Here is a 55,849-nt window from a genome sequence, read left to right on the forward strand (position 1 = left end):
TACCAAGTTATCAACCGAAAGTCAACAACTTTTTTATTTCTTTTTTTCGTTTGTGTTACTGTCTCGCAACAACAGATATTAATATACCACCATTATTAATTCAGCGCAATACTTTTTTTACGTTTTTTTATAAAAAATTATAAAGAAAAAGTGCCGGCAAAGCCGGCACTTTACCATCCTTAACGATGGCGCATTAATGGGAATAACAGTACATCACGAATAGACGGGGAATTCGTTAATAGCATAACTAGGCGATCGATTCCAATTCCTAATCCTCCTGTTGGCGGCATACCGTATTCCAACGCCTCAACAAAGTCTTCATCCATCAAGTGGGCCTCATCATTACCTTGTTCACGTTCCATTAACTGCGCTTCAAACCGTTCCCTTTGGTCAATTGGATCATTGAGCTCGGTAAAGGCATTTGCATGCTCACGGGCTACGATAAACAATTCAAAACGATCGGTGAAACGAGGGTCTTCATCATTTTTCTTAGCTAACGGTGAAATCTCTACTGGATGTCCAAAAATAAAGGTTGGCTGAATTAGCTTTTCCTCTACCTTCTGCTCGAAGAATTCATTAACAATATGACCATATAACATGTTATCGTTAATTTCCACTCCATGTTCTTTGGCAAGTTCACGTGCTTCTTCAACGCTCATTTCCTTCCAGAAATCTGCACCGGTAAATTCTTTAATAGCGTCGACCATGTGAAGTCTTTTCCACTCTGGTTTTAAATCTACTTCATAATCACCATATTGGATTGTTGTTGTTCCGACTACTTCTTGAGCAATATGGGCAACTAAGTTTTCCGTAAGGCTCATGATATCACGATAGTCTGCATAGGCTTCATAAAGTTCAATCATGGTAAACTCAGGGTTGTGACGGGTCGATACGCCCTCGTTTCTAAATACGCGGCCGATTTCATAAACTTTTTCGAGACCGCCGACGATTAGCCGCTTCAAATGAAGTTCAATGGCTATCCGCATATATAATTCCATATCAAGGGCATTATGATGCGTAATGAACGGACGTGCAGAGGCACCGCCAGCAATCGCATGCATCATTGGAGTTTCAACTTCTAAATAACCTTGGCTATCCAGATAGCGGCGCATTGATTGAATGATCCGGCTCCGGGAAATAAAGGTTTGTTTACTTTCTTGGCTCATAATTAAATCTAAATAACGTTGACGGTATCGCTGCTCAACATCTTTAAGTCCATGAAATTTATCCGGTAATGGACGCAGTGCTTTAGATAAGAAGGTAAAGTTACTAACTTTTATCGAAAGTTCACCCATTTTGGTTTTAAATACAGTTCCAGCTACCCCAATGATGTCTCCTAAGTCAGCGGAATTGAAAATTTGATACTGTTCTTCTCCTACAGCATCTTGCCTAACGTAGATTTGAATTTGCCCCTTTAAATCCTGAATGTGGGCAAAGCCAGCTTTCCCTTTTCCGCGTTTTGTCATGATGCGGCCGGCAATGCTAACCGTAATATTTTTCCCATCAAGCTCTTCATTTTCCAGCTCTCCATATAGTTCAACCAATTCAGCACTGTAGTGGGTACGGTCAAATCGCTTACCAAATGGATCTAAACCATTTTCACGCATCGAATTCATTTTTTCACGTCTGACCATTAATTGATCATTTAATTCTTCCTGACTCAACACTATCAACTCCATTAATTTCTTAATTATGTAAAAACAAGCATAATTATTTTTTTGCATACTCTATTATTTTACACAATCTTAAGATTTCAGACACCAAAAAAATTTAATATAGAATAAAAACTGCCAGTTATCCCACTGGCAGCTTCCATCAGTAATCATAGATAGGATAGAACATCAGCCTAAAGCAAGTCAAATTTAGCCAACAATTGCCTCGCTTAGCTCTTTTTCTTCCACCTCGATGACTAAATCATTTAGCAAGGTAACTAAATGGTCACGAGTATTACACTCATTGATGGCATTACGCACGTTCGCATTACCGCGGACCCCTTTTAAATACCAGGCGGCATGTTTACGCATTTCCCGAACTGCTATATGTTCATTTTTCAGGGCAATTAACCGATCTAAATGAAGGATACAGACATCGATTTTCTCACGAACAGATGGCGGTGCCATTAATTTGCCTGTTTCAAGATACTGAACGGTACGGTAAATCATCCACGGGTCGCCTAACGCCGCTCTGCCAATCATGACCCCGTCAACGCCGGTTTCGTCGAGCATTCTTTTGGCATCCTGCGGTGTTTGGACATCTCCATTTCCGATGACCGGAATGGTAACAGACTGTTTCACTTCACGGATAATGTCCCAATTCGCTATTCCTTCATACATTTGCACACGGGTGCGGCCGTGAAGGGCAACTGCCTTTCCGCCTGCACGCTCAATCGCTTGGGCATTTTTGACGGCAAAGATATGATCTTCATCCCAGCCCATCCGCATTTTTACGGTTACAGGCTTTTCAACCTCCGCCACAACCGCCGATACCATTTCGTAGATTTTATCGGGATCAAGCAGCCATTTTGCTCCTGCATCACATTTCGTGATTTTCGGAACCGGACAGCCCATATTGATATCAATAATATCAGCATTCGTATTTTGGTCAACAAATTTAGCCGCTTCAACAAGTGTTTCCTTTTCCCCGCCAAAAATTTGCAGGCTCAACGGTTTTTCACGCTCATCAATATAAAGCATATTCATCGTTTTTCCATTTTTTAAAACAATCCCTTTGTCGCTGACCATTTCCGCACAAACTAAACCGGCACCGAACTCTTTAACCGTTAAACGGAATGCTGAGTTACAGACACCGGCCATTGGCGCCAAGACAACAGGGTTCTTCATTTCAATATCACCAATTTTTAACATCAATCCACCTCCTATTCCCTCGGTGTTAAATCATCTATAGTTATTTTTAAGGAATGAGCCATTCTTTGCAGTAAATCACCTGCAGGGAGGCGATTTCCTCTTTCTATCTCTCCTAAAATCGATACCGATACACCTAGTTCCTTCGAAAAGCTCTCCTGTGTGTAACCTTTCAGCTTCCGATAGGCTCGAATACGTCTTCCCCACTTTTCTGCTTCCATATTCGGACTCCTTCTTTATCAGGTAATTCAGACAGCACTGCATCAAGAGGCTTTTCCAGCCACGAAAGATTCGGCTTCAATTCTAAAAGCGGCACAAGCACAAATGCCCGCTCTAACATCCTCGGATGTGGAATAATAAGCTTCTCTGTTTCAATATTTTCTTGGTTAAAAGTTAGAATGTCAAGGTCTACTGTCCGCGGGCCCCATTTTATTTCCCTCTTTCTCCCAAGATTCAATTCTATTTTTAAACATTTAGCTAATAATTCATGAGCATCCAAATCTGTAATAACCTCAATTACCATATTTAAAAATAAATCCTGATCTTCATAGCCGACCGGATCGGTTTCATAAATAGAAGAGAATGTTACCAACCCAGTTTCCGAATCACTAGTTAAAAGTTTGATTGCTTTCGTTATGTTATCATAACGGTTTCCTACGTTCGAGCCAAGGGCAATAAATGCTGTGTTTTCCACTTTTTATCTTCTCCTTGTAATTTCTACGGCAACGGATTTGTAATGGCCGGGTATCGGCGGGTCTGGTTTGATGACTTTTACCGTGACCTCAGATACAAGCGGGAAACCAGCCAGAACACTTCCGGCAATTCTTTCCGCTACGGCCTCAACAAGCTTATATGGCTTTCCTTCGACAACTTCTTTGCATACTTCATAAAGCTCGCCATAATTGACAGAGTGTTCTAGTTCATCGGTATCCCCAGCCTTTTTTAAATCCACGGAAACAGCTAAGTCGACAGCAAATCTTTGACCTAGTCGAGTTTCTTCCGGAAAAACACCATGGTAGCCGTAAAACTCCATCCCATTTACGTATATTTTATCCAATGATTTCACCCTTCCCCATCATAGCATCCATCATTTTTGCCATTCTGCTCATTTCCTTTACATCATGAATGCGGATGATCTGGCAGCCCTTTTGAATCCCATAACAAACAGTTGCACCTGTTCCTTCCATTCTTTCTTCAACAGGAAGATCTAATGCTTGGCCAACCATGGTTTTACGTGACGTACCTAACAGGACAGGATACCCGAGCATTACCAGTTTATCTAAGTTTTGCATCATAAGCAGGTTCTCTTGATAGTCCTTGGCAAATCCGATACCTGGATCGAGGATAATATTTTCATCGATAACTCCGGCTTTTTTTACAATAGCAATGCTTTCATATAGGTCATTGATGACATCTCTTACGAATACACGATAGTTTCGATCATGACGGTTATGCATCAAGATGATTGGGACATTGTATTCGGCGGCAACGCTCCCCATCTTTTCATCCGCTTTCGCTCCCCATATATCATTAATGATATGGGCGCCTGCTTCAATCGCTTGCTTCGCTACTTCTGCTTTATATGTATCAATGGATATTGGGATTTGAACATGGCGCGAAACAGCCTTAATAATTGGAATTACGCGTTCAAGCTCTTCTTCCAACGAAACAGCCGCAAAGCCGGGACGTGTGGATTCACCGCCGATATCAATGATATCCGCTCCGTTCGCTGCCATCTCCTGCGCCCGCTTCACAGCCGTTTCGACGTGATTGAATTCGCCGCCATCCGAAAAGGAATCTGGCGTTGCATTTAAAATACCCATCACAATTGTTTTCTTGGTAAAGTCCAAGGTATATGGACCGCATTGAATCTGTTCTTGAAAAGTTCTCATTCCATAACCCCCTCCGCTTGTTTTCACTCATTTATCATACATGAAGCGTTCATAAATTGACAAAAAAAAATGAGACGTTGGCAATCGCCAACGCCTCCATTTTTTCTATTCTACATCATATTGATAAAGCGGTGTGCTTAAATACCGTTCACCATTGTCTGGAATAATCGCAAGTACTTTTTTGCCTTTTCCTAATTCCTTTGCGACATTTAATGCTGCATAGATCGCTGCGCCTGAAGAAATTCCGCCTAGAATTCCTTCTTCTCTTGCGGCACGACGGGAGGCTTCGAATGCTTCTTCTGTTCCCACCTTGATAATTTCATCATAAATATTTGTATTTAATGTGTCAGGGATAAATCCTGCACCAAGACCCTGGAGTTTATGCGGGCCTGGTTTTCCGCCGGAAAGGACTGCTGAATCAGCTGGCTCAACTGCATAGATTTTAACATCCGGGAACTTTTCACGGAGTACACCGCCGGCCCCTGAAATGGTTCCGCCTGTTCCGATTCCTGATACAAATGCATCTAGAGTATCCATTTGTTCTACAATTTCCTTACCTGTTGTTCTGCGATGAACCTCAGGATTGGCTTCATTCTTAAATTGCTGAGGCAGAAAATAGCCATGCTCTTTAACAAGCGCTTCCGCTTTAGCAATAGCACCTTTCATACCTTCTGGCCCAGGTGTTAACACTAGCTCAGCCCCGTAAGCGCGAAGCAGGTTGCGTCTCTCTAAGCTCATGGTCTCCGGCATAACAAACACGGCCTTATACCCCTTTGCGGCTGCAATCATTGCCAGACCGATGCCCGTATTTCCGCTTGTTGGTTCAATAATGGTATCAACACCAGGCTTAATTAACCCCTGTTCTTCAGCAGCCTCAATCATCGCTAAGGCAATCCGATCCTTGACACTGCTCCCCGGGTTAAAATATTCAAGCTTTAAATAAACCTCTGCGCTATTTTCATCTGTCAATCTATTTAGCTTAACAATTGGAGTTTGGCCGACTAATTCAGCCACTGAATTTGCAACACGAACCATTACGAGCACCCCTATTCCGAGTATTTTGATTGGATTTATATTGAATTTACCAGTTTTATACTTGTTTTGTCAATCATTTCGCATCGTGATTTCATATTTTTTTCGGCTGTGTTAAAAGGGAATGTTGATTTCCGTTCCAGGCGCGAGCTTTCCGCGGGGCGGGCGGTGAGCCTCCTCGGCGCTAAAGCGCCTGCGGGGTCTCACCTGTCCCGCTGCTCCCGCAGGAGTCACGCGCCTTCCACTCCAATCAACATTGTGCTCATAATTTAACATATCAATTTTATTAAAAAAAGCACAGGAAATTTCCTGCGCTTTTAGTCTTATTTTTTATTACTGCCGTAAAACCAGTCCACTTTTGCTTCATCCCAAAAAGTTGAGGCTGAGACGGGTGTTTTGATTTGCTCAAGGGCAATCTGCCGGCGAATTTGCTCTTTTACATCATCGTAACTATATTTTTTCCCGCTTATTTTCGCTTCAAGCTTCAGTAGGGCATACCCCTGTTCCACCTTAAAAGGCTTACTGTAAGCTCCAGCCTTAAGTTTTTTAGCGGTTTCGATATACTGCTCCGGGTAACGTTCATCCTCTTCACTAATATAACCAATATCGCCGCCTTCATTAGCTGAAAACTCTTCGATAGAACGTTCCATTGCTAATGCAGCAAAACTTGAACCATTCGCTAACTCCTTTGAAGCCTTTTCGGCCTCTCCCTTGGTTTTAACAATGATATGGGATAGATGGTAAGCGGCCGGTACATCAAAAAGCGTTTTATTTTTATCATAATAGCCTTTCAACTCTTTATTCGATACCACTACATCTCTTGTCAAAATCTCTTCTAACAGAAGGCTCTGCCGGATTTTTTCCTTCCACTGTTTCTCATTCTTATAGTTCTTTTGACTAAAAGAATTAGCGGTGGCCTGAAGCATTCTAAATTCGCGTTCAACCTCTTGGTCAGATACTTTTATATGGTATTTTGCTGCTATTTCCTCTACGACCATTTGATCAATCATTTCTTTTAAAACGTCTTTTCCGTATCGGGATTCTAATTCATTCAGCCAATCCTGTCTTGAAATTGCCTCTTTTCCCACCGTTGCCACTGCCTCTTCATTGCTCATGGTTCCGCTTGCCTCACTCGCCTTTGAAAGGAAAAAAGCGACAGTCAGGCAATTAACCATGATAAGAGCGGCAATAACCATCCAAAGCTGCTTTCTCCCCAACCTCATCACCCCTCATCAAAAGGATTACTTAGCATCCTTTTTCAGCGCTTCTAATTCTTCCTTTGAAAAATGATATTTTTCATTACAGAAGTGGCAATGGGCTTCCGCCTGTCCATCTTCTTCGATCATCGCATCTATTTCCGCAGCACCAAGACCAACAATGGCATTTGCAAAACGCTCTTTAGAGCAGTTACATTCGAAACCGACCGGCATTGTCTCTAATACCTTTACATGCTCTTTCCCGAAAAGCTCTTCTAAGATCTCCTCAGGCGTTAAGCCTTGTTCAATTAATGTGGAGATGGGGGCGATCGTTTTTAATCGTTCCTCCATTTTGGCAATAACAGGCTCTTCAGTGCCAGGCATTAATTGAAAAATAAACCCGCCTGCGGCTAAGATTGTATCGTCAGGATTAACCAAAACGCCGACACCAACCGATGAAGGCACCTGTTCCGATGTCGCAAAATAATAGGTGAAATCCTCTCCTAATTCTCCTGAAACAAGTGGAACTTGACCGGAGAAGAAGTTACGAAGGCCTACATCCTTGACGACTGATAGCAAACCATCGGTGCCGACCGCGCGGCGGACATCAAGCTTGCCATGCTCATTTGATTCAAAATCAACCTCGGGATTTGTCACATAGCCGCGGACCTCTCCCTTGGCATTACTATCGACAACAATTTGCCCGATGGGTCCGCCGCCATTTATTTTAATTGTAAGTTTGTCCTCACCCTTAAGCATCGCACCCATCATAACCCCTGCGGTCACCGCACGGCCAAGCGCGGCTGAAGCTGTCCTCCATGTTTGGTGCCGCCGCTGCGCCTCACTTACTGTTTCAGTCGTCCTTACTGCATAGGCGCGAATATTTCCATCATAGGCTAATGCTTTCACTAGATAATCCTTCATTTTATAACCCCTTTCCAACTGCTAAAAAACATAAAATATTGACTTTGAGAATTGTCCAGCACAGCCTCAAGCGGCTAGTGGACTTCGCTCTTCTAATTAGCTTATCCCATGTTTCGTTTATAGATGAGCTGTAATCCTTTTAATGTTAAAAATGGATCGACGACATCAATAATCGTTGATTCCTGGGCAATTAATGGGGCCAGCCCGCCTGTTGCAATAACGGTTGGCTTCTTCCCGCTTTGCGCCATCATCCGCCTTACAATGCCCTCTACTTGTCCCACATACCCATAAACAATTCCAGCCTGCATGGCGGCCACCGTATTTTTCCCGATTACCCCTTCAGGGCGGGCAATTTCAATTCGCGGCAGTTTTGCCGCTTTAGAGTATAGCGCTTCTGTCGAAATCCCAACACCAGGCGCGATCGCACCACCCATATATTGCCGTTCCTCATTCACATAACAATAGGTGGTTGCTGTTCCAAAATCAACAATAATCAGCGGACTCCCATACTCTTGAATAGCCGCAACAGCGTTTACAATTCGGTCTGCTCCGACTTCTCTTGGATTTTCATATTTAATATTCAGCCCTGTTTTTATTCCAGGTCCGACAATGAGCGGCTTAACATGGAAATACTTCTGGCACATTCTTTCTAACGCAAACATGATCGGTGGAACAACCGAAGAAATAATAATGCCGTTAATATCAGAAAAGGACAAACCTGAATGGTCAAACAACGCTTTTATGCTCATGCCAAATTCATCTTCTGTGCGATTTCGGCTTGTTTCAACCCGCCAATGATATTTAAGTTTATCACCTTGATAAACACCTAAGACAATATTGGTATTTCCCACATCAAATACGAAAATCAAAGCTATCACTCACTTTATCGATTTTTCTTTTTATACACTGAAAACATAATAACATAAATCATATCTTGATGATAAAGAAAACTTGCCGATTGGCGAAGACAGAGCGTTGTGGCACTAATGACTGATTGGAAAGATTTCTTCCTACCGGCAAAAAAAGAGTGCTTCGAACCGAAGCACTCTTTCGTCATTTACTTGTAATCAATTTCGTCAGGTGGGGTATCTAGGAAAGACTTTTCCTCTTTCTCTTTCGTTTCCTCATCCTTTTTAATATTAATGTTGACCTTCATATCCCCTGGCTTTTTTGGTCCAATCTTAACGGATTCTAAGCTGACAGCAGGATCTGGCATATGACCGTGGTCAACCAAATATTTAATTTGTTCGGCAACAAGAGTTTCTACCTCAAGAAGTGTCTTAGCAATTAAATCAAGCTTATCACGATTTTCAGTAAGAATCTTTCTTGCCTTTTCATAACATTCTTTGATAATTCTTTGAATTTCGAGATCAATTTCATAGGCAATCGCATCAGAATAATTTTGTTCATTGTGAATGTCACGGCCCAAGAACACCTGACCGCCTTGTTGTTGACCGAACTGTAATGGTCCAAGCTTATCGCTCATCCCATATTCAGTTACCATCTTGCGGGCAATACCTGTAGCCCGTTGGAAGTCGTTGTGGGCACCTGTACTAACTTCACCAAATACAATTTCTTCTGCGACACGTCCACCCAATAATCCGGTAATTTTATCAAGCAATTCCGGCTTAGTCATAAAGTAGCGGTCTTCTCTAGGAAGCATAACGGCATAGCCGCCTGCTTGGCCCCGCGGAACAATCGTCACTTTGTGGACCATATCTGCTTCATCGAGCACTAATCCAATAACGGTATGACCGCCCTCGTGGAAAGCTACGATATTCCGTTCCTTTTCGGAAATAACCCGGCTCTTTTTAGCTGGACCTGCAATAACGCGGTCTGTTGCTTCATCGATATCTTCCATATCGATTTTCTTCTTACTGCTGCGGGCTGCCACTAGTGCGGCCTCATTCAATAAATTCTCTAAGTCAGCACCTGAGAAACCAGGTGTACGCATTGCAATATTTTTCAGGTTTACTGATTCATCTAACGGTTTATTGCGAGCATGAACTTTTAGTACTGCTTCACGCCCAATTACATCAGGACGGTCAACGGTAATTTGACGGTCAAAACGGCCAGGACGTAATAATGCAGGGTCGAGAATATCCGCACGGTTTGTTGCTGCAATGATGATGATTCCTTCATTCGCACCAAAACCATCCATTTCAACTAAAAGTTGATTCAACGTTTGTTCACGCTCATCGTGTCCGCCGCCAAGGCCTGCCCCACGCTGACGTCCGACAGCATCAATTTCATCAATAAAAATAATACATGGTGCATTTTTCTTTGCATTTTCAAATAAATCACGAACACGCGAAGCACCGACCCCAACAAACATCTCGACAAAGTCAGAACCGCTTATTGAGAAGAAAGGTACACCCGCTTCACCTGCTGTTGCCCGGGCAAGTAATGTTTTACCAGTCCCTGGAGGTCCTACTAAGAGAACTCCCTTTGGAATACGGGCACCCAATTCAGCGAATTTACGAGGGTCTTTAAGAAACTCAACAACCTCAACTAATTCGGCTTTTTCCTCATCCGCACCGGCAACATCTCTAAAACGGACCTTTTTCTTATCATCGTTATAAAGCTTTGCCTTCGATTTACCAAAATTCATTACCCGGCTGCCGCCGCCTTGAGCTTGGTTTAATAGGAAGAAGAATAAAATAAAGATAATCACAAATGGAATAATCGACGTAAAGAACGTCACCCAGCCGCTTGTTTCCTTTGCCGGCATTACTTCCACTTTTGAATCTGCTGCATCAATTCGTGCAAGAATTTTCTCGCTGTTTGGAATATAGGTTATAAATTTCTTGTCTTTTGCATTGAGCTCACCGCGAACTTCATACACTCCTCGTTCAGGCTGCATCGAAAATGTTTTAACCTCACCATTTTCTAATTGCTTAACGAACCTATCATAGGAAATGTGATCGGTCGGTTCATTACTCCCATTAAAGAAACTAACCACGCCAATAATAACTAAGAATATTAATAAATAAAAGATGGTATTACGGAAAATCCGATTCATCTCTTACCTCCTCCCGCGGGTAAAAACTATATTAAATAGTATCATAGAAAATCTTACTAATTCAAGAAATTGCTCTCAATTATCGGAAACCAATTTAGCAATTCCTTATTGATTATTGCTATAAACCTCAGGTTTTAAAACACCAATATATGGGAGGTTTCGGTATTTCTCGATATAATCCAAGCCATAACCGACAACAAACTCATCAGGGACAATAAATCCAACATAATCCGCTTTAATTCCACTCTTTCTTCCGGTAGGCTTATCAAGTAAGGTAACAATCTTGATTGACTTTGCTTTCCGGTAGCGGAATAAATCGACTAAATAGCTAAGTGTCAGACCGCTGTCAATGATATCCTCAATAATTAATATGTCCCTTCCTTCCACTGATGTATCCAAATCCTTAAGGATTTTTACCTCCCCAGAAGAAACAAACCCGGTGCCGTAGCTGGAAACATCCATAAAATCCATTTCAAGATAGCAATCCATCCGTTTTAATAAATCTGCCATAAATGGCATTGCGCCTTTTAGCACGCCAATGGCGAGCGGAAAACGATCTTTATATTCTTCTGTTAACTCGGCTGCTAACACTTTTATCTTCTCTTGAATTTCCTCTTCTGAAACTAACACCTTTTCAATATCCTGATTCATCATAAATGTGCCCCCTAGAAGATTGTTACTTATCATAAGTAAGTAGTATATATTGTTTTGTGGATGTATCAATACCTTCAAAAGAAGATTTTTTTAAACCTGGCAGCCAAAGAATGCAATCCTTTTTGTCCGTAATAACAGGCCATTGATCTCGGTCCTGAACAGGAACTTTCTGATCAATAAAAATATCCTTTAGCTTTTTCGACCCTTGCATCCCCTTTATTGTCATTCGATCGCCTTTATTTCTTGTACGAATGATAATCGGCCACTGAATACTGCTCGCCTTAAACAAGGCTGTGTATTGGTGTGGATCACGAATTTCCTTATCTACATAATCGATTCGGATACTCCCTGCGTTTGGCAAGACAATACTCCCTGGCTCGTTGATTTCAAAAAGGTATTTTTCCCCCGCAATGGTAGCAAAAAGGAAAGTCAGCTGCGAATAGGAGCGAATAACTTTTAGGCCATTGGGAAAATCAAGTTTACCTGAAGGTTCACGATGATGAATTAAGAAAAATACTTGATCGATATGTATCGCTGAAAGAGAAGAAGGTTTTTCTTTGTAAAGATAGTTTAATATTAGTTGAATCCCTCTCCTTTGTAAAGGTAAAGGCACTTCAAGAAATCTTTTAATGTCAAGAGTTATTGTACTCTCTTCTCTTTTTGTTACTACTGTATTCATTTGCTTAACCGTTAACTCCTGGAGGTAGGCCTCATCGCTTTGGAGCTCTTCGCTAAACCGCTGAAAATGCTCGTGAACACGGCTGTTTTCGCTTTTTAAAAAAGGGAGAACCTGTTTGCGAAATCGATTTCTACTATAAATACTTTTCTCATTGCTTGGGTCTATCCTTGGGTTAAGCTTGTGGTTTCGACAATATTGCTGTAGCTCATCCTTTGTTAAACTCAAAAATGGGCGGAAAAGAACACCTGAATAAAAAGGCCGGGAAAATGGGATTCCTGCTCTCGCTTTTCCACTGCTTCCTCTTGTTAACCTCATGAGAATTGTCTCAATTTGATCGTCACCATGATGGCCAAGAGCTAAATAGTGGCAGTCATACTTATCCATTACTTCGGCATAAAATTGATATCTTACTTCTCGTGCTGCAATTTGCGAACTTTTCCCGGTTGTTTCCAATATTTCAGGTACGTTGACCCGCACCATTTCAAAGGGAATATCAAGCTGTTCACAAATATTTTTGACAAACATGGCATCCTCATAAGACTCCTGACCACGAAACATATGGTCGACATGGGCAGCAATAATGGAAAGATTCCTTTTAACTTTTTCCCCATGTAGATAGTAAAGCAGTGCTAAAGAATCCGGTCCTCCTGAAACACCAACCACAATTTTCTTATTATCAAGCTGAAATGTGTGGTGCTTTAAAAGGGCCTCAACCTTTGTTTCCAACATAGATTACACGTTCCTTAAACATAAGTATTTACCTAAAAAATTTTAGAATACCAATAGCTTACCACTAACCGCATTTAGCTATCAAAATATTGGCATGATAATGAACTAGTAATTTTTTCATTTCCATTATTTGTCCATCTCCAGGCCATACGCCGCTGAACAGGTGCTTGCGCTTTTCTTATATACGGATAAACTTACAATTAGTTTCACGAATTAAAGCAATTTATTAAAAGTATACAAGGCATATAAAATGCCTAGAACCATCGCAATTATGAAAAATTCTGTCCAGCCGCTCTTTTTCTTCTTTTTTCGGTACGTCTGTCTTGTCATTTGCCTGCCAGCCTGCGGGACTTTCTTTTGACTATTTACTGTCGTGCCGCTGTCAGTTCTTTTTGGCGGTAAAGACGGGTCTAAAATCGGTTTATCCACCATTACATTTAATAAATCCACTCTCATTTGCTTAGCGTGGCTATAATGGCCCTGAAGAGCCTTTACGAGGGCCTTTTCAAATTTCAACAGTTCCGGCTTTTGCCGAATTGCTTCTCTTATTTGTGAAATACCGCCAGTGGTCTTCTTAAATCGATTTGGATAGGCTGAGTTTATCATGATCATGGCCGCTGAAAATAAATCATAGGACGGCTCCGCCTTTCTTGAACCCAACCCCCAATAACCGCGGTCATAAAACTCAGTGAATTCCTTAATTGCCCTTCCCTGCATCGTTGTTCCGCCGACATCAATACATCTGATTCTCGGTGGCGGGCCCGTGACAATTAAGTTTTCCGGCTTTAAATCACCAAATACCCAGCCGTTTTCATGGAGCACCTCTAAATCGCTAAGCAGTTGCAAAAATAACACGATTGCCCAAGATTTACCTTTTTTATGTAAAAAGGAAAGGAGGTCAGGACCTTGGATATATTCCATGACATAAAAGGAGATAGCTGGCCCCCCCTGTAAGATTCGCCAATCATCAACATCAAGCAAAGAAGGCCCGAGGGTTTGGGGCCCCTGGACCTTTGCAAAGGATTTCAGAACATTTACCTCTGAGGTGATGGACATCCCATTATCACTCATTTTCAATGCTACTTGAGTATTTTTGTGTTTGGCAAGGTACACCACCCCGTTTGCCCCATACCCTAGTTCTTTTACAATTGTATAGTTATTTCCATGCCATTTTCCAGTAATGATGGTCCCAGGACGAAGATTATATTGATTCTTCAAAGTATGATTCATCATCTCGTGAAAGCAGGCTCCTTATTGATTTTTTTTGGCTGAATGAAGAAAGCGCAGTCCGTAATGCCGGCCCTGTCGGAGTAATCCCTCCGGTCGACAGCTGTGAAAAGATACTTGTCAAAGATTGTAGCTTCGGTGTCCAATCCAGCAATTTTTCGACATCATTCTTTTTCCCGGGAAATACGTAAACTGAAAATTGGTTCTCGCCGCTTCGGGCGTTTAAGCTTAGAGAGAGGTCGAGCAGTGCCTCTTTAACGGTTGGAAGCTTATGTTTCATGCTCGCACTTGTATCGACAAGAATCAACACTTCTAATTCGACAGTTTCCCCTAATTCATCGACAACCTCCATGACTTCACCGCGTTTGTCTGGCGGCAGGTCTTCCATCGATTGCGAACGCCCTAAAATTTGCTGCAATTGACTGTTTACGACACCTTGAATCGTTTGGTTCATTGCTTTCCGTGTGACCATTTGCACGGTTTGCGAGAGTGCTTCAGCATAAACAATCTGACTGACTCCGCCGCCGGACATGGCAATCCCCTCTATTTCCGTCATTCCCTTTTCATCAATAATATCCTTCTCAGTGACACCAATAACATTGACCGTAATCCCCTGCTCCTTCGCAAGTGCTGCCATAGCAATAGGGTCGTCTCCTTGATTCGAACAGCCATCTGTAATCAGCAGGATTTGCCGAATTTTCCCTGTATACATAACCTTCTCCCTCCACTTAACGTATTGCTACCATTTTTGACGGGATTAAGGTCCTTTATACATATTTGCTAGGATACTTGAGTAAAATAATCTTTTAAGCATGACGCTTTACTTTGTGCACTGGAATCGATGCCCATTTCGGGGTGTTATGTTTTATTTTTGCCACTGTCACAGTCATATCGTCATCAATGATATCCGATTTCGAACGAATGACTTCCTCTAAAATTAAATCAGCAATTTCCTGCGGGTCATCGGTTTCTAATTCTAATAATTTCCGCTTCATCCATAAATCATAATTCTCTACATGGTTTGGTCCCTCAAACACCCCATCACTCATCATTACTAACAAATCGCCGGCTTTTAATTGCTCGCTGACGACATCGACTTCAAATTCCTGAAGAATTCCGATTGGCAGGTTGCTGGCCTGGATTTTAATGATCTTATTCCCCCGTTTAATGAAGCTTGGTGTTGAACCAATTTTTAGGAATTTTGCCGAAGCATTTTTCAAATCTATCATCGCCAAATCTAACGTTGAAAAGATCTCATCAGTTGTTCTTAGTGAAAGAATAGAATTAATTGATTTAATCGCTGTCCGCTCTTCAATCCCTGACTGGAGTATTTTTTGTAAAAGCTTTAGTGTTTCATTGCTTTCATAATGGGCTCTTTCACCGTTTCCCATTCCATCACTAATGGCAATCGCATACTTGCCCAAACCAAGTTCAATCGTTGAATAGCTGTCACCCGAAACCAAGCCGCCATCTTTAGCCGCATGGGCGGCCCCCGTTTCAACGATAAACGCCTTCGATGATCTGAAGGTGACATGACAGAAACCATTCGGAAAGGTTGCACACTCCTCCTTATTCACAACAATTGTTTCCTCCAGAATATCTGACAGCATCGGGGCAATTAATTTCTCACATTCCCCATGGCCATTACAGAATGGCACCGACATCTCTATATCGACATTTCCCGGATCCAGACTATAAATTTCCACCTGTTCAATATGAATCCCAAACCCTTGCATCGCCTCGATAATTTGCTCCTCCTGCTTGTGATGATTTTCCCTTTCCCGTTGAATTTCCTTGGCAAAGCTATCCATGACCTCAGAAACTCCTAATAATTGATCTGCAACAAGCTTCCGGCTCTCCTGAACCTGTTTCTTTAATTTTTGATTAGCCTGAAAAAAGGTTAATTGCTGGCCTATCGTTTCGTATACTTTTTTCGAACGTGTACAAAGCTTTTCCCAGTCTCTTGATAATTTAGTAGAGACTGCTCCATCATTTTGATCCATTTCGTGAATAATTTCCTCCATATAGGCATAGGTTGTATTAAAATTCTTTGCCCAGCATTGTTCCTTCTTAAAGCATGTTTGGCACGTTTTTTCCGTTACATTGCTCATAAAGTAATCCATTTCCCGGTCACTTTCAGTATCATCCTGAATGACTTCCATTTGAGAAAAGCTTTTTGATAGGGCATGAAACACACCAGAAAACTGCGAAACCCGCTGTGCCGTTACGTCGCGCATTTTCCTCATATATTTTTGCTGTTCGGCCGTGTATTCCGGTGTACCAGGTATATACTTTGCTAGTCTAGAGGTAAGAGCTTGTGGTGTTAAGAGGAATAAAAAAACAGCAGCAGTTGACTCTAAGACAGTTTTCAATAACGAGCCTCCCCCTTCCCCATACATTCCGATAAGGAGGGTGGCAATAAATAGGCCGATGGAAACACCGATTTTTTTCCCTTCCTTCATTAATCCGCCGAGCACGCCTGAGAAGGCTAGTAAACTCATATGGTAGAAGCTTGACACGCTTGCCAGGCTGAAAATCAACCCAGTCACCACTCCTACAGTAGAGCCGACTGTTGCTCCGGCAATAAAGGAAAACACTAGCACTAAGTAACGCGACATAATATGTTCAAGCGACAAATCATACACTTGCCAGCCAATGGTGCCCGTCATAATCGAAGCGAGCATAATAATGAGGCAGACGATTTCTTCTGTTTTTAACAGCTGTCTGCGCTTATTCAAGGTTAATAAAGGAATACTTTGTAAAAAAATCAGCGTCAGAATGAAGGCAAGGCTTGCCTGGACACCAACCATCATTAAATCATATAGAACCAACTGCTGCGATAGAATAAACGCTTCACCCAGTTTTCCAATTCCGAGGATCATCCCGACAAAAAAAGGCAGTGCTCTCATTTCATTTGTCAGCCACTTTTGACTGATCCGGAAAATGACCAAAAAGCAGATAGTGATGGTGAACGTAAAGGCGGCATTTGCAAGTGACAAGGTTGCTGCTCCGACGACTAGTCCAATCAGTGCCAGCGGGGCCCGCTCTCTTCTAATTAAATAAACAGAGGCAAAGAAAGGAAGGCAAAACGGGGTCAGCTTCGCCAGGATTAATGCTCGTCCAAGTAAAAATCCCACGAATAACAAAAGATAACCCTTTTTGATAAATAGGGACTCGAGCAGCGCATGGAATTTCCCGAGTCCACTCCCCAAAGCCGATTTTGATGGATGAAGGCTAACTTTCCCAACCGGTGCTATGAAACTTGCATTTGTCTTTTCCATAATCACACTCCCTAATCTTTGATATTGTGGACTATTATAAAGTTCATAGGCTTAAAAGTTTGTCAAAATAGTGAACAAGTTAAAATAATCGTTCGACGGTTTTCACTATAATCATTCAAATAACAATAACTACCTTTATTTATGTCGATTTAGGTTCACACAATGAAGGGGATTTTTCCTAAACGACAAAAAAGACAAGCCCGTTTGGACCTGTCTTACTATAAGTTATTTAGTGAAACCTGCTTTATCCGACAACAATTAAGCAGCAAGTTAACCCCGTCTAGCTCCTCTTCCTCCACGCTTAGACTCTGTGTGGCGCTTTAAGGAAGATAAACGATCTTCACTATCTTTTAAAAATTTGGCCATTTTCGATTCAAAGTTTTCTGGTCTAGGATTATTGCGATCGTTTGCTCTTCCTTGACGAGGGCGTTGTGAATGTGAATGGGATCTTTGCGGTGCTTCGGGTCTATCCTTTGCTTTTTTAATGGATAAGCCAATTTTCCCGTCCTTCTCAACATTGATGACTTTAACCTCAACTTGGTCGCCAACCTTAAGATGGTCGTTAATATCCTTTACATAATTGTCAGCAACCTCACTGATGTGCACAAGACCTGTTGAGCCCTCCGGCAGCTCCACGAACGCTCCGAAATTTGTAATCCCTGTTACCTTTCCCTGTAACTTGCTGCCTACTTCAATTGACATAAAAAGAATGTTCCTCCTTAAAATAATAAAAAATCAATCTTACTCTATATTATACAAAAAGTAAAAATTCAGTGTCAATATGACTACACATTGGTTCATTTTTCCTTCTTTGTTTCCGGAATATTAAAGATAATTTCGTTTTCCCCAGAGAAAAAAATTTCTTTTCTCGCAAGCTTGGCAATATATTCATCATCATTTAATTTAATGATATCCTCATTGAGGACTACTTGTTGCTGTTTTAATTTAGTCAACTGGGTGTTAAGCTGTTTCTTTTGAGCGATTTTTTCATCAAGTTTAGTGGTTTGGGAAAGATAACTGGAAATCATCAGATACGATAGAAAGCCTGCAAACACCACAAAGAGCGAGAGGCGTCTAAGTAACAATTTCCTTTTTCTAGCTGATGCGATTTCTGCGTATTCCTGCTGCTCGACATAGGTTGTCTGCATCTTTGACACATTTCTCTTTCGTTCCGCGCCCATTTCCCGTTAACCTCCTCACTCTTTTCGTTTTTTCCATCTATTAATCCACTTAATAATAGTATTCTTGATTCCCTTAAAATTTCCTGCTGTTTTATTATATAACTTCTCGACGGCTTTTTTAAGACCTTTCGGCATAAGTTTCCAAAAAATTAATACTATTGTTTGCAATGGTACTACGATTACTTTTAATAGTAATAGTAAAACTTTTAAAACAAATTTGACAAGGGTATAAAGACCCCTGCCAAGTACGAGAACGATGGTAATAACCAGTTGGATCAGACCAAGGATTGGTTTATAAATGAGCAGTTGAAAGGTTTTTCTCAAAAACTTGGTCACGGTAATGATCGTCTTGATTACAAACTCCAATAATTGCAGATAAATCCTTTTAAATAGACCTTGGTAGGCTGCAAACCCGCATATGAGCGCAATAAAGATATAGAACCTTATTTCTCCATTGTTAACAATAAATAAGGTGTAAAAAATAAGCAATGCTTGAATGATCCAAAATAATAGGTCATTACAGAAGACAATCCAAGTTTTTCGTTTTGGCCGATTTAAAAACCGTTGATACGTATCAAACATGGCGCCAAACAACGACCCCATTCCAATCATTGAAAGCATTGTGAGAAATTGCGTCGAAAGGGTCATCGGAATAACTTGCTAAAGAAGCCTTTAGCTTTCTCCCCATGCTGTTCATCCAAGTATTCGAGGTCAAAAATCTTCCCCTTGATAGAGACAATCCCCTTTTCGACATCCAAATTCTTCATCTGCAGGTTTTGTCCTTTGATGGCTAAAAACCCCATAACCGTTTCCAATAAGAATTCCTCATTATCAAAGCTTTCCACCTGTTTTACGCCGGTAATATCAAGAAGCCTTCTTCCTCTCATAATGACATCATGATCGGGAGCACTGCTTTTTGTGGTATTACTTTCATAATATTGGCTCATTTCCATCCCTCACAATCATTTGTACAACCTTTATGTAAAATGTATGTGAGGAACAGTCGGAATAGAACATCGAAAAGTCGGAAACGACTTGCTGGAGCTAGGCAATCAACCTAACTCAATGGATTCTCTGATGACCCAAGCTTTTCTTCCTTTAAGATGGTATACATCTCCGCCGCTTCGTCTTTGCGGGATGTTTCTTGAATCCGGTCAATTCTTGCCGTTACTTTTCTCTGGCCAAGGCGAATCGTTAATTCGTCGCCGACTTTAACCGTAGAGCTTGCCTTTGCCTCTTTCCCATTAATTTCAATTCTGCCTTGATCGGAGACTTCTTTGGCTAAGGTTCTCCGCTTAATTAATCTTGAAACCTTTAAAAACTTATCTAAACGCATGATTATTTCCCCTCTTTTCGTTTTGCTTCGTCCCAGAACTGATCGAGCTCTTCTAGTGTATAGTCCTCAAACGGCCTGCCGCTTGCCTTCACCTTTTCCTCGATGTACTGAAACCGGCGCGTAAACTTTTCATTTGTTTCATAAAGCGCTTCTTCGGGATGAATTTTTAAGAATCGGGCCACATTGACAAAGGCAAATAATATATCGCCAAATTCCCTTTTGGCGCGCTCGAGACCTTCCACCGTTCCATCCAACTCATTGACGAATTCTTCAAGCTCTTCCTTCACTTTCGCCAACGCAGGGGCAATCTCCTGCCAATCAAAGCCAACCTTCGCAGCTTTCTTTTGCAACTCATAGGCCCTTAACAGATTCGGTAACGATTTTGAGACCCCTTCAAGGATGGTGGATGGTGCTTCGCCTTTTTCCTGTTTCTTAATTTCCTGCCAATTTTGCAAAACTTCTTCACTATTTGCTACACTAACATTTCCGAACACATGGGGATGCCTGCGAATCATTTTTGCCGACACGCCTTCGATCACGTCATCAATGGAAAAATACCCATCATCCTCGCCAATTTGCGCATGGAGCAGCACCTGAAGCAGGACATCTCCCAGTTCTTCTATTAAGTGGTCAATATCTTCACTGTCAATCGCGTCAATGACTTCATACGTTTCTTCGATTAAGTACTTTTTTAATGACTCATGGGTTTGTTCCTTATCCCACGGGCAGCCGTTTGGACCCCTTAATTCAGAGATAATCGCGCACAGCTTCGAGAAATTTTTCAATAAAATTTCTTCTTCTGTCACTGGCGGGACATAGACAGAAGTGAGGTTATTGATTGAGATATTCCGGTCCAATTCATACAACGGCAGTTTTTCGATGTGCTCCTTTTTACTCCCGGCTGCCGTTACGATGTAAACCTGATAATCATCGGGTAATTTCTCCATTAACGTTAGCTTTACGTTTGAGGCCACGAACTGGTCGTATACTTGACTAATAATGATATGCTGGTCGATTTGCAACTGGGAGGACGCGAGAGCCGTGCCATCGAGCAGTTGAAACCCTTCAACCGGGTCAATTTTTAATGAAGCAAACAGGGCATCAAGAAAGCTCTGCCCGCCGCCAATGGTAATTTCCACTTCTTCCTTTGGTCCGTATTCCAAAAGAAGCTGTACCGTCCGCTCGGCAACGAGTGGGTGTCCGGGAACAGCATAAATTACTGCTTCCGTGTGGGCAAGATTCAATAATGTCCGGGCGATTTCCTCGTATACCGCTTCAAACTGATCGTATTTTTCATATACACTGTCAAAAGAGGTATAGGATAATCCTTCTTTTTCAAGTTCAGGAATGACCGGATGTTCTTTCGTTCTCAAAAATAGTTGCGGTGCTTGAAGTAGTTTCTTATATACGCCAACAGGCAGCTGCTCAAGGTCGCCTGCTCCTAAGCCAACAATTTCAATTTTTTTGACCATTGGTTAATTCCTTTCCTTTCGCGGGAGAAAATGAAGTAACTTGCTTCCAAATGGGAAAAGCCCCAATTCTTCTTCAAGAAATACGTTCCCCTTGATAATGATTACTAAAAAGATGAAGCCGCCGAGCGAAACAGCAGTTAACGATTGCAAGGCTGCTCCTAGCCGTTCTGCCCCAATCGTGGCAAAAAGATGATTAGTTACAAATAAATAACCTTTTAAAAACAAAACCATCGTGATCGCCGCTGTTAGCACTATTCTTAAAAAACGGGATGGAAACAGCGGGATTGCGATTATTTTTTTAAATTTAAGTAACAAGAAAACTGTGACCAGTCCTAAAGCCAAAAGCGAAGATATCGCCGCCCCCATCGTTCCAAAGAACGGAATGAAGACCATGTTTAATAGATATTTAAGCGGAAAGGTGATTACCACGGCTATTGCAGGATAAAGCAGACTGCCGAGTCCCTGCATGATCGCAATGATCGTTGAAATAATCGAGGTAAATAGAATAACAAAACCAAGCACCCCTAATACCGCTGATCCGTTGGCATTTTCAAACAGCATCACATTGGTTGGCCCGATAATCGCCCATAAACCCGCCGAAGCGCCCAGTCCAATCACGATACTTACCTTAATCGCTACTTGAATTTTATGATGTAAGAATTCCGGTTTTGTGGCTAATCGCTCACGGCTTATGAGCGGTACAAGCGTTAATGACATCGAGGCCGCAGCGACTGTCCCTAATTGAATTAGCGGCTGACCGCGGTCGAAAACCCCCTTTAAGCTTTTAGCGAGATCTTGTTCCGTGCCCTTTGCTACCAGTAGGGAGTATAAATTTAACGAATCTGCAAGCTGCATAAAAATCATCAGCATTCCGCTTAGACAAATCATCAGCCCTTGAACAGTAAGCATTTTAACAATCCGCTTTACTTCCAACGAGTTATTTTGCAGCATCCCCCTGCTTGGAGCGATTACTTTCCATTCTTTACGTTTCCGGACAAACATAAACAAAACGAGGCTCGCAATCATACTCCCGGTTATCGAGCCAACCATCGCCCCGCCGCCGACAAAATAAAGGGAATAGCCTTTTTCCATGAAAAGAGAAGCGAGAAAAATAATCGTCAAGACACGGATGGTTTGTTCCCCGACCTGGGATAACGCCGTCGGGACCATTTCGCCAATCGCTTGGTAATACCCTCTTAGTAGTGCAACAAACGGAAAGATCAAAAACACAATTGAGACAACCCTTAATAAGATTGCTAATTGCGGGTCCTTCATCCATCCTGCAATTTGTCCGGCTCCGCCATAAAGGATGAGGAAACAAACGATGCCGATGACCTGTAAATAAACGAAGGATACGAGAAGAAGCAGGCGGGATTTTTCATCATTGCCATTCTCTTTTTGTTCCGCATATAGCTTCGAAATCACCACCGGGAAACCCGTGGTCGACAGGACAATCGCCAATCCATAAAACGGATATACTTGCTGATATATGTAAAAACCAATATCTCCGACGATGTTTTGAAAAGGAATACGGTAAAACGCACTTAAAATTTTTGTAACGAGTGCGGCGATTGTTAAAATAAACGCGCCTTTAAACAACGCAGTTGAATGATTCACGGATTTCATTGCTTCACCTACTAACTAAACTAGAGGTAATTATAGCATAGTGGGGGTTTTAATGGATATTGCGGGAAAACCGGAACGGGTGTCAACTAAACTAATTTACTTTTCCGAATATTTTATTATATAATTATCATTGTGGTAAGAATTACCTTACGAAGGAGGTGTACAGGATGGTTTCAAAAGTGTCACAGCTTAAGTTAATGATTAATAACCTGTACATTCCTACAAGTCTACCATTCTATTCCTAACGAAACGGTAAATAGCCGTTTTGTGACCAAAAGACCTTGTAGCTGCAGGGTCTTTTATTTTTTTCAAATTTATGAAAGGGGGTTTTTAGCATGATCATTTTTCAATTAACTAATTTTTCAAACGTTGAGGTAATCGAGGATGGTTAGTGAAAAAATTCGCAATAGATGAGGAGCAAACAAATGAAAATCGTTGAATATCGTCATGATTTAGCTGAGAAGGTTGCCGATATGTGGAATCATAGCCGTGAAGGCTGGGGCGGCGGAAATGATATTTCGACCGCCGAGAGTATTCGGCATCAGGAAGAGAATTCGATTAATCTAAATACTTATTTAGCCATGGATGAAAATGGTGTCGCCGGATATTGCGGTGTCAGTGAGTACCGTGAGGATAGCGGTGCGCTCTACATCCCATTGCTTAACGTGCGCGAAGAATACCAAGGGAAAAAGATTGGCAAACAGCTGGTGCTTAAGGCAGTCGAACGAACCATTGAGTTGGGCTGGCCGAGACTCGACCTCTATACTTGGGGTGGCAATATAAAGGCCGTTCCCTTGTATAAAAAATGCGGATTCTTCTGGGAAAACCGCGATGACACCGTCCATCTGATGAACTTCATCCCCTCGGTCCTCACCACAGAGGCAGTCCAAGGCTTTTTTGAAAAAGCGGATTGGTACCATGACCGTAAAATGGAAATCGAAGTGAAGCCCGATGGCAGGAAAGAAAGTGGCTTTGATTTCTATGAGTATCAGTGGGAGAAGGATGGGCAGCGGCTGAGGATGGAATATGAACGAAAAGGCCGTGGGCTAAGATTAATTGAAACGGACGAATATTTAATCTCTGCCTCAATTGAACAGCAGGATCTGATCTTCGGTGCAGAATACCCGATTCAATTCAAAATAGAAAACAAAACGAATGAGCCGTTAACTATTGCGATTGAAGGGTTCGACGATCAAAATATCCACTTTGATTTTGCGAAACAGCTGACAGTGATGGACTCAGAGATTGTCGAAGGCAGATTCTTTGTCGGTGAAATCACCGAAGAACAAAATATTTGGCGTACCCACCCAACCGTGGCTGCTAAAGTGACCATCAATGGGAAAGAAGCCACTTTCAAGCTTGGTATTAATAGCAAGTACCCTGCCAAGGTAACGGCGAAAGTTCCGAATGAACTGCCCTTTCTTGAGAGCGACTCAGAGCTCTATTTAGAGTTGGAAAATCACTTTAATGAAGAAGTGCAATTCTCGTTTAAGTGGCCAAAAGCGCACTTTATTGATTTCGCAGATGAGCATGTGAACATATTGTTGGGAGCAAAAGAACGGAAGCTCTTCCCGATTCCTTACCGCTTAACGGAATACGGCTTTTATCAGCAGCCATTACAAATAAAAGCAGTAAAAAAATCAGGTGAAACGATATATTTTTCCAAAAAAATTGGCTTAGCGTTTTACGGGATGGGCGCTAAATTGACCGGAGAGTGTGACGATTATTGGCATACCTATAACGGACTCGCCCATGTGTACTTAAGTAAATTTGATAATCGCCTTTATTTAGGACGCGCTGGGTCCGCTGAAGAGGAAGTACCTTTCTTTTTCTATCCGAAGCTTGGCAAACCTTTTTCAAGCGAATTCTCGAAAAAGCGGCCTGATCACATCGAATTTTTTGAAGAAAAAGGCGCCGTTTGTCTAAAGGCCGTTTATCATTCACAGTCATATCCGGACCTGCAGCTGCACTCGATTGCCAAGGTTTATGCCGAAGGATTGATGGAGCATCATTATCAAATTCATAATCTTGCTGATGTGGCGACGAAGCAGGAAGTTTGGCTGAATGATAGTCATAATTTCGTCCAGAACATGTACGGCGTTGTTTTTCCTTATGATGGTCAGATGATGGAGATCAATGAATTGAAGGACGGAATGACTGGGTATTGGCAAAGTGATAAAGTCGATGAAAATTGGATTTTCAAGCGTGATCCTGCTCTTCCCAGCGGGATTTGCTGGAGCAGTGAGACAAAGGTTCAATTTGAACATTGGTTCTTATTCTTTGAACACAAACTTGGGGTGATTCCGGCCAATGGGGTAGCGAGGACAAAGCCGACTTATCTTTCAATGGGGGCATTTCCGACCTGGGAGGCTTTCCGGAAGTTTGCGCTTAAAAAAGGGCATCCTGTTGAGGCGGCAACCGCTCAACCAGTACAATTTTACCCAGAGAATCATAATCCGTTTGTTCAGGAACAGACGACCGTTCATTATAATAATGCGAAACTGGTCCATCTTGACGGTGAAATTAGTGTTCAGATTGAAGGTCAGGAGGCAGTAAAGAAACAACAGTTTTCTCAAGAAGATGCAAAAAGCGAAGCTGTTTTTCCGCTTCATTTCGAGGCCGAGTCAGGAGTGCAGCTCCTTAAGCTCAGTGCCGATCTAAAAACAGAACAATCTGAGCAGCGCTCTCTTATCATTTGCCCGGACAATACGGCGATACAAACCGAGCAATATGTCGAAGATGGAATCCCTGTTTATGAGGTAGATAATGGGCTGGTCAGCATTAAAGCGGCTCCGGACTTTTTCCCTGCCCTCTATTCGTTAACCTACAAGGGGCACGAGTGGCTCGATACGTCCTTCCCTGCACTAATACCTAAATCGTGGTGGAATCCTTGGGCCGGCGGAATTCGCAATGCATTATTAAACATATCCAGTAATTCCCTTGTAAAAGAGGAACGGTCAGTGGAGTTTGTTACCATCACCGATAACAAAGGAAACCGCTGGACGGGTATTAAGCTCCAGGTTCAAATTTTACAGCACGAATCCTTTAAGGGGCTTACCTACAACCAATATTATTTACTGCAGCCGGGGGCACCAGTAATGTGCCATACCACCGAAATTCTGCAAGAAACCAATCAGTATTTTAAGTATGAGGGCTGGTATAGCCAAGCTGCTTTTAAAAATATGGAAAATAGCTGGATCGAGTATCAGCCTAGTCAGAAAGCTTATTTTGGAAAAGGTGAGATGGAAATTGATGTGAAACAAAGCTTTACCATTGGTCATGAAGCTGTTTCTGAAAAACTACAGGTCATCTCTGATTACCAGGCGGGAAAATCAGATCTTTACCTAAATAAAGAAGTCGCCCATCATACGGTTTTTTCAAAGCTGCATTTACGACATGGAGAAACCTATTGGACTGCACCGATTTTCTATCTGTTTAATGATGAGAAGATTCCTGAAGATGCGCTCCAAGATTTAAAAAATATTCGCTTTTGTGGTACTAGCAGCTGAGAGGAGACGAGTGTGTGATGCGAATTATTGATGCCCATATGCATTTTTCTAATATTTCAAGCTTTAAGGAGACTGCCAGGAATCTGTCGAAGCTGGATTATTCATCTGAAGGTTTATGGCAGGAGTATCGTGATGCGAATGTGGTGCTTGGAATTGCCATGGGATTAACAGAAACCAAAGCGGATGGCTTCCCGGATTATGAAGCGGCGACGCCGATGGATCTTGATTTAGAAGAACAGCTTCCCGCAAATATCTGTTATTGTCCCGGGATTAACCCGTATCGATTAGGCGCTCAAGAATTGGCGGCACTTGAGGCGCTTCTAGAGAAACCGGAGGTAGTCGGGATCAAGATTTATCTTGGCTATTATCCGTTCTATGCCTATGATGAGGTCTACAGTCCCGTTTATGAGTTGGCAATTAAATATGGGCTACCAGTTGTGTTTCATACGGGCGATACGTATTCGGAACGCGGCTTGCTGAAATATGCTCACCCGCTTACCATTGATGAAGTGGCGGTGAAATATCGCGAGATTAACTTCATGATGGCGCACTTTGGCGACCCGTGGGTCCTTGATGGTGCTGAAGTTTTGTATAAGAATCGCAATATGTATGCGGACTTATCCGGACTGCTTGTCGGTACAAAGGTTGATTTGCAGAAAAAGCTGGAGTCACCTTACTTTTTTAACCACTTGAAACATGCGCTAGCCTTTACCGATGATTACTCGAAGTTTCTGTTTGGCACCGACTGGCCTTTAGTTCAAGTGCAGCCCTATATTGATTTGATGAAGAAGCTCATTCCCAGAGAAGCGCATGAAGACTTGTTTTTTAATAATGCGGTAAAGCTGTTTCCGAAAATTAAGCGTTTTATAGAATAAGTAACAAAAGGTGAGACCTAGAGATTAGAGATTATACTTCAGAATACGGATTTTTTTAGGGAGAATTGAGTTTTTTCCTAAATAAAATTTGTAAAACGGCCTTTAAAAGGTCGTTTTTTTTGTTTTTTATTGACCACCAAACTTCGGAAAAATCTTTTGGCTATTTTCCAGTGGGTTTTGGCTATTTTTCATAGAGTTTTGGCTACTTTTCAAGGGGTTTTGGCTATTTTTTAAGACATTATGGCTATTTATTTAGGAGTTTTGGCTAATTAGACATTTATTAGAAAAAACCTAAGATTCTAAAAGAACCATCTCACCCTTTCATATCGGGAAAAAAAGACAGCCTAGGCTGTCTTTTTCAGTTAAGATTCCATTTGTCGCGCTAAGAACCCCGCGGCTGTTTCTACTGCTTTTTGTTCTACTTCACCTAGGGTTCCTTCTTTAGAATAGATAATGACCGCCCCAATCGGGTCGCCATTTGCGATAATTGGGCCAATCGTATAGGAAGAAACGGATTCTTCATTTCCATCAGCTAAAGCAATATCTGCCTGCTGGGTATGGAGAACTGAGTTGCGCTCTTCCATTGTTTTTTCCACTAAATCGCTAATATTTTTATTTAAATAATCCTTCTTAGAACTGCCTGCTAAAGCAATATACGTATCTCGATCACAAATTAATACCGGGTTTCCGAGGCTGTCAAATAGAGCTTCTGCATACTCTTTGGCAAAATCGCTTAATTCGCTGATTGGTGAATACTTCTTTAAAATGACTTCCCCGTCTCGATCAACAAAAATCTCTAACGGATCCCCTTCGCGGATACGCAGGGTTCTGCGTATTTCTTTGGGAATGACAACGCGACCCAAATCATCAATTCGACGAACTATTCCAGTTGCTTTCATCCAATGTTGCCTCACTTTCATCTGATGATTTTTCAACTTGGTGGTTGACTTCTTTTCCTTTAATTGAAATCATCACCAACTTTGAACTTAGTATCTTTCAACTGGAAAGTTCTATACACATCCGGAATATTTTTTCACAAATAAAGTAAATAGTCTAACAACTGGAAGAAAACCCACTGTTTAAAACTAAATCATTTCACCGAATTTTCCTTATCCCTTTTAGCCAGCGGGATTCCTTTTATCATTTCAAGGACGATATGGAGCCACTGTGTTGTCCGGTACTCCTTATTATTAATCACGACTTTTAGCCTGGACCCTTCCATTCCCGGGTTTACATTCCTGCCAAATTGGCTGCCGAGTCGGAAGATTTTGCTGCCATCAATTGTCTTTGTCACTTCTTCACTGATAAGAATAGTTACCTCTTGTTTGACTTGCTTAATTTGTTCCACACCATTAGTTAGTGCATACACTTTCATTTCGGCAATCTGGAACAGGTAGGAAACTTCGTCAGGATACTCGCCAAAACGGTCAAGCATTTCTGACTGCAGCTCGGCGATATCCTCGAGTGAAACAGCGCCCCTGAACCGCTTATACATCTCGATTTTTTGATGTCCATCCTTAATATAGGAGTCCGGAATATAGGCATCAATCTCAAGGTCAATTTCAACTGACTTTTTCACTTCAGCCGCTCCCAAGTCTCCCTTTCGTTCTTCAATTGCTTCCTTCAGCATTTGCGAATAAAGGTCAAAACCAACGGAGTCAATAAAGCCGTGCTGCTGGGCACCTAATAAGTTTCCGGCGCCGCGAATCGACAAATCACGCATTGCAATTTTAAAGCCAGAGCCTAATTCGGTAAATTCCTTAATGGCTTGGAGACGTTTTTCTGCAACCTCTGTTAAAACCTTATCCTTCCGGTAGGTGAAATAGGCATATGCGACCCGATTGGACCTGCCTACACGGCCGCGGAGCTGATAAAGCTGGGACAGTCCCATCCGGTCAGCATCAAAGACGAGCAATGTATTGACGTTTGGAATATCAACACCCGTTTCAATGATGGTCGTACTCACAAGCACATCAAATTCGCCGGCCAAGAAACTAATCATCACCGACTCCAATTCATTTTCCGTCATTTGTCCGTGGGCATAGGTCACGCGTGCGTCAGGCACCAGCATGGAAATTTCCTCTGCCTTCCGCTCAATATCCTCCACCCTGTTATATAAAAAGTAGACTTGTCCGTCGCGGGCCAGTTCCCGTTCAATTGCCTCACGGACTAGTGAACCGTTGTACTCCATTACATACGTCTGAACCGGGAAGCGATTTTCCGGCGGTGTTTCAATGACCGAAAGATCCCGGACACCGAGCATAGACATGTGCAGCGTCCTTGGAATCGGTGTCGCCGTTAATGTTAACACATCAACATTTGTCTTTACCTTCTTGATTTTTTCCTTATGGGTTACACCAAATCGCTGCTCTTCATCGACAATCAACAGCCCTAAATCGCGGTAGATAATATCCTTCGAAAGCAGGCGATGGGTGCCGACAACAATATCGATCGTCCCTGCCTTTAAGCCCTTTATCGTTTCCGTCTGCTGTTTCTTGGAACGGAAGCGGCTCAAAAGACCGATATTAATCGGATAGTCCTGGAATCGCTCCCTCAATGTTTCAAAGTGCTGCTGTGCCAAAATCGTCGTCGGTACAAGTAAGGCTACTTGTTTTCCGTCGGCAATGGCCTTGAAGGCCGCCCTGATTGCCACCTCTGTTTTCCCATAACCAACATCGCCGCACAATAGGCGGTCCATCGGACGCGAACGTTCCATATCCTTTTTAATCTCATGAATCGAGCGGAGCTGATCCTCTGTCTCTTGGTAAGCGAAGGAAGTTTCAAATTCTCTTTGCAAATCTCCGTCAGGCGCATAAGCATATCCTACCGAAGCTTCTCGTTCGGCATATAACTTAATTAAATCATCGGCAATATCTTGAACTGATGATTCAACCTTCTTCTTCACTTTTTTCCAATCGGTTCCGCCAAGTTTATAAACCTTTGGCTCTTTGCCTTCCGAGCCAACATACTTCTGAACAAGGTCAATTTGTTCAACAGGAACATACAGTTTATCGGATCCTTGATAGCGGATGTGGAGATAATCTTTATGGATTCCATTGATAACAAGGGTTTCGATGCCTAAATATTTGCCAATCCCATGATTCACATGAACGACATAATCGCCAATTTTGAGCTCCGAATAACTTTTTATCCGCTCGGCATTGGATAACTTTTGCCGGCTTGCCGGTTTTTTCACCCGTTTATTAAAAAGTTCTTCCTCGGTAATAACCGCAATTTTTTGGATTGAAAGTTCAAAGCCTGTATGGAGATTGCCCTTCATTATTTGAACCTTGCCCGGCAAGATTTGCTGAGTTTCTTTGATAATACTGCCCTCAATCTCATAGTCTTCAAGGACACGCTCGAGCTTTTTAACCCGCTCTTCATCTGCTCCTAAAAATAAAATAGAATAATTTCCTTTTTTCCACCTGTCGATTTCCGCTTTTAATAGATGCATTTGCCCGTGAAAGTTCTGCATTTGCTTACAAGAAATATTGAGAATATTTTGCGGGCTTGTATTGGCGACATGCCGCAAAAACAAGGACATATACAGAATCGGGAATCCCTTCTTATGCAAAAGGGCCGGTAAGTCATGAGAAATATGTAAATCATGAATGATTTCACCTTCTGCGAGTAAACCGGTATACCATTCTGCTTCCTCTTTTACAAGAGAATCATTCATCTCTTGCACCCTGCTAATTTCATCAATAAACACAAGACCGTTATTAGGCAGATAGTCTAGTAAACTATGAGGCCGGTCGTAGGCTAAGGATAGGTATTTATATACTTGATCAGGCTTTTGTCTGTTTTTTAACTGCTCAAGCTCGTGGCTGATATTTTGCGTCAGCAGCATTTTTGCCTTGTCATCTTTCAACTTTCTAAGGCTGCTAGCCAAGCCATCTTCAAGCTTAGCAATAATCCTGCCATAATCCTCGTCTTCTAGCAGGATTTCAGTTGCCGGACCAACCAATACCTCACTTACTTTCTCTTTGGAACGCTGGTCCTCAAGAGAAAAGTAACGAATTGAATCTACTTCCGTGTCAAATAATTCGATTCTCAGCGGGTTTGCTTCGGTAAGCGGGTAAATATCAATAATTCCGCCCCTGACACTGAATTCCCCCGGGGTTGTTATCATTTCAGCCCGGACATAGCCCATTTTGACAAATGTTAATAATAACTTATCAATATTGATATCTTCCCCTAGCTTGATGGACAGCTGATATTGTTTCCACAATGCCTTTGGGGTGATTATTTTCTTTAACCCGGCAATAGGGACAATTAATACTCCTCGATTAAACCTCGACCAGTGATTTAAGGCTTCGATTCTTTGTGCCTTTAATTCTGGGCTGGCAATGCTTAGCTCCGCTGCTATTAATTCGTTCGCTGGGAAAAGAAAAACCTCATTCTCCCCTAATAGATTGGCAATATCGTCATAGAGTTTTTGTGCTTGTAATAGATTGTGGGTTACAAGGATGATTGGCCTTTTCATTTGTTCGTAAATAGCAGCGGTCATGACCGTTCTAGACGAACCTGATAAACCCGCAATCAACTGTTCTTTCAACCCTTCTTCCACGCCGGCAATAACGGAGTGGATATCTTCCTGCTGGAGGAATAAGGACTTTAATCCGTTCAAGCGGTTCTCCTCCCTTCCATTAAAAATAAATCATTTTGGCAGTAAAAAAATATAAATAGAAAAACGCTTTGGAGGTACATCCAAAGCAAAAAATTAGTGAATAAGAAAATCGTATTGGTGGTAATCGGGATTCCGTTCTAAAGCTTCTTGACAGTCCTCGCATATAGCTGTGATATGGATGTCGCCGGTTGCGTCGTAAGCAACCATTTCCTGTCTCTCTTGTTCCGTCAGTTTATGAAGCCCAAGAGTTTCTGAGTGGACGGAAGTTCTATCAATAGACCCTAGTTTTGTACCACAATGCCGGCAATGGTAATGGATGGCCACGCTGGTCCCTCCCTAATCTATGATTCCTTATTAGTATTAACTATCGCGAGGGAACTTATTCAACGTGTATACGTACTTCTCTATCAACTAACATTCAAAAAATTATAGGATTGCTTTATTGTATGAAAGAAGGACTTGTATCATGAAGAAATTACTGATTAAATTCATTCATAACTTGAAGAAAAGGCTTCTCTAGCCATGCAAGGCAAGAGTCAGCACTTTTTTTCACGGATTCCTCGGTAAATGCCTTCTCATCCGGCCGGAAACGGCCAAGAACGTAATCAGGAACACTAATCGTCCCTGGCTGAGGGCGGTCAATGCCAATCCGAATGCGGTTAAACTGCTGCGTGCCCAGGTGAGCAACGGTTGATTTTATGCCATTGTGTCCGCCCGGGCTTCCCTTTTGGCGAAGCCTGATTTTTCCAACCGGTAAATCAAGGTCATCATAAATAACAAGCAGGTCTTCGATCTCTATTTGATAGTAATCCATCACAGCTCGAATTGATTCTCCCGATAAATTCATATAGGTTAGCGGTTTTAATAGTAATACCTTTTCCCCTTTATGTATTCCCATTCCGTACAGTCCCTTAAATTTGGATTGTGTTAGCGGGATATTTAATTGACTTGATAAAACATCAATGACCTCAAAGCCAATATTGTGCCTTGTATGTTCATACTGTTTTCCCGGGTTACCTAAACCAACGATTAATTTCATCGGCCCCCCTACCTCCTCCGGTTTAGCCAACCTTTTAAAAATTTTTCGAAACATCGTCTTTTTCTCCTACTCTATATTATGCGACAAAAGACGTAACCTTAAAAAAGGTTACGTCGGCTTTTTTATTCCGGAGTTGTTTCTCTGCCTTCTTCATTGTCAGGGTGGCCTTCTTCTTGCTGCTCACCCGAATTTATTTCTTCTTCTGCCTGTGGAGGCAGAATGGATGCGACCACATCGACTTCATCATGATTGATTTCAAACTCTGTACCTTGATATGGAATATCAGCAACTGTCAGTGTCTCTCCTACTTGCAAGCTGGTAACATCCACTTCAATTTGCTGGGGAATTTGGTCTGGTGTAGCCGTAACCGATAGCTCATGAAATGGCTGCTGCAGGACCCCGCCATCCTTTACTCCTGCTGCATCGCCAGTTAGAACAACCCTTACATTCACTGTAATTTTTGATGACTTATCAACGGCAAGAAAATCAGCATGAATGATTTCATTTTTTATAAAGTTCTCTTGATATTCGGTTAAAATGACATCCTGTTTACTGCCATTGATATCAAGGGAAATAACTCCATTTCTGCCGACTGTGCGCATCGTTTTGGTTAAATCAGCTGAGCTGATATATACCGGTTTGCTTTCTACTTTCGAACCGTAAATGATCGCAGGAATATTGCCATTATCTCTAATTTTCCGCAAGGCGGAGCGGCGAAACTCTTTCCGTTCATTCGCTTGTAAGACTGTACTCATCGTTTGTCACCTTCCTATTTTAGATACAACTATCTATATAGAAATACCCCAAAACAGGAAGAATTAAACATTATTTAATCAAATAATGTACTTACTGATTGCTCTTCGTGAACGCGGATAATCGCTTCACCAATTAACGGTGCAACCGATAGATGAATAATTTTATCCGTCTTTTTCTCTTCCGGAAGTTGAATAGAGTTCGTAACGACTAATTCTTTTATTTTTGAGTTTTGAATTCTTTCAATCGCTGGACCTGATAATACTGGATGTGTACAGCAAGCATATACTTCTGCCGCCCCATTTTCTACTAAGGCATTGGCTGCAAGTGTAATTGTTCCTGCTGTATCAATAATATCATCAATCAGGATTGCTACTTTTCCTTCAATGTTACCGACGATGTTCATGACTTCCGCCACATTCGGTCTTGGACGGCGTTTGTCAATAATCGCAATTGGTGCTTTTAAACGTTCTGCCATTTTCCTTGCTCTTGTTACACCGCCATGATCTGGAGAAACAATTACAATATCACCATTCAATTCCTTGTTCTTAAAGTATTCTGATAAAATCGGCACACCCATCAGGTGATCAATTGGAATATCAAAGAATCCTTGAATTTGCGGCGCGTGCAAATCTAGACAGATTACACGGGTTGCCCCGGCAGTCTCAAGCAGGTTTGCCACCAATTTAGCCGTAATCGGTTCACGGGCACGTGCCTTACGGTCCTGACGAGCATAGCCATAGTATGGCATGACAATGTTAATTGTTTTCGCAGATGCTCTTTTTAAGGCATCAATCATGATTAACAATTCCATAATATTGTCATTTACAGGTAAGCTGGTTGATTGAATCACATACACGTCACAGCCGCGGATGCTTTCTTCAATATTAATTTGGATTTCTCCATCGCTAAACTTTGAGACGGAACATTTTCCAAGTTCCACGCCGATAACCTTGGCAATTTCTTGTGCAAGCGGAATATTTGAATTTAAACTGAATACCTTTAAGTTCGGATCTAAATATTGATTAGACATTTGTGCCCTCCAATTATCTTTGCTTATTTCTTTAAATTAAGCTTTTGAACGTAATTTTCCTTATTGACTTGCTGTGCACGAGCAATTGACAAAGCTTCACTTGGTACATTCTTTGTAATTGTGGAACCAGCAGCCACATATGATCCCTTCCCAATTGTAACAGGGGCAACTAAATTGGAGTTACAGCCGATAAAGACATCATCTTCAATTTTAGTTAAAAATTTATTCTTACCATCGTAATTCACTGTAATGGAACCGCAGCCGATGTTGACATTGCTGCCAACCTCCGCGTCACCAATGTAACTTAGATGTGAGGCTTTGCTCCCAGTTCCAAAGACAGCCTTCTTGATTTCGACGAAGTTGCCAATTTTCACCTCATCATGAATAGTTGAATCCGGTCTGATATGGGCGAATGGCCCGATGTTGACATGGGCACCAATTAAGCTTTTATGAACTGCCGATTGCCGGACAACCGTTTCATTGCCAATTTCACAGGAATCAATTTCTGAGTTGGGGCCAATTTGACAGTCGGAACCGATCACTGTTTTTCCTTTTATCATCGTTCCTGGATAAATAACAGTATCTTGGCCAATTTCGACATCTGTTTCAATATATGTGTTCTGCGGGTCAATGATTGTTACCCCATTACGCATATGGGCTACATTCGTGCGGCTCTGCATAATCCGTTCTGCTTCCGCCAATGCAACCCGGTCATTAACACCTATCGTTTCTGCAAATTCTATTGTTTGATAGGCTGTAACCACTTCACCTTGGTTTTTAAGAATTTCAATAACATCTGGTAAATAGTATTCACCTTGAACGTTGTCATTAGAAACATTTCTTAACGCCTCAAATAAAGCCTGGTTGTCAAAGCAATAAGTTCCTGTATTGATTTCATTTATCTTCCGTTCAGCATCTGTTGCGTCCTTATGCTCAACAATTTTTTCAACAAGGCCGTTTTCATTGCGAATAATTCGCCCGTAGCCTGTTGGGTCAGTGATTTTTGCTGTGAGGATGGTTGCCTTTGCCTTTAATTCTTCATGATGCGTAAAAAGGGCTTCCATCGTTTCCGCTGTTATTAATGGGGTATCACCGCAGACGACAATGGTGACACCTTCTTTAGTTGCGAGCATAGTCTCTGCCTGCATGACTGCATGAGCTGTTCCCAGCTGAGTATCCTGCAAAGCATATAGACTGCTTGCACCTAATTGGGCTTGAACCATCTCTGCTCCATGACCAATAATAGTCACGATTTCTTGTATATTTAGCTTTGTTATTTGATCAACAACATGTTGAACCATTGGTTTGCCGCATACTGGGTGCAGTACTTTATATAGCTTAGATTTCATCCGCGTTCCTTGCCCCGCGGCCAAAATCACAGCATAACGATTGGGCATGTCAAGTCCTCCAATTTCACCTTTTTATCCATTAAAAATATTAACGTAAATGGCCTCTCATTTCAAGGAATGAACAGTAACTGTCTAATTTTATAATATTATGTATATTTAGGGAGAAAAGCGAAGGAATAGACGTAAGTCGTTGTGGGCATTTTTTTCACAATAAAAAAGAGCCTTCTGGAGAAGAAAAGGCCCTAGTTGCTAAAATCCTCAGGAAGCTCCGGCTTCTTCAAATTCTACTTCCAATTCACCTAAACGATGGTACTCAGCCAAAACAGCTTCTTGGATTTTGCCGCGTGTTCCTGAATTAATTGGATGCGCAATGTCACGAAATTCTCCATCTGGAGTACGTTTACTTGGCATAGCTACAAATAAACCGTTGTTTCCGTCGATAACACGAATGTCATGGACAACAAATTCATTATCTAATGTAATAGATGCAATCGCTCTCATTCTTCCATCCGTGTTAACCCGGCGTAATCTTACGTCAGTTACTTCCATGTGCTCACACCCTTTTTTGTTAAATAAAATGCTAAATAATTAAATTCAACATTTTACTCAGGAATCCTTCTTTATATTCAAAATATTTTAGAAAAATTACGGCAAATTAGTGAACTTTTGTAAAAAACGGCATTTCACTCACAAGATTAGCTAGATTAGTCCTTGTTTTTCAGATAGTAAACGTCTATTTACTTTACGAGTGCGACAACTTCAATTTCAACTAACGCATCTTTGGGCAATCGGGCGACCTCTACACAGGAGCGGGCTGGTTTATGTACATTGAAATATTCACCGTACACTTCATTTACTGCAGCAAAATCATTCATATCTTTGATAAAGACAGTTGCTTTTATAACTGTTTCAAGCGAAGCACCTGCTTCACTTAGGACAGCCTGCAAATTTTGAAAAACCTGATGGGTCTGGTCTTTAATATCTCCAGCAACCATCGTTCCTTCAACTGTTAACGGAATTTGTCCAGAGCTATAAAATAGATTATTCACTATGATTCCTTGAGAATAAGGTCCAATCGCAGCTGGTGCTTGATTCGTTTGAATTGCTTTCATATTAACCCCTCCAAATATTGAGATAATTTCCCGCTTGGACATTAATCTTTTTCGCTTTTACATCGATGTCTGACAGCTGAACGAGCGATAAATATTCATCCACTAACCGTTCCTGGATTTTTTCATCTTCTACTAGGACAGCAATACCAGCCAAATGGGAATTAAATTCTTCCAGCATGCTGATCATCCCCATTACCGTTCCGCCAGCCTTCATGAAATCATCGACAATCAGAACACGGGAATCCTGTTTCATGCTCTTTTTTGATAGGACCATCGTTTGAATCCTCTTGGCTGAACCGGACACGTAATTAATGCTAACTGTTGGTCCTTCGGTGACTTTATTATCCCTCCGGACAATCACAACAGGGACATTCAGTTGACTTGCGACGGCATAGGCAAGGGGGATCCCTTTTGTTGCAACAGTCATAACAACATCAATTTTGGCTTCGGCATATGCGGATGCAATGATGCGCCCGGCCTTTTGCACTACCTGAGGGTCTCCTAAAATATCGGTTAAATATAAATAGCCGCCAGGTAACAGCCTTTCGGGATTGGCAATTAATTCACACAATTCATCGACAAAAGGTGCTGCTTGTTCTTGGCTTACTTTGACGAAGAATTTGACACCGCCAGCAGCCCCTGGGACGGTTTGCAGGGTTCCAATTCCCCTTTGTTCAAAGGTTTCCTTCACAATCGCTAAATCTTCGCTGATAGAAGACTTGGCTGACGAATAACGCTCAGCAAACACCGTAAGCGGTACAAGCTGACGCGGATGATCCATTAAATAATTCGTCATATCAATCAAACGTTCACTGCGGCGAAACTTCATAACAAGCCTCCATTAATGTAGTGCTACAAGCCACTATCTTTAACAATACCGAATATTTTCATTCAATAGTATCATTATTATACGTCTTTAATCAAGTGTGTGCCGTTCTCCAAGCAAGCGAACAGCGAATACCTGATCACAGAAGCCTCTTAGTCCATTATAAATGCGGTGCATTCGCGAATCATGCTGGACAATTCCAAATACAGTTGGTCCGCTGCCGCTCATTAGGACCGCATCTGCACCAAAACGCTTCATTTGGTCTTTTATTTGTGCAACCTCCGGATGCAGGTTTAGGGTGACATCTTCTAAAACGTTCCCTAGATTGCTGCATACCTCTTGATAGTTTTGTTGGGTAATTGCCGCAATCATTTCATTTATGTCCGGATGATTCATACCATTTATATCAAGTCTGCGGTAGACTTCTGCTGTCGATACTCCGATGAAGGGCTTGGCAAGGATCACCCAGCATGTCGGCGGTGCAGGCAGCTCCGTGATGATTTCTCCTCTCCCCTTTGCCAGTGCTGTGCCTCCATAGACACAAAAAGAAACATCCGAACCGATTTCTGAGCCAAGCTCTGCTAATTCGTCTAAAGTTAACCCAAGGTCCCAAAGCTTATTTAATCCTCTTAAAGTGGCAGCAGCATCACTGCTGCCACCAGCAAGCCCTGCAGCAACAGGAATTATTTTTTCAATCGAAATCATTACGCCCTTTTCCACCTTAAACCTAGTCTTTAACAGCTGTGCTGCTTGGTAGGCTAAGTTTCGCTGATCATCAGGTACATAACGATTATGGGATAGAATATGTATTTTATCTTGATTTAATAAGGTTAGTTCAACCCGGTCTGCCAAATCAATCGTGGTCATAATCATTTCCACCTCATGGAAGCCATCGGAACGTTTATGTAAAACATCTAATGCCAAATTTATTTTGGCCGGTGCCTTGACTAAAAGCTTCACTACGTCCACCTACTTTTATAATATCCAGCTCCAGCGCCTAGCCCCTCGAGGCGCTTCCGCTTTTTCATTTCCCGAAAATCCACATTTTGTCCTATTTTACCACAAAACGATACATGTAAGACGTCAGATATGATATATCCTAACAATTTTATTATTTTATCATAGACAAAAGGGACGAATTGCCGTAGAAATAAACAATTTTAAGGCCAGAGATGGAATCTCTCTGGCCCGGCTGTGGTATCGATTTGTTTAAATAAAATGCGGAAGTGCCTTTCTAGACATTACGACTTCGGGTTCTGTATGGTCAGCTGTTTTTCTGCAAGTTCTATGGCACGCTTTACCATATTCCCTGCATCCCTGGCACGAATACCGCCCCATCCCTCTTTTTGAACGACGTCATAGAAACCAAGCTCTTTAGCAAGTTCCTCTTTAAACCGATTAGACATGATACCTCTTCTTCTGCCCATCTAAACAACCCCTTCCATACCACAGCATTCTTAGTATGAGATAAAGGGGAATTTTCATCATTCCAATAAAAGGTCTTTTAAAGAATAGCAAAAGGCAGTAAACGTTATGTTTACTGCCAGTCATTGCTTATATACTAGCTTAAAGCTACATGTCCTGCTGCATCATCATAGAAGGTAATTTGCACTGTTTCCGTTAATACATCCGCATAGCTGTAAGAAACACGCTCGAATGAATTTTCGTCTTGATCTAACTCAATAACAAATACAGATGGGTAAGTTTCTGCTAAAACACCGGAACGTTCGATTGTTTTCCTGCGACCCCCGTTTGCTTTTAGCAATAATCTTTTCCCTAAATTCGTGTCAAGAGCCTTTTTGATATCGGCTAAGGTTTTTGGCATTCGGTCCACCTCACTATGTAAAGTATAACACACTGACATAGTTCTGTCAAACAAAAACATAAATTATATCAGTACCACAAAAAGATTGTCAACATTTTTTATTCTACTTTTTCTACTAATTTTCAACATTTCTAGTGTTGCCTTATTTTAAATGGTTTATGTATACGGCATTGACAATTACATTCCACAAAGAAATAAGCCCTCAAACTTAAAGGCTTATTCCTCCATTTCCTGAATCGGTCTGTAGGGCATACCAGTGCGTAATACACCTTTTGTTTCAAGGCCGCCGAGCCCCTTATCTCCCGTTAAAGTATTCCGCAAGACATCCCAAACGTTAATTCTTTCCATAAACGGAGTAAAGCTTATTTTTGCGACGATATAGACCGGGTCAAGTGCATGAATATTAATCCTTGATGGTGAGCTGGCAAAGTTTGCCCCTGCGTGAATAAGCGATTCAAAATGGGATTGGCAGGCGCCTGCAAAGATGACCAGTTGATCCAAATGGGGGACCTTTTTTCGCGCCTCCTTGACCGTCTGCACGAAATGTTTCGAATGGCGATAGGCGTTAATATCCGTCATCTTTCCCTTTGCCTTCGAATAAGCATCATGTCCTGTGATGACGAGAATGTCCGGACGATAGTGATCCATCAGTTCACCAATCTTGTCAGCCATTTCCTTTTCATTACAATGGATGCCCAAAACAGGTACACCAATTTTCTCATATAACGCCATACATTTTTTTAAATAAGTTGGATCCCCGTCCAAATGGAGAACCCTCCCCGGGATTTGGAAATAACTCCTTGGATTAACATAGCCGCTCGTGGCATCATATTCTTGCCTGGATTTCAATAAATCAACATCCTGGGTGAAAAGCCTTAACGACTGTTCCTCAAGCGTCCTGTATTCCTGTCTCAGCTTCACCCTTTCATTCTGATTAACGACTACCAAATCAGCGTAAGGTGCATCTGCTGCCAGGCGGAAATCCTCACCATAAAGGATGGCAAATTTCTGGCCGTTGATTATGCGTATATCAATAACACGAAATAGAATATCACAGCTATATGATTTTCTACCGACAATATCATTTATGTTTATATCCACCGCCGTCACTCCAATAAGACCAGCAAAAAGGCCTTTCATATAAGGTTTCTCTCATAGGCTATGCAAACAGTGGTGTCCATGTGAAAAAAAAATAGACCCAAAAAGGGTCTAGTTAAAATAAGGGTATAATTCATCACTTAACCGGCCAAATTCCTCTAAGGAAAGGGTCTCGCCTCTTCTTGATGGTTCAATCCCACACACATTAAGGGCAGCGAGGATAGTCTCCTTCTTTTGTTTCCCATCAGGCAGTTGGCTTGTTAGATTGTTGAGCAGTGTTTTTCTCCTTTGGGCAAAGCAAGACCTTGTAATTTGAAAGAAGAAATCCTCATCTATTACAGTCACAGCTGGCTTCTCCCGTTTTATTAGTCTAATTACCGCAGAATCGACATTCGGCTGTGGGACAAACACTGTTTTTGGGACAATCATGACTGTCTCTGCTTCTGTGTAATATTGGATTGCTATTGAAAGCGAGCCATATTCCTTCGTTCCCGGGCGAGCAGATATGCGGTCAGCTACCTCTTTTTGTAGCATACAAACAATCCCTCTAATGGGCAGCTTGTCCTCTAAAAGCTTCATAATGATGGGCGTCGTCACGTAATAGGGTAAATTGGCTACTACCATAACATCCGTAATCCCGCTAAATTCTTCAGCAAATACAGCCTGGACATCCGCTTCTAATACATCCTTATGAATGATGTTTACATTTGGATACGGTGAAAGGGTGTCCTTTAAAATCGGTAATAATCTTTGGTCAATTTCGAAGGCTACGACCTTTTTACTCGCTCGGGCAAGCTGTTCGGTGAGTGCACCAATCCCCGGGCCAATTTCAATTGCTCCCGAATTTTCATTCAGATCTGCAAAGCTGACAATTTTTTTTAAAATATTGGTATCAATTAAAAAGTTTTGACCAAGGCTTTTCTTAAAGGAAAACCCGTACTTTTCGAGAATTGCTCTTGTCCTCACAGGGGTAGCGATATCTTTATTCATTTTTGTTCCTCCTGACGTACAACGCTTAGTGCTTCTGCAAATTCCTGTTTGCTAATTTGGAACATCATTAAGCGCTTATGCAGTTGTTTTCCATTTGTATAGCCAATTTTTAAAAGCTTACCAAGCATGATTCTTCGATCTTTTGCTCCCTCGCCGCCAATAAGACCTGCGCTCAGTAAATCTTCCTGCGTTATTTCTTCTGATATTGACTCATGCATGATTTGGGCATCCTTTAAGGCATTTCTTATCGCCTTAGGGCTGGCATGTTCAACACCGAGACCTTTGCCACCTTTGGCAATCGCCTCTTCTTTAGCTAAAAACGCATGTTTACAGCCTGAAACACTAGCAGCAATTGTCTTTCTTATTTTTTCGCCAGGATAATCCGGGTCTGTAAAAATAATTACACCGCGTGTTTCCTGGGCCCGCCTAACCTTTCCAATTGTGGCTTCATTTACTGCAGACCCGTTTGTTTCAATGGTATCAGCATCAACAGCTCTTTTGATCGCCGTTGTATCATCTTTTCCTTCAACAACAATAATTTCTTTAATCTTCATGCTAAAGCGAAAGCCTCCGTAACATAAAATAAAAATTTGAAAAAAAACTGAAACATTTTTGTAATGTCCATCGTCTATATTATCGAGAAGATTCATACAATAAAAGCAAAGAGAAACAATAATGTATCGAGTTTAGTATAAAGAAAATCAAGGAAAAAGCAAAATGCAGAGAAGATAATCCTCTGCATCTGAGTAAAAATTATTGTAAAATTTTTATCTTTACTTTCTTACGCCCCCAGCGGTAACAATCCGAGTTTGACGGCATAAATAAATCAATTTTATATCCTTTAATCACGCCGCCCGTATCAGCCGCTACAGCATAGCCATAGCCTTCCACATACACCTTTGTTCCGAGCGGAATGACTCTTGGGTCGACAGCAATTACCTTCATGTTCGGGTTAGCCCGGAGGTTTAAACCTGTTGCCGTCCGCCCTGAACAACCATTGCAGAAAGCTGTATAGGCGGTTGCAGTCACGTAAAACTCTTTACCCGTTTCAACTGCCCCTCGCGATACCTGCAGGGCCGTATCCTTCATTCCAACAGCCACCACTTTATCCTGTTTTTGAGTAATATTCTGCTCACTTATCAGTTTCCTTGATACTTCTTTGCCGTTTTCAAGCACGACTTCATATTGTTTTGACACGCGGCCATGCTTGCCATTAGTTATTATTTTTTCTTTCCCTTTTTCCAGGCTTTCATCCTTTTTGGTAACCACGGCAAACTGAACGGGTTCTTCCACTACATCGGTGACTTTTTCTACTCGAATGACGTTAACAACACCATTCCCTGTGATGGTTTCTGTTAATGACGGTTCAACTCGGTCTAATTCATTTAGCTGGATACCCTGCTGTGTTAAAAAGTCAGCGACCGTAGCCGAAGTGGCCCAAACTTGCTGTTCTTTCCCACCGTCCACTAAAGTAAGATGGTGAGCGATGCTAATCGCAATATTCATCTTATCTTTGATTGCCGATTGTGGTTTAGGTGAAATTTGATCCTGTTGCTTCAAAACAATTTTCTGCTCTGCTAGGAGCTCAGCCACTGTTGCGGCTGTAGTCCAGACGGTTTTCTCCTCGTTGTCTTTGACAATTTGAACCTTGTTTGCCTGTTTCCAAACAACCTTAAGGTGGTCTGTCACCTTCATATTTGCCGTTGGAGACAAGTAGTCCTGTGAGCGAGGTGATACATCCAGTTCATCTAATAATTCTTCGACGGTTTCTGCATGCGTTTTTACGACCTGTTGCTCGCCATTTAGTGTAATTGCTACAGTGTTTTTTGATCCTTCAAAAAACAGAACCCCAAGCGCTGTTAGCAAAACTATAAAACTAGCAAAGACAATGGTCAATGACCTCCCGCTCCAAGACATAGAAAACAGGTTTTTCATGTGTTGGAATACGATGAAAAACGCCTCCTTTTTCTCAGAGAGATTATTCTATCATGTTGTCGGCTGTCAATCCCTGCATTATCCTGTGAATGTATTTCTAATTATGCACAATACTGGAAACAAAGCAAAGAAAAACTTATCGACATGAATATCCTATGTTGAAAAGGAGACGTGTAGAACTTTTTGTTATTAGAAAAAATTAAGACAAGCTTTCTGTCGCTTCGACAATTTCCTTTATCACTTTATGGCGAATAATTTTTTAGCATTTCGTGTCGTTGCCTCCGCCACTTCTGCAAATGTCAACCCTTTTATTTCGGCAATTTCCTCAGCAACAAGTCTGACATACCCCGGTTCATTGCGTTTACCACGATAAGGATGCGGGGCTAAATACGGGCAGTCCGTTTCAATTAACAGTTTATCTAATGGTATTTCAGCCGCTACTTCCTTCGGCTTCTTGGCATTTTTAAAGGTTACTGGACCGCCAAGGGAAATATAAAAGTTCATTTTCACACATTCCCTGGCAACTTCAGGGCTGCCGCTAAAGCAATGCATGATGCCCCCGACTTCCTCCGCCCCTTCTTCCTTCAATATTTCCACGATATCTGCGGTTGCCTCACGATTGTGAATGACAATGGGCAGCTTCACTTTTTTTGCAAGTTGAATTTGTTTGCGGAAGACCTCTTTTTGGATTTCCTTAGGGGACTTGTCCCAGTGGTAATCCAAGCCCATTTCGCCAATTGCGACAACCTTTGGGTGGGAAGCCAATTCCTCAATCCAGACTAAATCCTCGTCGGTCATGTCGATGGCATCGACTGGATGCCATCCAATGCAGGCGTAAATAAATTCATAGCTTTCGGCTAGTTCCATCGCCCGTTCTATCGTCTGCCGATCAAAACCGACAACAACCATATTTGAAACTCCCTCGTGCTGCGCCCTTTCAATCACTTCTAGCAAATCCTCGTTATATTGACTATCATTTAAATGTGCATGCGTGTCGAATAACATGACGAAACCAAGCCCTCTTTTCTATAATTTTTTCTAAATTGTGCACTTCCCGCCTTGCAATGTCAAAAATTAAATAAAAAAAGGGAAATACCACGATATTTGTTTCACGTGGAACATCGAAAAGCGGAAGCGTTTGCTATTTCTCAAAGTAAAAAGCGCCTTATTCAGACGCTTTTATAAAAATTTATTTTACCTTCGAACCATTTGGCAATGTTTGATCAACGGTCGCCAGGGAAAGCTGGCCATCTTTTGATCCGGCCAAAATCATTCCTTGTGATAATTCACCACGTAGTTTAACTGACTTTAAGTTTGTAATACAAATCACTTTCCGCCCGACCAACTCTTCCGGCTTGTAATACTGAGCAATCCCGGAAACAACTTGTCGTTTTTCATAGCCAAGATCGAGCTGCAGCTTTAGAAGTTTATCTGCCTTTTTAACCGGCTCCGCTTGAATAACTTCGGCCACCCGCAAATCAATTTTCATGAAATCATCAATCGCGATTTCATCAATGGCTTCCGGCTTTTCCTCTTTCTGTGCTTCTGCTGCTGGTGCCTGTGCCGCAGCATCGCCGCCTTGCATTTTCGTTTTAATGAATGCCACCTCATCGGCAATTTCAAGTCTTGGGAAAAGCGGTGCATCCTTTTTAACGATTGTACCGCTTGGAATTCCCCCGAAGATTTCAAGGCCGTCCCAAGCTTTAAACATTTCATCCTGAATGCCCAATTGTGTAAAGATTCCATTCGGTGTCCGTGTTAAAAACGGCTGTAACAGAATCGCAATTCGGCGCAATGATTCAGCTAAGTGAACCATAACACTTGCGAGCTCCCCTTTTTGTTCCTCATCCTTAGCCAATGCCCACGGCTTTGTTTCATCGATATATTTATTTGTCCGGCTGACTAATTGCCAAATTGAGGTTAATGCAACTGAGAACTCCATTTTCTCCATGGCTTCCTCGTATTTGACTACCGTTTCACGATTTACTTGCAGCAATGCAGCATCGAATTCTCCAACAGAACCGGCATAATCAGGAATGACACCATTAAAATACTTTTCAATCATCGCAACCGTTCGATTTAAGAGATTCCCAAGATCATTAGCAAGATCAAAGTTAATTCTTTCGACAAATCCCTCAGGCGTGAACACACCATCGGCACCAAAAGGTACTTCTCTTAATAAGTAATAGCGAAGTGCATCAAGGCCGTAGCGGTCAATTAACGTTACTGGGTCGACTACATTCCCTTTCGACTTCGACATTTTTCCGTCCTTCATCAGCAGCCAGCCATGGGCAAACACTTTCTTTGGCAGCGGCACATCAAGGGCCATTAACATAATCGGCCAATAAATCGTATGGAAACGAACAATTTCTTTCCCGACAAGATGAACATCTGCCGGCCAATAATTCAAATACTTAGAATCATTTTCTGTGCCATAACCAAGGGCCGTTATATAGTTGGAGAGTGCATCAATCCAAACATAAATTACATGCTTCGGATCCCCTGGAACCTTAATCCCCCAGTCAAACGTTGTCCTTGATACAGCTAAGTCCTCAAGACCTGGTTTGATAAAGTTATTAATCATTTCATTTTTGCGGGATTCCGGCTGGATAAAGTCAGGATTCTCCTCATAATACTGTAATAATCGATCAACATACTTACTCATTCTAAAAAAGTATGACTCTTCTTTTACCTTTTCAACTGGACGGCCGCAATCCGGGCAATTGCCCTCTACGAGCTGGCGGTCAGTATAAAACGCTTCACACGGAGTACAATACCAGCCTTCATACTGATCGAGATAAATATCCCCTTGTTCGAGCAGTCTTGCAAAAATCTTTTCGACAATTTGCTTATGTCTTTCCTCGGTAGTCCGGATAAAATCGTCATAGGAAATATCGAGCTTCTTCCAAAGCTCTTTAATGCCATCAACAATACCATCAACATATTGCTGCGGTGTAATTCCCGCTTCCTCCGCCTTACGCTGAATTTTCTGCCCATGTTCATCCGTACCCGTTAAATACATGACATCATAGCCGCGCAGCCTCTTATAACGCGCCATTGCATCACCTGCAACTGTCGTATACGCATGTCCAATATGTAAATTTCCACTTGGATAGTAAATCGGTGTTGTTAGATAAAAAGTCTTTAATTTTTCCTCCATTAAAACCCCTCCTATTAGGCAGGCAATTGCAAACCTCATTAAATCATTATTGCCTCTTTTTCCCGCTTCTATCATCAAAATATACCGAAAAATGAATGTTTGTGCAAGAAACCGCTACTGCTGCAATTCCAGTAATTTAAATATTTTACCTAATACACCCAAAAAGGGGTATAGCCTAACGAAACAATATAAATAGGGAGCCAGCTTATTGTAGAATCTTGTCGAATTGTAGAATGATTAATAATGATTATCGTTACGCCTCGATAATCATTACAATAATAAAATGATTCCATTAACCCTTGGTAAACCAACAGTTCGTTTGATAGCAAAAAAAAATAAAATTTTTTAAAATAAAATAATTGACGGATATGGGAATTTCTTGTATTATAAAGGTATGAAAAATTTGTCGAATAATGACGAATAAAAAATAGATAGATAATCTTTAATTCTCGAGAGGAGATAGGAAAAAAATGAAATCTACAGGTATTGTTCGTAAAGTTGATGAATTAGGTCGTGTGGTTATTCCGATTGAATTAAGACGTACACTTGGTATTGCTGAAAAAGATGCTCTTGAAATCTATGTTGATGATGAGCGCATTATCTTAAAAAAATATAAGCCAAATATGACTTGCCAAGTAACTGGTGAAGTTTCTGATGATAACATGACACTTGCCGGCGGTAAATTAATTCTTAGCCGTGAAGGTGCAGAACAATTAATCCAAGAAATTCAAAACAACCTTGAAGTAGCGAAGTAAAGAACAATCCAGCACTTTTATCGTGCTGGATTTTTTTATTCTTGATTTTCTACATGATAGGCCTGATATACTTCCCTTTTGTTTAGGCCCCGGTCTTTGGCTGTCTGTTTAATCGCCTCTTTCGAAGGAATATCTTTTTCAGAAATATAGTGATTAACATGCTCCGCAAGTGATAACTCATGCCACCAGCTTGGTCCTTCCTCCTGCTGTTCATCCGTTCCTTCAACAATCAAGCAAAACTCTCCGCGTATTTCATCTTGGCTGGCCCAAGTAATTACTTCTTCAACCGTGCCTCTAATAAATTCCTCATATTTTTTCGTTAACTCCCGGCAGATCGCTATCTTCCTATTTCCGAGAACCTCTTGAATAATGGCTAATGTTTCTTTAAGACGATGCGGGGACTCATAAAAGATGATCGTCGCCGCCTGCCATTTTAACGCCTCTAATTCCGCCCGCTTATCTTTCTTGCTCCGGTTTAAAAATCCATAAAAATAAAAGGGCTGGCAGGGAAGGCCTGAGGCAATTAACGAGGTTAGAGCCGCGTTTGCACCTGGGAGCGGTACAACAGGGACCTTTTCTTCAATCGCAGCTGCCACTAGCTCATAACCTGGGTCAGAGATGGCCGGCATACCGGCATCACTGACAAGCGCAATTTTTAGCCCTTCCTTCACCCTTTGAATCAGTTTCTCCCCGCTTGATTCCTTATTGTGCTCATGATAGCTGACGATAGGCGTTTCGATGTCAAAGTAATTGCACAGTTTTTTCGTGTTCCGTGTATCTTCTGCGGCAATCAGATTTGCCTCTTTTAGGATTCTAACTGCCCGGAAGCTCATATCCTCTAAATTTCCAATCGGTGTGGGAACAAGATAAAGTATTCCTTTATGTTCCTCGTTTTCGAAGCTCTTCTGCTGCCACATAATCATCACCATTTTCTTTTAATAAAAACTCAAGCTTTTTCTTCCGTGGTAATCGCTTAAAATTGTATTCCGCCCTTAAGGCGTCACTTTTATTAGGATAGCCTTTAAAGTAGGTTAATTGGACCGGGCCGCGGCCCCGGGTATATTTTGCCCCTTTTCCCTCATTGTGCATCCTAATCCGCCGTTCCAGATTATTCGTGTAGCCGCCATAAAGACTGCCATCTATACAGGTCAATACATAAAAATAGTGATGGCTATTCTCCATATAAAATGGCTCTTATTTCTTGTGTATATTCATCGTTTTCATCATAGACAATGATTGGCGGGAGAATCTTAAGATCCGGGCTTCCGTCCTTTATTGCTTCAACCAAGAGGGTATTGGCTTCCTTCCCTATTTTCGGGTAAACAAATTGAATCCGCTTCGGCTCCAGTCTATACTTGCGCATTAAGGTGATGAGATCGATCAACCTGCCCGGGCGGTGGACGAATGCCACCTTACCGCCTTGCCTAACTAGGTCACTTGAGGCCTTGATGGCATCCTCCAGCGTACAAAGTATTTCATGGCGGGCAATCGCCAGATGTTCATTTGGATTGATTTCCCCCGCTTTCGGTGTCGTAAAATAAGGTGGATTACAGGTAATGACATCAAACTTTCCATAGCCTAACCGCTTCGCCATCTCCTTTATATCACCATGAACCATCTGGAGGCGATTTTCGAGACCGTTATAGGCAATGCTTCTTACCGCCATATCATATAGGCGCTCCTGAATTTCGACACCCGTAATTTGACCCTTTGTCCTTGCACTTAAGAATAAGGGAATCACACCATTCCCGCTGCAGAGGTCCAGTAAGTTTCCTTTCTGAATCGGAACATAAACAAACCGGGCTAAGAGAACGGCATCAAGTGAAAAGGCAAAAACAGAAGGACTTTGGATAATCCTTAAATTTTCCGCGAGTAAATAATCCAGCCGTTCATCTTCCTTTAAATTGACCACATAAATCCATCCTTTAGGCTAAAAATGTATGAAAAGAGAGGCTGATTTTCTCAGCCTCCTTAAGGTTATTTCTTATTAAGAAAAGAAAGACAAAATAGACAGTCGCCTTCCTTTCGCAGGCTCCCGAAATGAAGGTTGCAAATATGAAACCCTTCTTGATAAAGACGAGCGAGATTATCATATCCTTCCCCAATATCAAACGGCTTTACATCAGGGGATTCGGCATTGTCTGCATTCTTTTTAGGTTCTGTTTTTTTCTTTTCTTCAGTGGTTACATCTAAACGACGCCTTAGATGCTCATTTTCAAGCTTCAAATAATGATTTTCTTCTAGTATTTCAGCTAAATGCTGCTTTAATTCCCCAAGCTGCTGATAAAGACTGCCAATTTGTGTTTCCATATTACTTACCGACTCAAATATTTCTTTTTTATCCACTTCTTCCACCTCATTAATCTGTGGATTGTATCGACAAGGCACCTTCTTTAGTGATTTCATCCAAGGTATATTCCAGAACCCGCTCTTGCTCCTTAAGTTCCACTTGTAGTACCCGTTCTAAAATATTTAATCCTACTACTTTCCCTGAACCCTGCGGTGTTTCAATGATTTCACCTAAATCTGGCAAAGCCTCTTTTGCAGATTCATATTCATCATTTTCATATTTTAAACAGCACATTAGCCGGCCGCACAGACCGGATATTTTCGTAGGATTTAATGATAAATTTTGATCCTTCGCCATTTTTATCGAAACCGGGTCAAAATCCCCCAAAAAGGTAGAACAACACAGCATTCTACCGCACGGACCGATGCCGCCAAGCATTTTAGCTTCATCGCGGACACCAATTTGGCGTAATTCAATCCGTGTCCGAAAAATCGCTGCTAGATCCTTCACAAGCTCACGAAAATCAACTCTTCCATCAGCCGTAAAGTAGAAAATAATCTTATTTCGGTCAAATGTATATTCAACATCAACAAGCTTCATATCCAATTGATGTTCATTCACTTTTTCATTACAAACTTCATAAGCCTCTTGGGCAGCCTGCTTATTCTCTTCGACAATCATCCGGTCCTTTTGGTCAGCAATTCTGACGACCTTTTTTAATGGAAGGACAACATCATGCTCCTCAACCTGTTTTCGGGCGATAACTGCCCTGCCATATTCGACTCCGCGGACTGTTTCGACAATCACGAAGTCATCCTTTTCAATTGAGAGGTCTCCAGGGTCAAAATAATAGATTTTCCCCGCCTTTTTAAAGCGTACTCCTACAACATCATACAAATGAAGATCCCTCCTGCAATTTAAACACAAGCTGTTCCATCATCAGCTGAGGATTCATATTCTTCTCGAGCTTCCGTTTTGCCTCAAGAATAGCTAACATTTGATTCGATAAGCGCCGTCCTGATGTTTTTAAGGCGTATTGTGTTAAGCGCTCACTATCAGCTTTAAAAACAATTTGCTCCTGCTTATCTAATTGTATATATAGTAAATCCTTAAATATAAGAAGAAAAAGTTCTAAACCACGATGAAGCTGTTCTTTCTCTTTAAAGTGTTGGAACCATTCTTGTTGAAGTGTTACCATGGCCTCCAATGAATTCTTCTCCAACACCCCATATAATTTTAACACTATTTTTTGAGCTTGTGCAAACCATTCATCGACATTTAATCGCATTGCTTCCTCAAGATTATTGGTTAGCTCCGCAAGCAGCGGTGCATTTCCCGGATCAACACCGTTTTCCACAAGCTGTTTAATCATAACTTGAGGGGGAAGTGGCTGGAATGTTAGAATTTGACACCTCGAAAGAATCGTTGGCAGCATTTGCTGCGGCTGCTCTGTTAATAAAAAGGCCGCCGTTTCTGCACTCGGTTCCTCAAGAAACTTTAGCAAACTATTGGAGGCGCTCACACTCATTTTATCTGCACCTGATAATAGGTAAACCTTTTTTAACGATTCTACTCCCTTTTTTGAAAACTCAGCCTGCAGGTTTCTGATTTGGTCTACTTTGATGGATAAGCCATCCGGCTCAACAATATGAACATCAGGATGATTGCCGCTATTAATCCGGCGGCAATTATGACAGGCCTCACAAGGTTTATAGCCATCTATGAGCGATTCACAAAAAAGTGCCTTCGTGAACAACAACCCAATATCCTTTTTCCCAGTCCCTTTCATGCCTTCAAAAAGGTACGCATGGGCTACTCGATTTTTCACCAAGCTGTTTTTTATCATTCGAAGCACGGCTGGCTGCAATTCTTCTAGTTGATCCCATGTTTTAACCAAATTTATCACTCACTCATATAGGTATTTAAAACTGTAGGTATTGCTCGATTGGAAGCACGAAAACCGTCGCACCGCCAACCTCAACTTCGACCGGATACGGTACATAGGAATCTGCATTCCCGCCCATTGGAGAAACCGGTGAAACGAGCTGTTCCCTCGACCTGCAGTTATCCTTAATAATTTGCAAAGCGCGATCAACGCGAATATCTTCAGTCCCAATCATAAAGGTAGTGTTCCCCGATTTCAAAAATCCGCCTGTACTCGCTAATTTTGTCGCCCTAAAATTATTGTCTACTAATGCCTTTGATAAACGATTGCTATCCTGATCTTGAACAACTGCGATGATGAGTTTCATCAAACCACCCTCTCTCCAATTTTTCCGAATCTTGTTACCTCTATCTATATTATAACAGGTTCTTGTCCTGCTTACATTTGTAATAGGCTGGAAAAGCATTAATAATTTCTTTTTAGTAAGGCTTTGTAAAAAGTGAATGTTGATTTCCGTTCCAGGCGCTTCGCTTTCCGCGGGGCGGGCGGTGAGCCTCCTCGGCGCAAAAGCGCCTGCGGGGTCTCACCTGTCCCGCTGCTCCCGCAGGAGTCTCGCGCCTTCCACTCCAATCAACATTGTGCTTTAACACAACGTTTAGCAAAAAAGCAGCCTTCAAATGAAGACTACTTTTTTGCTAACTTGTTTTCAATCAGCTCGATTGTTTGCTTATAGACTTCGTTTACTGAACCAGAGGCATCAATCTTAACGATTCTCGTTGGAAAACGTTCCATTAATAGCTGATATCCTTGTCTAACCTTTTGGTGGAATTCGAGGTCTTCTAAGTCCAGACGGTTAATCTCTCTTCCTTTATTTTTGTTAATCCGTTGTAATCCGAGCTCTGGTTCAATATCAAAGTAGATCGTTAACTCAGGCATAAAGCCCTCGATGGCAAATTGATTAATCGAATATACCTCATCTATTCCTAAACCGCGTGCATAGCCCTGATAGGCCAATGAACTATCAACAAACCGGTCACATAAGACAATTCTTCCTTCGTCTAATGCTGGTTTTACTTTTTCAATCAAATGCTGCCTTCGTGCAGCAGCATAGAGTAATGCTTCTGTCCGCGGATCCATTGCCGTATTCTCTTTCGCCAAAATGACATTGCGGATTTGCTCCGCGATATCAATACCGCCTGGTTCCCTTGTCAGCAAGACGGTAGGAAACTGCTCCGCTACCATCCTGATGATCGTCGACTTTCCCGCACCATCCGGTCCTTCAAATGTAATAAATGTCCCGCTCTTCTTCAAAATAAAACCTCCAAAACTGTAAAAATCTCAAGTTGTGCTAAAAATCTTAATCCTACCTTTTTTTAACGGGGAGCTTCCTTGAAACCTGGCTCCTGATTGTAACAGGCGATTGAGCTGGTTAAGCTTGTCTATTGTGATTGCTTCACCCTTTAATAGCAGCGGTATTCCTGGAGGGTAGGGAATGACGGTTTCCGCACATACCAGGTCTAATGCCTTTTCAATCGAGACTTCTTTCTGAGGAAGTTTTTCCATGTCTTTATAGGGAATTGCCAACCCAGATATATTTTGCCTATCGACATGAATGTCTTCCTTTAGTTCTTGTACAGGTATATCGATAAGCGCCTGTTTTATCTTTGCCGCTGCCGCCTCAAACGGATAACTTTGTCCTGCTTTTAATAAAGGGAGAATCAGCAGCACATTGTATGGGTCTGCTAATTCCGGATAGATGGAATGCTGTTCCAATCTGTTTTGGAGCTCAAAACCGCTTAATCCACATCGGGATTGTATCGTTATTTTTAATGGATCACCTTGATTATTTGGAAAATCCAACACTTTAATCGCCGGAATTTTGCTTAATTCCTCTTTAAAGCAACTGAGATTTGTTAAAAAGAAAGATAAATCTTTCACATTATATGTAGCTAAATAATTCCTCGCGATATCTAGTGATGCCATAATCGGATAAGAAGGACTGCTTGATTGAAGCATACCGAGATATTCTTTAACCTTATTCAGATTAATTAATTGGCTGTTAATATGTAAAAAAGAACCCATCGTCATTGCAGGCAAAGTTTTATGGGCGGACTGAACCACTATATCAGCTCCCATTTGAGTGGCGGAAGCTGGAAACGGGTCACCGATAATAAAATGAGGACCGTGAGCCTCATCAATGAGCACTGGGATATGATGGAGATGGGCCTCCGTAATGATTCCTTCCAAATCATTAACCAATCCGTAATAGTTGGGATAGGTCAAAATTATCGCTTTTGCTTCTGGATAGAGGTTAATTGCTTCCTTAACCGTTTCAAGTTTGATACCCCCGGCAGCCTTCCAGTCCTGATTATATTCCGGCTCTAAAAAAACAGGTCTTGCCTTCGTTAATTTCAGGGCATTCAAGACGGATTTATGACAATTCCGCTGGACAAGAACATGATCATCTTCCTCACAGACTGCCATAATCATCGCCAGGTTGCCTACAGTGGAACCGTTGACAAGGAAAAAACTTTTTTCCGTTTGATATAGCTCCGCTAAGAGTGTTTCTGCTTCTAATATGACGTCTTCAGGTGCATGTAAATCATCCAAGCCGGACAACTCCGTTGCGTCGATTTGCAATAGGTCCTTGAAAGCAGCATTTGCTTCAGGTTGATTGATCAAGCCTTGTTTATGCCCAGGAACATGAAAGGAAATCGGCTGCTTGGCTGCATGATCCAGTACGGCTTGGTATAAGGGTGTTTTCAATTGAGCATTCATTTCCCATACTTCCTTCTAATAGTCTTATTCATTTTAAATGAAATCCCTTTTCTAAGCAAAAAAATAAAGCCCGTTATGGACTTTGTTATGAAAAGATTTCCGGCGTTGTAATTTTTTTAAGCTGTTTTAGGAAGTATTTATATTTTGGATCATTTGTATCTGTTTGAATCAAATCATTTTCACATTCTGTACAAATAAAAGAAGTGTATAGATGTATGCCTTTCGGTTTTAAATTTTCGCAAATAACACATGTTTCCTCAAAATGACTATGTGCCAAAAATGAACTCAATTCCTCCACCTCCATACACCCATTCTGCCCTCATTCACCAATTTGTATACACTTTTTCGAATAATCTCGTTCCAAACCCATCCTGTAATATACTATGTCGCAGATAGCAATTGGGTGTATGTCTATAAGTGAATTCTTTCAAAACAATTCGTACTTTTTTGATTTCAATAAAGTCAATCGGGTGATTAAAGACATTTTAATGGTTTTTGGGGGTCGTTTTGTTCCTTATGAGTGCTTATTAAAGACATCTTTGCGGAGTTTGCGGGTGGTTTTGTCCTTATAAGGCGAGGTTATTATCGAAATGTGGTTATATACCCCTTTTTGGTCCGATTATAGATGTAATTCTAAATGTTCTTTACACTTTATACGATTTACTGTCTGCTTTTGATCATTTACTATCCGCTTTTCGAATTTTACTCTCCGGTTTTAATTATTTACTGTCCGCTTTTTGAATTTTACTCTCACTTTTAACAATTTACTTTCAACTTCTTCTCATATGCAAAAAAGACAATCCACATAAGATTGTCTTTTTACTTTGCCTGGCAGCGTCCTACTCTCACAGGGGCGCATGCCCCAACTACCATCGGCGCTGAGAAGCTTAACTTC

The 55,849-nt window shown here is 41.6% G+C and carries 55 protein-coding genes; 3 read left to right on the forward strand and 52 right to left on the reverse strand.

Going from position 1 to position 55,849, the window contains the following annotated elements; genetic code table 11:
- Nucleotides 1-179 precede the first annotated feature (179 nt).
- The 23 genes from lysS to AA980_RS23445 form a co-directional block, all read right to left on the reverse strand.
- Nucleotides 180-1,664 carry a lysine--tRNA ligase gene (lysS, locus tag AA980_RS23335; protein WP_034723517.1) on the reverse strand — a complete coding sequence of 495 codons (1,485 nt, stop codon included), beginning with the start codon at nt 1,662-1,664 and terminating at the stop codon, nt 180-182.
- A 198-nt stretch (nt 1,665-1,862) separates the two neighbouring features.
- A complete protein-coding gene (dusB, locus tag AA980_RS23340; RefSeq protein WP_024027425.1) occupies nt 1,863-2,864 on the reverse strand; it encodes a tRNA dihydrouridine synthase DusB in 1,002 nt (333 codons plus the stop codon).
- Between the two features lie 11 nt (nt 2,865-2,875).
- A complete protein-coding gene (locus AA980_RS26675; protein ID WP_024027424.1) occupies nt 2,876-3,082 on the reverse strand; it encodes a helix-turn-helix domain-containing protein in 207 nt (68 codons plus the stop codon).
- Nucleotides 3,034-3,555 carry a 2-amino-4-hydroxy-6-hydroxymethyldihydropteridine diphosphokinase gene (gene folK, locus AA980_RS23350; RefSeq protein ID WP_024027423.1) on the reverse strand — a complete coding sequence of 174 codons (522 nt, stop codon included), beginning with the start codon at nt 3,553-3,555 and terminating at the stop codon, nt 3,034-3,036. The genes AA980_RS26675 and folK overlap by 49 nt, the downstream gene beginning before the upstream one ends.
- Nucleotides 3,556-3,558: 3 nt before the next feature.
- Nucleotides 3,559-3,918 carry a dihydroneopterin aldolase gene (gene folB, locus AA980_RS23355; protein ID WP_024027422.1) on the reverse strand — a complete coding sequence of 120 codons (360 nt, stop codon included), beginning with the start codon at nt 3,916-3,918 and terminating at the stop codon, nt 3,559-3,561.
- Nucleotides 3,911-4,753: a dihydropteroate synthase gene (folP, locus tag AA980_RS23360; RefSeq protein WP_024027421.1), complete on the reverse strand. Its 843-nt coding sequence runs from the start codon at nt 4,751-4,753 to the stop codon at nt 3,911-3,913. Before folP ends, folB begins: the two co-directional genes overlap by 8 nt.
- A gap of 105 nt (nt 4,754-4,858) precedes the next feature.
- Nucleotides 4,859-5,788: a cysteine synthase A gene (gene cysK / locus AA980_RS23365; RefSeq protein WP_024027420.1), complete on the reverse strand. Its 930-nt coding sequence runs from the start codon at nt 5,786-5,788 to the stop codon at nt 4,859-4,861.
- A 320-nt stretch (nt 5,789-6,108) separates the two neighbouring features.
- Nucleotides 6,109-7,008 (reverse strand): peptidyl-prolyl cis-trans isomerase, encoded by a 900-nt coding sequence (locus AA980_RS23370; RefSeq protein ID WP_034723057.1) that lies wholly within the window; start codon nt 7,006-7,008, stop codon nt 6,109-6,111.
- An 18-nt stretch (nt 7,009-7,026) separates the two neighbouring features.
- Nucleotides 7,027-7,905: an Hsp33 family molecular chaperone HslO gene (hslO, locus tag AA980_RS23375; protein WP_024026463.1), complete on the reverse strand. Its 879-nt coding sequence runs from the start codon at nt 7,903-7,905 to the stop codon at nt 7,027-7,029.
- A gap of 101 nt (nt 7,906-8,006) precedes the next feature.
- Complete coding sequence (locus AA980_RS23380; protein WP_024026462.1) at nt 8,007-8,774, reverse strand: type III pantothenate kinase; 768 nt, start codon at nt 8,772-8,774, stop codon at nt 8,007-8,009.
- 188 nt (nt 8,775-8,962) lie between these two features.
- Entirely contained in the window at nt 8,963-10,927 is a 1,965-nt protein-coding gene (gene ftsH / locus AA980_RS23385) for an ATP-dependent zinc metalloprotease FtsH (RefSeq protein WP_024026461.1), read from the reverse strand.
- Nucleotides 10,928-11,032: 105 nt separating this feature from the next.
- A complete protein-coding gene (gene hpt, locus AA980_RS23390; protein ID WP_235815100.1) occupies nt 11,033-11,578 on the reverse strand; it encodes a hypoxanthine phosphoribosyltransferase in 546 nt (181 codons plus the stop codon).
- 25 nt (nt 11,579-11,603) lie between these two features.
- Nucleotides 11,604-12,989 carry a tRNA lysidine(34) synthetase TilS gene (gene tilS / locus AA980_RS23395; RefSeq protein ID WP_024026459.1) on the reverse strand — a complete coding sequence of 462 codons (1,386 nt, stop codon included), beginning with the start codon at nt 12,987-12,989 and terminating at the stop codon, nt 11,604-11,606.
- Between the two features lie 213 nt (nt 12,990-13,202).
- On the reverse strand, nt 13,203-14,222 hold the full coding sequence (locus tag AA980_RS23400) for a serine/threonine protein kinase (RefSeq protein ID WP_024026458.1): 1,020 nt from the start codon (nt 14,220-14,222) through the stop codon (nt 13,203-13,205).
- Nucleotides 14,191-14,928: a vWA domain-containing protein gene (locus tag AA980_RS23405; RefSeq protein ID WP_024026457.1), complete on the reverse strand. Its 738-nt coding sequence runs from the start codon at nt 14,926-14,928 to the stop codon at nt 14,191-14,193. Before AA980_RS23405 ends, AA980_RS23400 begins: the two co-directional genes overlap by 32 nt.
- A gap of 94 nt (nt 14,929-15,022) precedes the next feature.
- On the reverse strand, nt 15,023-17,497 hold the full coding sequence (gene spoIIE, locus AA980_RS23410) for a stage II sporulation protein E (RefSeq protein ID WP_024026456.1): 2,475 nt from the start codon (nt 17,495-17,497) through the stop codon (nt 15,023-15,025).
- A 270-nt stretch (nt 17,498-17,767) separates the two neighbouring features.
- Nucleotides 17,768-18,199, reverse strand: coding sequence for a S1 domain-containing RNA-binding protein (locus AA980_RS23415; protein ID WP_024026455.1), 432 nt, complete (start codon nt 18,197-18,199; stop codon nt 17,768-17,770).
- Between the two features lie 95 nt (nt 18,200-18,294).
- Complete coding sequence (locus tag AA980_RS23420; RefSeq protein WP_024026454.1) at nt 18,295-18,678, reverse strand: FtsB family cell division protein; 384 nt, start codon at nt 18,676-18,678, stop codon at nt 18,295-18,297.
- 15 nt (nt 18,679-18,693) lie between these two features.
- On the reverse strand, nt 18,694-19,326 hold the full coding sequence (gene yabQ / locus AA980_RS23425; RefSeq protein ID WP_024026453.1) for a spore cortex biosynthesis protein YabQ: 633 nt from the start codon (nt 19,324-19,326) through the stop codon (nt 18,694-18,696).
- Complete coding sequence (yabP, locus tag AA980_RS23430; protein WP_024026452.1) at nt 19,323-19,625, reverse strand: sporulation protein YabP; 303 nt, start codon at nt 19,623-19,625, stop codon at nt 19,323-19,325. The genes yabQ and yabP overlap by 4 nt, the downstream gene beginning before the upstream one ends.
- Nucleotides 19,626-19,735: 110 nt before the next feature.
- The gene (locus AA980_RS23435; protein WP_024026451.1) at nt 19,736-20,014 is read right to left on the reverse strand and encodes an RNA-binding S4 domain-containing protein; all 279 of its coding nucleotides are present in this window, start codon (nt 20,012-20,014) and stop codon (nt 19,736-19,738) included.
- Between the two features lie 2 nt (nt 20,015-20,016).
- Nucleotides 20,017-21,486, reverse strand: coding sequence for a bifunctional methyltransferase/pyrophosphohydrolase YabN (gene yabN / locus AA980_RS23440; RefSeq protein ID WP_024026450.1), 1,470 nt, complete (start codon nt 21,484-21,486; stop codon nt 20,017-20,019).
- Nucleotides 21,487-21,489: 3 nt separating this feature from the next.
- A complete protein-coding gene (locus AA980_RS23445; protein WP_024026449.1) occupies nt 21,490-23,112 on the reverse strand; it encodes a putative polysaccharide biosynthesis protein in 1,623 nt (540 codons plus the stop codon).
- A 425-nt stretch (nt 23,113-23,537) separates the two neighbouring features.
- Here AA980_RS23445 and AA980_RS23450 point away from each other — a divergent pair, with 425 nt between their 5' ends.
- Nucleotides 23,538-26,621, forward strand: a complete 3,084-nt coding sequence (locus AA980_RS23450; protein WP_024026448.1) for a GNAT family N-acetyltransferase — start codon at nt 23,538-23,540, stop codon at nt 26,619-26,621.
- Nucleotides 26,622-26,638: 17 nt separating this feature from the next.
- A complete protein-coding gene (locus AA980_RS23455) occupies nt 26,639-27,496 on the forward strand; it encodes an amidohydrolase family protein (protein ID WP_024026447.1) in 858 nt (285 codons plus the stop codon).
- A gap of 362 nt (nt 27,497-27,858) precedes the next feature.
- On the opposite strand, the gene spoVT is transcribed toward AA980_RS23455, so the two are convergent.
- The 19 genes from spoVT to metG all read right to left on the reverse strand — a co-directional run bounded on the left by spoVT (nt 27,859) and on the right by metG (nt 47,246).
- Nucleotides 27,859-28,395, reverse strand: coding sequence for a stage V sporulation protein T (gene spoVT, locus AA980_RS23460; protein ID WP_024026446.1), 537 nt, complete (start codon nt 28,393-28,395; stop codon nt 27,859-27,861).
- 191 nt (nt 28,396-28,586) lie between these two features.
- On the reverse strand, nt 28,587-32,126 hold the full coding sequence (mfd, locus tag AA980_RS23465; RefSeq protein WP_024026445.1) for a transcription-repair coupling factor: 3,540 nt from the start codon (nt 32,124-32,126) through the stop codon (nt 28,587-28,589).
- 93 nt (nt 32,127-32,219) lie between these two features.
- Complete coding sequence (locus AA980_RS23470) at nt 32,220-32,450, reverse strand: anti-sigma-F factor Fin family protein (protein WP_024026444.1); 231 nt, start codon at nt 32,448-32,450, stop codon at nt 32,220-32,222.
- Nucleotides 32,451-32,601: 151 nt separating this feature from the next.
- A complete protein-coding gene (gene pth, locus AA980_RS23475) occupies nt 32,602-33,165 on the reverse strand; it encodes an aminoacyl-tRNA hydrolase (protein ID WP_024026443.1) in 564 nt (187 codons plus the stop codon).
- A 122-nt stretch (nt 33,166-33,287) separates the two neighbouring features.
- Nucleotides 33,288-33,920, reverse strand: coding sequence for a 50S ribosomal protein L25/general stress protein Ctc (locus AA980_RS23480; protein ID WP_024026442.1), 633 nt, complete (start codon nt 33,918-33,920; stop codon nt 33,288-33,290).
- Nucleotides 33,921-33,994: 74 nt separating this feature from the next.
- Nucleotides 33,995-34,951: a ribose-phosphate diphosphokinase gene (locus tag AA980_RS23485; RefSeq protein ID WP_024026441.1), complete on the reverse strand. Its 957-nt coding sequence runs from the start codon at nt 34,949-34,951 to the stop codon at nt 33,995-33,997.
- A 23-nt stretch (nt 34,952-34,974) separates the two neighbouring features.
- Nucleotides 34,975-36,348: a bifunctional UDP-N-acetylglucosamine diphosphorylase/glucosamine-1-phosphate N-acetyltransferase GlmU gene (gene glmU / locus AA980_RS23490; RefSeq protein ID WP_024026440.1), complete on the reverse strand. Its 1,374-nt coding sequence runs from the start codon at nt 36,346-36,348 to the stop codon at nt 34,975-34,977.
- Between the two features lie 210 nt (nt 36,349-36,558).
- On the reverse strand, nt 36,559-36,849 hold the full coding sequence (spoVG, locus tag AA980_RS23495; RefSeq protein WP_003347151.1) for a septation regulator SpoVG: 291 nt from the start codon (nt 36,847-36,849) through the stop codon (nt 36,559-36,561).
- A 188-nt stretch (nt 36,850-37,037) separates the two neighbouring features.
- Nucleotides 37,038-37,412, reverse strand: a complete 375-nt coding sequence (ridA, locus tag AA980_RS23500; RefSeq protein ID WP_024026439.1) for a 2-iminobutanoate/2-iminopropanoate deaminase — start codon at nt 37,410-37,412, stop codon at nt 37,038-37,040.
- Nucleotide 37,413: 1 nt separating this feature from the next.
- Nucleotides 37,414-38,241, reverse strand: a complete 828-nt coding sequence (gene purR / locus AA980_RS23505; protein ID WP_024026438.1) for a pur operon repressor — start codon at nt 38,239-38,241, stop codon at nt 37,414-37,416.
- Between the two features lie 87 nt (nt 38,242-38,328).
- Nucleotides 38,329-39,198: a 4-(cytidine 5'-diphospho)-2-C-methyl-D-erythritol kinase gene (gene ispE / locus AA980_RS23510; protein WP_024026437.1), complete on the reverse strand. Its 870-nt coding sequence runs from the start codon at nt 39,196-39,198 to the stop codon at nt 38,329-38,331.
- A gap of 281 nt (nt 39,199-39,479) precedes the next feature.
- Nucleotides 39,480-39,665 (reverse strand): small, acid-soluble spore protein, alpha/beta type, encoded by a 186-nt coding sequence (locus AA980_RS23515; protein WP_024026436.1) that lies wholly within the window; start codon nt 39,663-39,665, stop codon nt 39,480-39,482.
- 134 nt (nt 39,666-39,799) lie between these two features.
- Nucleotides 39,800-40,063 carry a biofilm formation stimulator Veg gene (veg, locus tag AA980_RS23520; protein ID WP_007084178.1) on the reverse strand — a complete coding sequence of 88 codons (264 nt, stop codon included), beginning with the start codon at nt 40,061-40,063 and terminating at the stop codon, nt 39,800-39,802.
- 216 nt (nt 40,064-40,279) lie between these two features.
- The gene (yabG, locus tag AA980_RS23525; RefSeq protein ID WP_024026435.1) at nt 40,280-41,203 is read right to left on the reverse strand and encodes a sporulation peptidase YabG; all 924 of its coding nucleotides are present in this window, start codon (nt 41,201-41,203) and stop codon (nt 40,280-40,282) included.
- 69 nt (nt 41,204-41,272) lie between these two features.
- A complete protein-coding gene (gene rsmA, locus AA980_RS23530) occupies nt 41,273-42,151 on the reverse strand; it encodes a 16S rRNA (adenine(1518)-N(6)/adenine(1519)-N(6))-dimethyltransferase RsmA (protein ID WP_024026434.1) in 879 nt (292 codons plus the stop codon).
- Nucleotides 42,148-42,705 (reverse strand): ribonuclease M5, encoded by a 558-nt coding sequence (gene rnmV, locus AA980_RS23535; protein WP_024026433.1) that lies wholly within the window; start codon nt 42,703-42,705, stop codon nt 42,148-42,150. Before rnmV ends, rsmA begins: the two co-directional genes overlap by 4 nt.
- A 199-nt stretch (nt 42,706-42,904) precedes the next feature.
- Nucleotides 42,905-44,086: a G5 and 3D domain-containing protein gene (locus AA980_RS23540; RefSeq protein WP_034723053.1), complete on the reverse strand. Its 1,182-nt coding sequence runs from the start codon at nt 44,084-44,086 to the stop codon at nt 42,905-42,907.
- Nucleotides 44,087-44,323: 237 nt separating this feature from the next.
- Nucleotides 44,324-45,091 (reverse strand): TatD family hydrolase, encoded by a 768-nt coding sequence (locus AA980_RS23545; protein ID WP_024026431.1) that lies wholly within the window; start codon nt 45,089-45,091, stop codon nt 44,324-44,326.
- Between the two features lie 184 nt (nt 45,092-45,275).
- Nucleotides 45,276-47,246 carry a methionine--tRNA ligase gene (gene metG, locus AA980_RS23550; protein WP_024026430.1) on the reverse strand — a complete coding sequence of 657 codons (1,971 nt, stop codon included), beginning with the start codon at nt 47,244-47,246 and terminating at the stop codon, nt 45,276-45,278.
- A 470-nt stretch (nt 47,247-47,716) separates the two neighbouring features.
- Between metG and AA980_RS23555 the strand changes: the two genes are divergently transcribed.
- Nucleotides 47,717-48,001, forward strand: coding sequence for an AbrB/MazE/SpoVT family DNA-binding domain-containing protein (locus AA980_RS23555; RefSeq protein WP_024026429.1), 285 nt, complete (start codon nt 47,717-47,719; stop codon nt 47,999-48,001).
- Between the two features lie 35 nt (nt 48,002-48,036).
- On the opposite strand, the gene rsmI is transcribed toward AA980_RS23555, so the two are convergent.
- From rsmI to AA980_RS23605, 10 genes are all read right to left on the reverse strand, one after another.
- Nucleotides 48,037-48,918 carry a 16S rRNA (cytidine(1402)-2'-O)-methyltransferase gene (rsmI, locus tag AA980_RS23560; protein WP_047772028.1) on the reverse strand — a complete coding sequence of 294 codons (882 nt, stop codon included), beginning with the start codon at nt 48,916-48,918 and terminating at the stop codon, nt 48,037-48,039.
- A complete protein-coding gene (locus tag AA980_RS23565) occupies nt 48,881-49,183 on the reverse strand; it encodes a GIY-YIG nuclease family protein (protein WP_024031284.1) in 303 nt (100 codons plus the stop codon). The genes rsmI and AA980_RS23565 overlap by 38 nt, the downstream gene beginning before the upstream one ends.
- On the reverse strand, nt 49,173-49,913 hold the full coding sequence (locus AA980_RS23570) for a tRNA1(Val) (adenine(37)-N6)-methyltransferase (protein ID WP_024031285.1): 741 nt from the start codon (nt 49,911-49,913) through the stop codon (nt 49,173-49,175). Before AA980_RS23570 ends, AA980_RS23565 begins: the two co-directional genes overlap by 11 nt.
- Before the next feature lie 65 nt (nt 49,914-49,978).
- The gene (gene yabA, locus AA980_RS23575) at nt 49,979-50,347 is read right to left on the reverse strand and encodes a DNA replication initiation control protein YabA (RefSeq protein ID WP_024031286.1); all 369 of its coding nucleotides are present in this window, start codon (nt 50,345-50,347) and stop codon (nt 49,979-49,981) included.
- A 13-nt stretch (nt 50,348-50,360) separates the two neighbouring features.
- A complete protein-coding gene (locus tag AA980_RS23580; protein ID WP_024031287.1) occupies nt 50,361-51,188 on the reverse strand; it encodes a PSP1 domain-containing protein in 828 nt (275 codons plus the stop codon).
- A complete protein-coding gene (holB, locus tag AA980_RS23585; RefSeq protein ID WP_024031288.1) occupies nt 51,181-52,188 on the reverse strand; it encodes a DNA polymerase III subunit delta' in 1,008 nt (335 codons plus the stop codon). Before holB ends, AA980_RS23580 begins: the two co-directional genes overlap by 8 nt.
- Before the next feature lie 25 nt (nt 52,189-52,213).
- On the reverse strand, nt 52,214-52,543 hold the full coding sequence (locus tag AA980_RS23590; RefSeq protein WP_034725482.1) for a cyclic-di-AMP receptor: 330 nt from the start codon (nt 52,541-52,543) through the stop codon (nt 52,214-52,216).
- A gap of 317 nt (nt 52,544-52,860) precedes the next feature.
- Nucleotides 52,861-53,487 carry a dTMP kinase gene (tmk, locus tag AA980_RS23595; protein WP_024031153.1) on the reverse strand — a complete coding sequence of 209 codons (627 nt, stop codon included), beginning with the start codon at nt 53,485-53,487 and terminating at the stop codon, nt 52,861-52,863.
- A 27-nt stretch (nt 53,488-53,514) separates the two neighbouring features.
- Nucleotides 53,515-54,954, reverse strand: a complete 1,440-nt coding sequence (locus tag AA980_RS23600) for an aminotransferase class I/II-fold pyridoxal phosphate-dependent enzyme (protein ID WP_024031152.1) — start codon at nt 54,952-54,954, stop codon at nt 53,515-53,517.
- Nucleotides 54,955-55,039: 85 nt separating this feature from the next.
- The gene (locus AA980_RS23605; RefSeq protein ID WP_024031151.1) at nt 55,040-55,258 is read right to left on the reverse strand and encodes a sigma factor G inhibitor Gin; all 219 of its coding nucleotides are present in this window, start codon (nt 55,256-55,258) and stop codon (nt 55,040-55,042) included.
- Nucleotides 55,259-55,849 lie beyond the last annotated feature (591 nt).

It is taken from the genome of Neobacillus vireti, from assembly GCF_001026695.1.
Taxonomy (GTDB): domain Bacteria; phylum Bacillota; class Bacilli; order Bacillales; family Cytobacillaceae; genus Neobacillus; species Neobacillus vireti.

Coding starts and splice junctions, on each gene's coding strand:
- dusB (WP_024027425.1), bottom strand. CDS start 2,864: ATGTTAAAAATTGGTGATATTGAAATGAAGAACCCTGTTGTCTTGGCG.
- AA980_RS26675 (WP_024027424.1), bottom strand. CDS start 3,082: ATGGAAGCAGAAAAGTGGGGAAGACGTATTCGAGCCTATCGGAAGCTG.
- folP (WP_024027421.1), bottom strand. CDS start 4,753: ATGAGAACTTTTCAAGAACAGATTCAATGCGGTCCATATACCTTGGAC.
- cysK (WP_024027420.1), bottom strand. CDS start 5,788: ATGGTTCGTGTTGCAAATTCAGTGGCTGAATTAGTCGGCCAAACTCCA.
- AA980_RS23370 (WP_034723057.1), bottom strand. CDS start 7,008: ATGAGGTTGGGGAGAAAGCAGCTTTGGATGGTTATTGCCGCTCTTATC.
- hslO (WP_024026463.1), bottom strand. CDS start 7,905: ATGAAGGATTATCTAGTGAAAGCATTAGCCTATGATGGAAATATTCGC.
- ftsH (WP_024026461.1), bottom strand. CDS start 10,927: ATGAATCGGATTTTCCGTAATACCATCTTTTATTTATTAATATTCTTA.
- hpt (WP_235815100.1), bottom strand. CDS start 11,578: ATGAATCAGGATATTGAAAAGGTGTTAGTTTCAGAAGAGGAAATTCAA.
- tilS (WP_024026459.1), bottom strand. CDS start 12,989: ATGTTGGAAACAAAGGTTGAGGCCCTTTTAAAGCACCACACATTTCAG.
- AA980_RS23400 (WP_024026458.1), bottom strand. CDS start 14,222: ATGATGAATCATACTTTGAAGAATCAATATAATCTTCGTCCTGGGACC.
- AA980_RS23405 (WP_024026457.1), bottom strand. CDS start 14,928: ATGTATACAGGGAAAATTCGGCAAATCCTGCTGATTACAGATGGCTGT.
- spoIIE (WP_024026456.1), bottom strand. CDS start 17,497: ATGGAAAAGACAAATGCAAGTTTCATAGCACCGGTTGGGAAAGTTAGC.
- AA980_RS23415 (WP_024026455.1), bottom strand. CDS start 18,199: ATGTCAATTGAAGTAGGCAGCAAGTTACAGGGAAAGGTAACAGGGATT.
- AA980_RS23420 (WP_024026454.1), bottom strand. CDS start 18,678: ATGGGCGCGGAACGAAAGAGAAATGTGTCAAAGATGCAGACAACCTAT.
- yabQ (WP_024026453.1), bottom strand. CDS start 19,326: ATGACCCTTTCGACGCAATTTCTCACAATGCTTTCAATGATTGGAATG.
- yabP (WP_024026452.1), bottom strand. CDS start 19,625: ATGAGCCAATATTATGAAAGTAATACCACAAAAAGCAGTGCTCCCGAT.
- AA980_RS23435 (WP_024026451.1), bottom strand. CDS start 20,014: ATGCGTTTAGATAAGTTTTTAAAGGTTTCAAGATTAATTAAGCGGAGA.
- yabN (WP_024026450.1), bottom strand. CDS start 21,486: ATGGTCAAAAAAATTGAAATTGTTGGCTTAGGAGCAGGCGACCTTGAG.
- AA980_RS23445 (WP_024026449.1), bottom strand. CDS start 23,112: ATGAAATCCGTGAATCATTCAACTGCGTTGTTTAAAGGCGCGTTTATT.
- AA980_RS23450 (WP_024026448.1), top strand. CDS start 23,538: ATGAAAATCGTTGAATATCGTCATGATTTAGCTGAGAAGGTTGCCGAT.
- AA980_RS23455 (WP_024026447.1), top strand. CDS start 26,639: ATGCGAATTATTGATGCCCATATGCATTTTTCTAATATTTCAAGCTTT.
- spoVT (WP_024026446.1), bottom strand. CDS start 28,395: ATGAAAGCAACTGGAATAGTTCGTCGAATTGATGATTTGGGTCGCGTT.
- pth (WP_024026443.1), bottom strand. CDS start 33,165: ATGAAATTAATCGTTGGTTTAGGTAACCCGGGAAAACAGTATGAACAT.
- AA980_RS23480 (WP_024026442.1), bottom strand. CDS start 33,920: ATGAGTACAGTCTTACAAGCGAATGAACGGAAAGAGTTTCGCCGCTCC.
- AA980_RS23485 (WP_024026441.1), bottom strand. CDS start 34,951: ATGTCTAATCAATATTTAGATCCGAACTTAAAGGTATTCAGTTTAAAT.
- glmU (WP_024026440.1), bottom strand. CDS start 36,348: ATGCCCAATCGTTATGCTGTGATTTTGGCCGCGGGGCAAGGAACGCGG.
- spoVG (WP_003347151.1), bottom strand. CDS start 36,849: ATGGAAGTAACTGACGTAAGATTACGCCGGGTTAACACGGATGGAAGA.
- ridA (WP_024026439.1), bottom strand. CDS start 37,412: ATGAAAGCAATTCAAACGAATCAAGCACCAGCTGCGATTGGACCTTAT.
- purR (WP_024026438.1), bottom strand. CDS start 38,241: ATGAAGTTTCGCCGCAGTGAACGTTTGATTGATATGACGAATTATTTA.
- AA980_RS23515 (WP_024026436.1), bottom strand. CDS start 39,665: ATGGGCAGAAGAAGAGGTATCATGTCTAATCGGTTTAAAGAGGAACTT.
- veg (WP_007084178.1), bottom strand. CDS start 40,063: ATGCCAAAAACCTTAGCCGATATCAAAAAGGCTCTTGACACGAATTTA.
- yabG (WP_024026435.1), bottom strand. CDS start 41,203: ATGAAAGGCCTTTTTGCTGGTCTTATTGGAGTGACGGCGGTGGATATA.
- rsmA (WP_024026434.1), bottom strand. CDS start 42,151: ATGAATAAAGATATCGCTACCCCTGTGAGGACAAGAGCAATTCTCGAA.
- rnmV (WP_024026433.1), bottom strand. CDS start 42,705: ATGAAGATTAAAGAAATTATTGTTGTTGAAGGAAAAGATGATACAACG.
- AA980_RS23540 (WP_034723053.1), bottom strand. CDS start 44,086: ATGAAAAACCTGTTTTCTATGTCTTGGAGCGGGAGGTCATTGACCATT.
- AA980_RS23545 (WP_024026431.1), bottom strand. CDS start 45,091: ATGTTATTCGACACGCATGCACATTTAAATGATAGTCAATATAACGAG.
- metG (WP_024026430.1), bottom strand. CDS start 47,246: ATGGAGGAAAAATTAAAGACTTTTTATCTAACAACACCGATTTACTAT.
- AA980_RS23555 (WP_024026429.1), top strand. CDS start 47,717: ATGAAATCTACAGGTATTGTTCGTAAAGTTGATGAATTAGGTCGTGTG.
- rsmI (WP_047772028.1), bottom strand. CDS start 48,918: ATGTGGCAGCAGAAGAGCTTCGAAAACGAGGAACATAAAGGAATACTT.
- AA980_RS23565 (WP_024031284.1), bottom strand. CDS start 49,183: ATGGAGAATAGCCATCACTATTTTTATGTATTGACCTGTATAGATGGC.
- AA980_RS23590 (WP_034725482.1), bottom strand. CDS start 52,543: ATGAAACTCATCATCGCAGTTGTTCAAGATCAGGATAGCAATCGTTTA.
- AA980_RS23600 (WP_024031152.1), bottom strand. CDS start 54,954: ATGAATGCTCAATTGAAAACACCCTTATACCAAGCCGTACTGGATCAT.
- AA980_RS23605 (WP_024031151.1), bottom strand. CDS start 55,258: ATGGAGGTGGAGGAATTGAGTTCATTTTTGGCACATAGTCATTTTGAG.